Source organism: Microbispora sp. H10836 (genome assembly GCF_012999525.1).
Lineage (GTDB): Bacteria > Actinomycetota > Actinomycetes > Streptosporangiales > Streptosporangiaceae > Microbispora.
Genome location: NZ_JABBWU010000004.1, coordinates 168,413 through 226,083, shown reverse-complemented (window position 1 = coordinate 226,083; position 57,671 = coordinate 168,413). Strand labels below are relative to the sequence as shown.

At 66.7% G+C, this 57,671-nt stretch carries 49 protein-coding genes (2 of these 49 running past the window's edge); 25 read left to right on the top strand and 24 right to left on the bottom strand.

Annotated features, from left to right (window positions below; all coding sequences use genetic code 11):
* The 6 genes from HHX30_RS10585 to HHX30_RS10560 form a co-directional block, all read left to right on the top strand.
* Positions 1–650, top strand: partial view of an ABC transporter ATP-binding protein gene (locus HHX30_RS10585; RefSeq protein ID WP_169981709.1) — the 3' end only. It extends 979 nt beyond the left edge of the window; only the last 650 of its 1,629 coding nucleotides appear in the window; its start codon lies off the left edge, out of view; it ends in the stop codon at positions 648–650.
* Positions 647–1,594, top strand: coding sequence for a PrgI family protein (locus tag HHX30_RS10580; protein ID WP_169981708.1), 948 nt, complete (start codon positions 647–649; stop codon positions 1,592–1,594). The genes HHX30_RS10585 and HHX30_RS10580 overlap by 4 nt, the downstream gene beginning before the upstream one ends.
* Positions 1,591–3,405 carry an ATP-binding protein gene (locus HHX30_RS43200; protein ID WP_169981707.1) on the top strand — a complete coding sequence of 605 codons (1,815 nt, stop codon included), beginning with the start codon at positions 1,591–1,593 and terminating at the stop codon, positions 3,403–3,405. Before HHX30_RS10580 ends, HHX30_RS43200 begins: the two co-directional genes overlap by 4 nt.
* On the top strand, positions 3,402–5,873 hold the full coding sequence (locus HHX30_RS10570) for a type IV secretory system conjugative DNA transfer family protein (RefSeq protein ID WP_169981706.1): 2,472 nt from the start codon (positions 3,402–3,404) through the stop codon (positions 5,871–5,873). The genes HHX30_RS43200 and HHX30_RS10570 overlap by 4 nt, the downstream gene beginning before the upstream one ends.
* A 103-nt stretch (positions 5,874–5,976) precedes the next feature.
* Positions 5,977–6,870 carry a replication-relaxation family protein gene (locus tag HHX30_RS10565; protein ID WP_169981705.1) on the top strand — a complete coding sequence of 298 codons (894 nt, stop codon included), beginning with the start codon at positions 5,977–5,979 and terminating at the stop codon, positions 6,868–6,870.
* Entirely contained in the window at positions 6,867–7,784 is a 918-nt protein-coding gene (locus HHX30_RS10560) for a C40 family peptidase (RefSeq protein ID WP_169981704.1), read from the top strand. Before HHX30_RS10565 ends, HHX30_RS10560 begins: the two co-directional genes overlap by 4 nt.
* Before the next feature lie 208 nt (positions 7,785–7,992).
* Here HHX30_RS10560 and HHX30_RS10555 read toward each other — a convergent pair whose 3' ends face one another.
* Positions 7,993–8,715, bottom strand: a complete 723-nt coding sequence (locus HHX30_RS10555) for a hypothetical protein (RefSeq protein ID WP_169981703.1) — start codon at positions 8,713–8,715, stop codon at positions 7,993–7,995.
* Between the two features lie 249 nt (positions 8,716–8,964).
* Between HHX30_RS10555 and HHX30_RS10550 the strand changes: the two genes are divergently transcribed.
* A complete protein-coding gene (locus tag HHX30_RS10550; protein ID WP_169981702.1) occupies positions 8,965–9,921 on the top strand; it encodes a hypothetical protein in 957 nt (318 codons plus the stop codon).
* A gap of 103 nt (positions 9,922–10,024) precedes the next feature.
* Here the strand turns inward: HHX30_RS10550 and HHX30_RS10545 are convergent, their stop codons facing one another.
* The 8 genes from HHX30_RS10545 to HHX30_RS10510 all read right to left on the bottom strand — a co-directional run bounded on the left by HHX30_RS10545 (position 10,025) and on the right by HHX30_RS10510 (position 17,242).
* On the bottom strand, positions 10,025–10,378 hold the full coding sequence (locus tag HHX30_RS10545) for a hypothetical protein (RefSeq protein ID WP_169981701.1): 354 nt from the start codon (positions 10,376–10,378) through the stop codon (positions 10,025–10,027).
* The gene (locus HHX30_RS10540) at positions 10,375–10,776 is read right to left on the bottom strand and encodes a hypothetical protein (RefSeq protein WP_150936466.1); all 402 of its coding nucleotides are present in this window, start codon (positions 10,774–10,776) and stop codon (positions 10,375–10,377) included. The genes HHX30_RS10545 and HHX30_RS10540 overlap by 4 nt, the downstream gene beginning before the upstream one ends.
* 65 nt (positions 10,777–10,841) lie before the next feature.
* On the bottom strand, positions 10,842–11,222 hold the full coding sequence (locus tag HHX30_RS10535; protein WP_169981700.1) for a hypothetical protein: 381 nt from the start codon (positions 11,220–11,222) through the stop codon (positions 10,842–10,844).
* An 82-nt stretch (positions 11,223–11,304) separates the two neighbouring features.
* Complete coding sequence (locus tag HHX30_RS10530; RefSeq protein WP_169981699.1) at positions 11,305–11,922, bottom strand: hypothetical protein; 618 nt, start codon at positions 11,920–11,922, stop codon at positions 11,305–11,307.
* Between the two features lie 37 nt (positions 11,923–11,959).
* A complete protein-coding gene (locus HHX30_RS10525; RefSeq protein ID WP_169981698.1) occupies positions 11,960–12,394 on the bottom strand; it encodes a hypothetical protein in 435 nt (144 codons plus the stop codon).
* A gap of 167 nt (positions 12,395–12,561) precedes the next feature.
* Positions 12,562–13,563 (bottom strand): DUF932 domain-containing protein, encoded by a 1,002-nt coding sequence (locus tag HHX30_RS10520; RefSeq protein ID WP_169981697.1) that lies wholly within the window; start codon positions 13,561–13,563, stop codon positions 12,562–12,564.
* A gap of 257 nt (positions 13,564–13,820) precedes the next feature.
* Positions 13,821–14,960 carry a helix-turn-helix domain-containing protein gene (locus HHX30_RS10515; RefSeq protein ID WP_169981696.1) on the bottom strand — a complete coding sequence of 380 codons (1,140 nt, stop codon included), beginning with the start codon at positions 14,958–14,960 and terminating at the stop codon, positions 13,821–13,823.
* A 1,748-nt stretch (positions 14,961–16,708) separates the two neighbouring features.
* Complete coding sequence (locus HHX30_RS10510; RefSeq protein WP_169981695.1) at positions 16,709–17,242, bottom strand: ATP-binding protein; 534 nt, start codon at positions 17,240–17,242, stop codon at positions 16,709–16,711.
* Positions 17,243–17,506: 264 nt separating this feature from the next.
* Between HHX30_RS10510 and HHX30_RS10505 the strand changes: the two genes are divergently transcribed.
* Complete coding sequence (locus HHX30_RS10505; protein ID WP_169981694.1) at positions 17,507–17,890, top strand: hypothetical protein; 384 nt, start codon at positions 17,507–17,509, stop codon at positions 17,888–17,890.
* A 129-nt stretch (positions 17,891–18,019) separates the two neighbouring features.
* Here HHX30_RS10505 and HHX30_RS10500 read toward each other — a convergent pair whose 3' ends face one another.
* From HHX30_RS10500 to HHX30_RS10460, 9 genes are all read right to left on the bottom strand, one after another.
* A complete protein-coding gene (locus tag HHX30_RS10500) occupies positions 18,020–18,946 on the bottom strand; it encodes a BTAD domain-containing putative transcriptional regulator (protein WP_169981693.1) in 927 nt (308 codons plus the stop codon).
* Between the two features lie 1,199 nt (positions 18,947–20,145).
* Complete coding sequence (locus HHX30_RS40565; protein WP_211591847.1) at positions 20,146–22,836, bottom strand: NAD-binding protein; 2,691 nt, start codon at positions 22,834–22,836, stop codon at positions 20,146–20,148.
* Complete coding sequence (locus HHX30_RS10490) at positions 22,833–25,025, bottom strand: phosphotransferase (RefSeq protein WP_169981692.1); 2,193 nt, start codon at positions 25,023–25,025, stop codon at positions 22,833–22,835. Before HHX30_RS10490 ends, HHX30_RS40565 begins: the two co-directional genes overlap by 4 nt.
* Entirely contained in the window at positions 25,022–25,738 is a 717-nt protein-coding gene (locus tag HHX30_RS10485; protein ID WP_169981691.1) for an AP endonuclease, read from the bottom strand. Before HHX30_RS10485 ends, HHX30_RS10490 begins: the two co-directional genes overlap by 4 nt.
* Position 25,739: 1 nt before the next feature.
* Entirely contained in the window at positions 25,740–26,618 is an 879-nt protein-coding gene (locus HHX30_RS10480; protein ID WP_211591846.1) for a hypothetical protein, read from the bottom strand.
* On the bottom strand, positions 26,608–27,309 hold the full coding sequence (locus HHX30_RS10475) for an HAD family hydrolase (protein ID WP_169981690.1): 702 nt from the start codon (positions 27,307–27,309) through the stop codon (positions 26,608–26,610). The genes HHX30_RS10480 and HHX30_RS10475 overlap by 11 nt, the downstream gene beginning before the upstream one ends.
* Positions 27,306–28,121, bottom strand: a complete 816-nt coding sequence (locus tag HHX30_RS10470) for a hypothetical protein (RefSeq protein WP_211591845.1) — start codon at positions 28,119–28,121, stop codon at positions 27,306–27,308. The genes HHX30_RS10475 and HHX30_RS10470 overlap by 4 nt, the downstream gene beginning before the upstream one ends.
* Before the next feature lie 29 nt (positions 28,122–28,150).
* Complete coding sequence (locus HHX30_RS10465; RefSeq protein ID WP_169981689.1) at positions 28,151–29,224, bottom strand: hypothetical protein; 1,074 nt, start codon at positions 29,222–29,224, stop codon at positions 28,151–28,153.
* Positions 29,221–29,637 (bottom strand): hypothetical protein, encoded by a 417-nt coding sequence (locus HHX30_RS10460; RefSeq protein WP_169981688.1) that lies wholly within the window; start codon positions 29,635–29,637, stop codon positions 29,221–29,223. Before HHX30_RS10460 ends, HHX30_RS10465 begins: the two co-directional genes overlap by 4 nt.
* Before the next feature lie 177 nt (positions 29,638–29,814).
* Between HHX30_RS10460 and HHX30_RS10455 the strand changes: the two genes are divergently transcribed.
* From HHX30_RS10455 to HHX30_RS42590, 4 genes are all read left to right on the top strand, one after another.
* A complete protein-coding gene (locus HHX30_RS10455; RefSeq protein WP_169981687.1) occupies positions 29,815–30,912 on the top strand; it encodes a DNA-binding transcriptional regulator in 1,098 nt (365 codons plus the stop codon).
* Positions 30,913–30,925: 13 nt separating this feature from the next.
* Positions 30,926–31,591: a YdcF family protein gene (locus tag HHX30_RS10450; protein ID WP_169981686.1), complete on the top strand. Its 666-nt coding sequence runs from the start codon at positions 30,926–30,928 to the stop codon at positions 31,589–31,591.
* Positions 31,569–32,345, top strand: coding sequence for a WbqC family protein (locus HHX30_RS10445; protein ID WP_211591844.1), 777 nt, complete (start codon positions 31,569–31,571; stop codon positions 32,343–32,345). Before HHX30_RS10450 ends, HHX30_RS10445 begins: the two co-directional genes overlap by 23 nt.
* Before the next feature lie 198 nt (positions 32,346–32,543).
* Positions 32,544–32,840, top strand: a complete 297-nt coding sequence (locus tag HHX30_RS42590; protein WP_311922322.1) for an ATP-binding protein — start codon at positions 32,544–32,546, stop codon at positions 32,838–32,840.
* A 213-nt stretch (positions 32,841–33,053) separates the two neighbouring features.
* Here HHX30_RS42590 and HHX30_RS10435 read toward each other — a convergent pair whose 3' ends face one another.
* A complete protein-coding gene (locus HHX30_RS10435; RefSeq protein WP_169981684.1) occupies positions 33,054–34,832 on the bottom strand; it encodes a DUF6119 family protein in 1,779 nt (592 codons plus the stop codon).
* A gap of 269 nt (positions 34,833–35,101) precedes the next feature.
* Here HHX30_RS10435 and HHX30_RS10430 point away from each other — a divergent pair, with 269 nt between their 5' ends.
* The 7 genes from HHX30_RS10430 to HHX30_RS10400 all read left to right on the top strand — a co-directional run bounded on the left by HHX30_RS10430 (position 35,102) and on the right by HHX30_RS10400 (position 46,849).
* On the top strand, positions 35,102–36,862 hold the full coding sequence (locus tag HHX30_RS10430) for an N-6 DNA methylase (RefSeq protein ID WP_169981683.1): 1,761 nt from the start codon (positions 35,102–35,104) through the stop codon (positions 36,860–36,862).
* Positions 36,863–36,885: 23 nt separating this feature from the next.
* Positions 36,886–38,832 (top strand): class I SAM-dependent DNA methyltransferase, encoded by a 1,947-nt coding sequence (locus HHX30_RS10425; protein ID WP_169981682.1) that lies wholly within the window; start codon positions 36,886–36,888, stop codon positions 38,830–38,832.
* Entirely contained in the window at positions 38,829–40,070 is a 1,242-nt protein-coding gene (locus HHX30_RS10420) for a hypothetical protein (protein ID WP_169981681.1), read from the top strand. Before HHX30_RS10425 ends, HHX30_RS10420 begins: the two co-directional genes overlap by 4 nt.
* Positions 40,067–43,216 (top strand): type I restriction endonuclease subunit R, encoded by a 3,150-nt coding sequence (locus HHX30_RS10415; protein WP_169981680.1) that lies wholly within the window; start codon positions 40,067–40,069, stop codon positions 43,214–43,216. The genes HHX30_RS10420 and HHX30_RS10415 overlap by 4 nt, the downstream gene beginning before the upstream one ends.
* A 64-nt stretch (positions 43,217–43,280) precedes the next feature.
* On the top strand, positions 43,281–44,906 hold the full coding sequence (locus tag HHX30_RS10410; protein WP_211591843.1) for a serine/threonine-protein kinase: 1,626 nt from the start codon (positions 43,281–43,283) through the stop codon (positions 44,904–44,906).
* 26 nt (positions 44,907–44,932) lie between these two features.
* Positions 44,933–45,874, top strand: coding sequence for a GIY-YIG nuclease family protein (locus HHX30_RS10405; protein WP_169981678.1), 942 nt, complete (start codon positions 44,933–44,935; stop codon positions 45,872–45,874).
* A 432-nt stretch (positions 45,875–46,306) separates the two neighbouring features.
* The gene (locus HHX30_RS10400; protein WP_169981677.1) at positions 46,307–46,849 is read left to right on the top strand and encodes an ATP-binding protein; all 543 of its coding nucleotides are present in this window, start codon (positions 46,307–46,309) and stop codon (positions 46,847–46,849) included.
* Between the two features lie 114 nt (positions 46,850–46,963).
* Here HHX30_RS10400 and HHX30_RS10395 read toward each other — a convergent pair whose 3' ends face one another.
* Entirely contained in the window at positions 46,964–48,223 is a 1,260-nt protein-coding gene (locus HHX30_RS10395; protein WP_211591842.1) for a site-specific integrase, read from the bottom strand.
* Positions 48,224–48,671: 448 nt separating this feature from the next.
* Here HHX30_RS10395 and HHX30_RS10390 point away from each other — a divergent pair, with 448 nt between their 5' ends.
* On the top strand, positions 48,672–48,920 hold the full coding sequence (locus tag HHX30_RS10390; RefSeq protein WP_169981867.1) for a winged helix-turn-helix domain-containing protein: 249 nt from the start codon (positions 48,672–48,674) through the stop codon (positions 48,918–48,920).
* Between the two features lie 49 nt (positions 48,921–48,969).
* On the opposite strand, the gene HHX30_RS10385 is transcribed toward HHX30_RS10390, so the two are convergent.
* Positions 48,970–49,440 carry a hypothetical protein gene (locus HHX30_RS10385; RefSeq protein WP_169981676.1) on the bottom strand — a complete coding sequence of 157 codons (471 nt, stop codon included), beginning with the start codon at positions 49,438–49,440 and terminating at the stop codon, positions 48,970–48,972.
* Positions 49,441–50,713: 1,273 nt separating this feature from the next.
* Here HHX30_RS10385 and HHX30_RS10375 point away from each other — a divergent pair.
* On the top strand, positions 50,714–50,977 hold the full coding sequence (locus HHX30_RS10375) for a MerR family transcriptional regulator (protein WP_211591878.1): 264 nt from the start codon (positions 50,714–50,716) through the stop codon (positions 50,975–50,977).
* 239 nt (positions 50,978–51,216) lie between these two features.
* On the opposite strand, the gene HHX30_RS10370 is transcribed toward HHX30_RS10375, so the two are convergent.
* Positions 51,217–51,423: a cold-shock protein gene (locus tag HHX30_RS10370; protein ID WP_169981674.1), complete on the bottom strand. Its 207-nt coding sequence runs from the start codon at positions 51,421–51,423 to the stop codon at positions 51,217–51,219.
* A gap of 319 nt (positions 51,424–51,742) precedes the next feature.
* Complete coding sequence (locus HHX30_RS10365; protein ID WP_169981673.1) at positions 51,743–51,994, bottom strand: hypothetical protein; 252 nt, start codon at positions 51,992–51,994, stop codon at positions 51,743–51,745.
* Positions 51,995–52,309: 315 nt separating this feature from the next.
* Here HHX30_RS10365 and HHX30_RS10360 point away from each other — a divergent pair, with 315 nt between their 5' ends.
* Together HHX30_RS10360 and HHX30_RS10355 are read left to right on the top strand one after the other, a co-directional pair.
* Positions 52,310–53,389, top strand: a complete 1,080-nt coding sequence (locus HHX30_RS10360) for a ferredoxin reductase (RefSeq protein WP_169981866.1) — start codon at positions 52,310–52,312, stop codon at positions 53,387–53,389.
* Between the two features lie 11 nt (positions 53,390–53,400).
* Positions 53,401–54,510 (top strand): acyl-CoA desaturase, encoded by a 1,110-nt coding sequence (locus HHX30_RS10355; protein WP_169981672.1) that lies wholly within the window; start codon positions 53,401–53,403, stop codon positions 54,508–54,510.
* A 108-nt stretch (positions 54,511–54,618) separates the two neighbouring features.
* Here the strand turns inward: HHX30_RS10355 and HHX30_RS10350 are convergent, their stop codons facing one another.
* Positions 54,619–56,322, bottom strand: coding sequence for a SpoIIE family protein phosphatase (locus HHX30_RS10350; protein ID WP_169981671.1), 1,704 nt, complete (start codon positions 56,320–56,322; stop codon positions 54,619–54,621).
* A 353-nt stretch (positions 56,323–56,675) separates the two neighbouring features.
* On the opposite strand from HHX30_RS10350, the gene HHX30_RS10345 reads away from it, so the two are divergent.
* Positions 56,676–57,017, top strand: a complete 342-nt coding sequence (locus HHX30_RS10345) for a VOC family protein (protein WP_169981670.1) — start codon at positions 56,676–56,678, stop codon at positions 57,015–57,017.
* Positions 57,018–57,220: 203 nt separating this feature from the next.
* Positions 57,221–57,671, top strand: the 5' portion of a protein-coding gene (locus HHX30_RS10340; RefSeq protein WP_169981669.1) for a DUF6461 domain-containing protein. 260 nt of this gene lie beyond the right edge of the window; only the first 451 of its 711 coding nucleotides appear in the window; it begins with the start codon at positions 57,221–57,223; its stop codon lies off the right edge, out of view.

The following is a 57,671-nucleotide window of genomic DNA, read 5'->3' as shown; positions in this document are numbered from 1 at the left end:
CCGCCGGGAGCGCCTTGGATGTACTGATCTTGATTGGTCTGCTGTACGTGCTGATCAAGATCCCGGGGTGGGTCGCGCGGAGCATCTGGCAGCAGGCCAAGCCGCAACTGCTGATGCGGGCGGTCAAGGGCGTGGTCGTCTACAAGACCCTGGGCGCGCTCGGCGGCGTGTTCCGTGGAGCCCGCTCACGCCCCTCGCCCGGCCCCACGGTCACCGCCCACCGGCACGGCATGGGTTCCCGCACCGTACGGCCTCGCCCCACAGCGCGGCCCGCCTCGTCCGCCGCCGGTTCACCTCCTACCGCCTCGGGAGGCAAGCCCATGAACCCGCCCACACGCCCCAGCCCATCCGGCTCCGCGTCTGCAAGTTCCCGTTCCCCGCAGCAGCTTGCCTTGCCGCTCGGGATCACCCCTGCGTCCTCGCGTAAGGCGCACCAGGGGAAGCAGTTGGCGTTGCCGTTCCCCGTGACCCGCGTCCCGCGCCCGCCTACCGCCGCACCGCCGCCGGTGAAGGCGACGTGGATCAGGCCCAAGCCGCCATACGTGCAGGACCGGCTGCCCGGCATGCCGACCCGCCCCGCACGCCCCCGGCAGCTCCGGCTACGGCTCGACCCGCCGCCGCGCCGGATGCCGAAACGAGGTGACAGGTGAACGACTCCGAACCGCTGATCGTTCGCATCCCGGCGGATGTCGCCCGCCCCGACAAGATCGCCTATGGGTTCACCGCGCGGCAGTTGGCCATCCTCGCCGTCACTGGCGCCCTCGCTTCTTCCGTCTATTACGTCTTCCGGCAGGTGGTGCCGGTCGTGGTGATCGCCGCCTTGGTGCTGCCGCTGGTGGCGCTCGGCGCGGCGCTCGCACTCGGCCGCCGTGACGGCCTCACCCTCGACCGATTCATCCTCGCCGCCGTGCTGTTCCTGCGCTCGCCCAAGAAAGTAGTGGCCGCGCCCGATGGCGTCGTGCCGCCGCCGAGGTGGTGCCGGCTGCGTGGGAAGCTTCCCGCTCCGCTGTGCCTGCCCGTACGTGCGGTCCGCAGCGACGGAGTGCTGGAGCTGGCCGATGGCGGAACCGCGGCGCTGGTGGAGACTTCCACGCTGTCATTCCACCTGCGTACCGCCGATGAGCAGGCGTCACTGGTCGGGGCGTTCGGGCGGTGGCTGAACTCCCTGGACGCCTCCGTGCAGATCCTCGTCCGCGCCCGCCTTGTCGATCTCGCCGGCCTGGTCGAGGTCCTGGAGCAGCGGGCCGAGCACCTTCCGCATCCGGCGCTGGCCCGTGCCGCCGCCGAACACGCCGCGTTCCTGAACCAGCTCAACGCCTCCCGGGATCTTCTGGCCCGGCAGGTGCTCATCGTCATCCGCCACCCGCATCCGCCTCGCGGGCGGCGCTCGACCGTACGGGACGCCTCGGCTGCGGTGGTGCTGCGCTGCGCAGTCGAGACCCAACGTGCCCTTGCCGCCCTTGGCATCACCGCCGCGGTGCTGAACGCCGACGCGGCCAGCCGGGTGCTGACCGAGTGCCTGGACCCAGGCGGCTGGCATCCGACCGGGACCGCACTTCCCGACGAGCTGATCACCGGTCTGGAGGTCCAGTGAAATTCCGCCGCGCCAAGCCCGCACCGAGCAGGCTCATCCACCCCGGCGCCCTTCAGGTGGGCGCGCGGGCCCTCACGCTGCCGAACGGTGTGCTGGCCTCGTTCGCCGTCACCGGGTATCCGCGCGAGGTCGGCGCGGGCTGGCTGGAGCCGCTGCTCACCTACCCCGGCCGCCTGGACGTCAGCCTGCACATCGAGCCGATCCCGCAAGCGGTCGCTGCGATGCGGCTGCGCCGCCAGCTCGCCCGGCTCGAGTCGTCCAGCCAGGCCGACGCCCAGCAGGGACGGTTGCAGGACTTCGACACCGAGGCAGCGGCCGACGACGCCACCGAGCTGGCCGCAAGTCTTGCCCGAGGGCACGGCCGTCTGTTCAAAGTCGGCCTGTACCTCACCGTCCACGCCGCAAGCCAGGAGGACCTGACCGCGGAGGTGGAGCGGGTCCGCGCGCTGGCGGCCTCACTCCTGCTGGACGCCCAGCCCGCCACCTTCCGCGCCCTCCAGGGCTGGGTGACCTGCCTGCCGCTGGCCACCGACGCAATCGGGCTGACGCGCAGCTTCGACACCACCGCGTTGGCGGCGGCGTTCCCGTTCACCTCGCCCGACCTGCCCGTCCCCGCCTCCGGGAGCGCGGTGCTGTACGGGCTGAGTGCCTCCAGCTCCGGCGTCGTCCTATGGGACCGCTTCGCCCAGGACAACCACAACTCCGTCACCCTGGCGCGGTCCGGCGCCGGCAAGAGCTTCTTCACCAAACTCGAGACGCTAAGGCTGCTCTATCAAGGGGTCGAGGTCGCCGTCGTGGACCCCGAGGACGAGTACGCCCGGCTCGCCCAGGCCATCGGCGGCACCTACCTTCGGCTCGGCGCAACCGGGGTCCGATGGAACCCTCTCGACCTGCCCGCAAGCCAAGGCCCCCTTGATGACGTGCTCGCCCGGCGGGCGCTGTTCCTGCAGACCCTCATCGCCACCATGCTCGGTCAGGCGTCCCTCGGCCCGCACATCCGCGCCACGCTGGACACGGCCGTGCTCGCCACCTACGCCGATGCAGGCATCACCCGCGACCCGGCCACCTGGTCCAGGCCAGCCCCGCTGCTGGGCGACCTCGTCACCGCCCTCGGCGGTTATCCACAGGGTGAGGACATCGCTGTGCAGCTCGCCCCGTACGTGACCGGCTCCTACCGCGAACTGTTCGACGGGCCGACCACCACCCATCCCTCCGGCCACCTCATCGTCTTCTCCCTGCGGGACCTGCCCGAGGAACTGAAAGCGGTCGGCACCCTGCTGGCGCTCGACGCGATCTGGCGGCGCGTGGCCAACCCCCGCGACCGGCGCAAGCGGCTCGTCGTCGTAGATGAGGCGTGGCTGCTGATGCGCGAGGACGCGGGCGCGCGGTTCCTGTTCCGGATGGCCAAGGCCGCCCGTAAGCACTGGGCGGGCCTGGCCGTGGTCACCCAGGACGCCGCCGACCTGCTCGGCTCCGAACTCGGTCAGGCCATCGTCGCCAATGCCGCCGGCCAGATCCTGCTCCGTCAGTCCCCGCAGGCGATCGGCGTGATCGGGGAGGCGTTCGGCCTGTCGGAGGGCGAGCGGCAGTTCCTGCTCACCGCGGAACGCGGCGAGGCCCTCCTCGTCGCCGGGCCGGCGAGCCGGATCGCGTTCCAGGTGATCGCCTCCCCCATCGAGGCGGAGCTGATCACCACCGATCCGGCCGAACTCGCCGAGCTGGCCCGCCGTGAGTCCCGCGACGGCCCCACGCCCACGCCGTTCACATCCGCATTCGTCCAGGACGAAGACGAGGACGGTGATCCGCTATGAGCGCCTGCCTTCTGTGCGATCTCGACGACCGCGATGTGCAGGCTGTTCTGGACTTCTTCCGCGAGCTGCCCGCCCGGCTGCCGGAACTCTTCCTGACCTATGGCTGGAAGGTCGCGCTCGTCATCGCAGTGGCGCTGTCGGCACTCGCGGTGATGCGCGGTGCACTCGTTCGGGTGCGGCACGCCTGGCTGGAGCCCGGTTCCCGCCTGATCGAGATCTCCTCCCCTCCCGAGTGCGACCCGAAAGCCGCGGTCGTGTTGTGGAGTCAGCTCATCGGCCTGCTGCGCCCCGCCTGGAAGCGCGCCCTCCACGGCCAGCCTCACCTGGCATGGGAGTACCTCGCAGACGAGGCCGGCATCCGCATCAGGATGTGGGTGCTCGGCGTCGTCCCACCAGGCTTGGTGGAGAAGGCCATCCAGGCCGCGTGGCCCGGCGCCACCGTCACCACCCGCCCGCCGGAGCCGTCCCTGTTCTCCGGCTTCCAAGTAGCAGGTGGGCATCTCGTGCTGGCCAGTGCCGAGCATTTCCCTCTCAAGATCGACCATGCCAGCGACCCGGTTCGTCCTCTGCTCACCGCGATGAGCGGCCTGCGCTCCGGCGAGCAGGCCATCGTCCAGATCCTGGCCCGGCCCGCCACCGGCCGCCGACTGCGCCGAGCCCACCGCGCGGCGGCGGCACTCCGAGGCGCACCGACCAGCAGCCCCATCGGTCAGATCCTGGACGAACTCGCGCCGATGTCCGGCCACGCTCATCCCGGCGAGCTGGCCCGCATGTTTCCTGAGCGGGCCGAGCAGGTCCGCGCCATCCTCACGAAATCTGGTCAGCCGCGTTACCAGATCGCGCTTCGCTACGCCGTCACCTCAACCGCAACAGGCGAGGCCACGCGTGAGCGGCTGCGCGGGCAGGCACACACGCTGGCCGGCGTCTTCGCGGTGTTCACCTCCGGCCACCAGTACCTGCGCAGGCGCCGCCTACCGCGACCGGCTTCAGTGCTCGCGCTGCGGCGGATGGACGGCGGCTATCTGCTGTCGGTGAGCGAGCTGGCCGCGCTCGCGCACCTGCCGTGGGACGCCGACGCCCCCGGCATCACCCGCGCCACGGCCCGTCCCATCGCCCCGTCACCGGCCGTGCCGCGCGGCGGGGCCCCCGGTACGGTGCGGACGCTGGGCGACGCCGACAGCGGCCCAGCGCGGCCCGTAGCCCTCACCGTGGCCGATGCCCGCCACCACGTCCACCTCCTCGGCGCGACCGGCGTCGGCAAATCCACCCTGCTGGCCAACATGATCCTCTCCGACGCCGAGGCCGGGCGTGGAGCGCTGGTCATCGACCCCAAGGGCGACCTCATCACCGACGTACTCGCCCGGCTCCCCAGCTCCGCAGTCGGCCGTACGGTCGTCTTCGACCCACAAGACCCGGCCCGGCCTCCGGCGATCAACGTGCTCGCCGGGCCTGACCCGGCGTTCGCGGTCGACTCGATCGTCACAATCTTCCACCGCTGCTTCTCCTCCGCATGGGGGCCGCGGGTGGATGATCTGCTCCGCTCCACCTGCCTCACCCTCACCAAAGTGCTCGGCCCCCGCGCCACCCTGGCCGACGTTCCCCGGCTGCTGACCGATTCCGCCTACCGGACGCGCGTCACCGCCCGGCTGGACGATGAGCTGCTGCGCGGGTTCTGGGACTCCTACCAGGCGCTCACCCCTGCCGGACAGGCCAGCGTCATCGGTCCGGTTATGAACAAGCTGCGCGCCGTCCTGCTACGGCCCTTCATCCGGCACGCACTGACCAGTCCCGCCACCACCGTCCCCATCGGGCAGCTCCTTAACGACGGCGGCCTGATCCTCGCCCGCCTCCCCAAAGGCATCCTCGGCGACGACGCCGCGCGCCTGTTCGGGTCGATCCTGCTCGCCCACACCTGGCAGGCCGCCACCCGCCGCGCCACTCTCACCGAGACCGACCGCCGCGATGCGGCCCTGTACATCGACGAGTGCCACAACTTCCTGAACCTGCCCGGCCACATCAACGATGTCCTCGCCGAGGCCCGCGGCTACCGCCTCTCGCTGGTGCTCGCCCACCAGCACCTGGACCAGCTCCCCGCCGACCTGCGCGAAGCCCTGTCCGCCGACGCCCGCAACAAGATCTACTTTGCCGTCTCGCCCAAGGACGCCGGCGAGCTCAAAACCCACACCGCTCCGCTCGTCACCCCCTACGACCTCGCTCACCTCGGGGCGTTCCAGGCGGTCGCCCGGCTGGTCGCCAACGGTCAGCAAACCCCGGCGTTCACCCTGCGCACCCGCCCCCTGCCGCCCGCCGTTTCCGGACGCGAGGCAGCGATCCGGCAAGCCTCCCGCGACCGGTTCACCACACCCGCCAACGCCGCGGGGACGGCAGGAATCGGCAGAGCGACCGAGCAACAGTCCCGACGGAAAGCGCGATGGAGCGGACGTGGCCGGGACCCTCGCGCTGATTGACCGCAGCCACCCTGCGCGCCCTCGCGTCACGCGGCACAGGCCGCCGCGTCAGCCGAACTACCGCATACATGGCTGCCCGCACCAGATCAGGAGGAGGAACGCGATGCCAGCACGCCGCGCTCAGCTCGGGCAATCCCGCCTCGAATCCGCCGCCCTCGCCGAGCTGGCCGCCCGCCTCACCAAACGCGACTACCAGATCCTCACCTGCGTCCACGAGCACCGGGTCCTCACGACCCACCAGATCCAGAAGATCTTCTTCACACTGCCCCAGCCGACCCGCCGCCGCCTCGGCATCCTGCACCGGCTCGGCGCCCTCACCCGGTTCCGGCCCTGGACACCGTACGGCGCAGGATCGGCCCCCGCGCACTGGGTGCTCGGACGGGCCGGTGCCGCCGCCCTGGCCGCGAACCGGAACATCACCGTGGCCGAACTCGGCTACCGCTACGACACCGCGATAGCGATCTGCCTGTCCTCCCGGCTGACCCATCAGATCGGGGTGAACGACTTCTTCGCCGACCTCCACGCCTACGCCCGCCGCTCCCAAGGCCAGGCGACGGTACGGAAATGGTGGCCCGAACGTCGCTGCGTCGAGCTGTGGGGAGACCTGGCCCGCCCCGACGCCTACGGCCGATGGACGGAAAACGGCCGGGAGCTCGACTTCTTCCTCGAACACGACACCGGCACCGAACCGCTGACCAAGGTGACCGCCAAGCTCAACGACTACGCCAACCTGGCCGACGCCACCGGCATCACCACACCCGTCCTGATCTGGCTACCCGGCACCGCCCGCGAGGCCAACCTCCGCCAGCGACTCGATCGCGTGGAGGTACCGGTCGCCACCGCCACGCACACCAGCCTCGGCGACGGCCCCGCCGGACCCATCTGGCTCCCCGCTGGCGCTACCGGCAACCGGCTCCGGCTCGCCGAGCTCGCCAATGCCTGGCCAGAGATGATCCTCGGCTCGGCCGCGGACAGCCCAGGAGGGGAGGAGAGATGAACGCCGTCGCCGCCGGCGCCGCCGTACTCCTGCTCTTCGTCATCGCCTTCACCGCAGCAGCCACCGGCATGTTCACCAGCTCGGGCGGAGACACCACCTGCGTCCTCGCCGCGCCCGCCATTATCCGGTCCGGGGCTGTCACGGAGCTGGATGAGGAACAGCGCGCCAACGCCGCCCTCATCATCCAGACCGCCTTGCAGCTCGGCCTTCCGGCCCGCGCGGCCGTGATCGCCCTCGCCACCGCCCTCCAGGAATCCGGGCTGCGCAACCTTCCCCATGGGCACCTGGACTCCCTCGGGCTGTTCCAGCAGCGCCCCTCCCAAGGCTGGGGAACCCCTGAGCAGATCCTCGACCCGACCTACGCCGCCCGCAGCTTCTACAAGCGGCTCGTCGCCGTACGCGGGTGGGAACAACTCCCGCTCACCAAAGCCGCCCAAGCCGTCCAACGATCCGCCACCCCCCACGCATATGCGCGATGGGAAGCGCTCGCCCAGCAGGTGGTCGACACGTTCACCGGCTCCTGCGTGCCCGTTATCCCCGGCGAGCAGGTCGCCGCCGTCATCACCTACGCCTACGCCCAGCTCGGCAAACCGTACCGATGGGGAGCCGAAGGCCCGGCCGCCTTCGATTGCTCCGGCCTCACGATGCGCGCCTTTCAGGCCGCCGGGATCACCATCCCCCGCGTCGCCGCCGACCAGTGGCGGCATGGTCCACGCATCCCCGCCGGGCAGGAACAACCGGGAGACCTGGCCTTTTTCCGGATGGAGCAGGATGGCCCCGGCCACGTCGGCATCGTCATCGGAAACAGGCAGATGATCCACGCCCCCAACAGCCGCGAGGTCGTCAAAATCGCGCCGTACGAGCGGGCGGATCTGGTCGGGTTCACCCGGCCAATCGCCTCCGAAGATCGTTAGAGGGGCCGGCTGCCTCCCAAGTACGCGGTTCCGGCATCGCGGGCGACAAGACTGGCCAGCAACCTGCTTGCTCGTTCCGGGGACAAGTACGCCGCCGCCTCGGAGGCGGCCACCAGACTCCACTCACTGAGCTCATCTGGCGGCAGCCGGTCCGTGGAGAATTCCCGTCGGGGAATTGCCATTTCGAAGGCTCGGGCACGGGCGGGTTCTACTCGCCTTCCACAGCTCGGCGCCGAAGGGTGTCGATGTAGTCCGCACGGAGCACACGACTGCAACGGGGGCGCTTCCCTGCGTTGATGTCCTCCACGTACTTGGCCAGGTATTTAGGGTTCTTACCGGACCACCCATTTGCGAGGGCCCAGCCCTGCATCGCCTCACCATCCATTCGGATGCCAGCGTCGTGAAGCGCGAGCAGGGCGCTCACGACCATGTCCTTCTCGAAGCCTGCCGAGATGGTGTTGTTGTGGTTGACCGTGAGGGTGAGGCTCTTCATCGCCTCAACGACAACGGGGTCCAGCTCGGGCGTCGAGCCCTCCCATGCCGAGCCATCACCGAGGACCGTTGGCCTTACGGCTGATACCCACGGCCTGATTGCATCCTCGTTCCACGTGATGACGCACAGCGCCCGGATTCCGTGACCGCCGTGCCGCACCAGCTTCCCGATGTCGTCCATGTCTGCCCACGCCATCAGCACCGGGCCTTTGCCATGGACGAACCCGCCGCCCCTGCCGGTGACATGCTTGACGTTGGAGTGCCGATTCACGAGCTGTTCCAGCTGCGAGCAGTTCCGCAGGTTGGACTTCAAGCTGGTCCACACGGTCAGCGTGTCGCCGTCCTCCATGTGCTCGCAGCACCAGTCGATGGCCGCGTCCACACCCTCGTCGTCGTAGCTAGCGACCGCTGTCGGATAGTCCACGTCGCGATCGAACATCTCCGCTCCCTGCTCTTGACTCTGGCAGGGACAAGGTATGCGCATGCACCGACAGAACTAGCTCGCCGTCACTCGTGGGCGTCCGCACATCGGCATGAGAGTTCGACTTCAGCCCCGCAACGGAGCGCTTGGCAGCGCCAACGGGCCACTGGGTGCGGACCGTCCCGTGACACACGACCACGTGGCAGTATCACTTCGGTACCCTCCCAGAAGATCTCGGTTCGCGCGCGATCGAAGGAGGCCCGGGGCATGCAGGTACAGGAGCCCACCACCGCGCATCTGAGCGTGTCCCTCCCCTTGACACTGGATGGCCCTTTCGAAATCACCGTTGAGCACTCGGTGGTCGGGATCGTGGTCACCGAACGCGCCACCCTGACCCGACTGGGTCCCGAGTGGGACGTGCCTGGCGTCTACCTGCTCCTCGACCGCCCCGACCTCGTGGGCCGGTGGGGCGCCTACGTGGGCAAGGCCGCCTCCCGGGGACTGCGCAGCCGTCTCCGGGAACACCTCAAGACCCGCGATCATTGGTACCGGGCGATCCTCATACGCCGAGACTCGAAGAAGACGTTGAACAGCGCCGAGGCCGGCTGGTTGGAAGGCCACCTCTACGACTTGCTGCACGCCTCGGGCCAGGTCCAGCTGCACAACGGTAACCGTCCCCAGGACGACAGCATTTCCGTCGAGGAGCAGCTCGGCCTGCGCACCTACATTCCCCCGGTTCTGCACACGCTGCACATCCTGGGCCACAGGCTCACCGCCACCCCTACCGTCGCCGGGCGGCGGGTCTTCGACTTGCGAAAGAGCCAGCGAGGAAAGACGACCCGCGAGGCCAGCCGTCCCGTCGTCGCGGCGTCGACCCCGAGAGCCAGGAAGACGACACCGAAGGGGAGGAAGTCCACGAAGACTAGGAGCGGTGTCGAGTTGATCGACCTGGTTCGAGAGGGCCTGGTACCTCCCGGAACCGTTCTCGTCCCCGCGTCACGGGCGCACACAGACACAGCCGTGGTCAATCCCGACGGCAGTCTCCAGTTCCGTGGTACGCAACGTGAGAAGGTGTCCAACCCCGCGAAGGAGCTGGCGGGGTACGAAGTGAACGGCTGGACCTTCTGGCGGGTCGAGACGCCGCAAGGAAAGGTGTCCCTCGATGCGCTCCGTAAGCGGCTTCAGCAGCAGCGCGCCGCCTCCGCTTCCTCTCCGCCCCAATGAAGCTTGTCCGATCCGGTCATCGGCCTCCGGTGGTGCAGGAGGTACGCCCCGGCCGCGCACATGTCCTGCGCGACCGGGGCACACCACCTGCACCGCCGGGCAGCTACGCCCAGCCGTAACACCTGCTCCCGCCGTGAATCCGGCAGGCGTACTCCTCCTCCTTGCTCAACAAGATCACCGGCAGCTCAGTGACCCCTTCCCGCAACCCACGGGCAATACGGTGCCAGCCGTCGATCACCAGCGGCCCGCCCCGGGGCGAGGCCGGTACGGCGATCAGCGGCTCGCTCAGGTCCACCAGCTCGGCGTGCACCTGGTCGATGTCGATCAGGGCGAGCAGACCGGCCCAGTGACGCGGCCGCAGGTGCCCACCGGGGTGACGACTTGCCGCGTACTTCTTGGCGGCGGAAACGTCCCAGGTCCACCCCATCAGACGGAAGGTCTCGACCTCGGTCATCATGACGCCGCTCGGCCCCCCTCGGTGGCCGACAGGAAGCGGCGGCCCGCCTCCAGGCCGGTGACGGACAGGGCATGCTCGAACAGGTCGGCGGCCCTGGCCCCCGCCTCCGCCACACGGGGAACGGGTACGGCCCGGGGCAGGGTGGTCTCCACGTAGCGGGTGGTCCATGCTCGGACGAGGCCGAGGGCCTCCTCTACCTCCACGTCGTACTTGTCGGTCTGCATGAGCACCATGTCCCACCACACGTGATGGGCCTGGGCGTAGGTCACTTCCTGCAGGACCGTGGACGTCAGCCGGTAACGCCTGTCGAGCTGGCCGGTCAGCTCGGCCGCAGCCGCTTCGTACTTGGCCCGGCTGGTGCGCTCGTTGCGTCGTATGAGTGCTTCCAGCGTCTCCATGATTGATCTCTCCTTGGTACGGGTGACGGGGCCGGATCTCCGCCCGGCCGCCGGATGGGATGGAGTCAGCGGAACCGGGCGGTGGGAGCCTTGTCGCCGCCGTAGATCCGGCAGGCGTACTCCTCCTGCCCGGTCAGGATGATCACCGGAAGCTCGATGACGTGCTCGCGCAGGGCGCGGGCGATGCGGTGCCAGCCGTCGATGATGAAGGGCCCGGCGTTCGGGATAGGGACCGCGATGAGCGGGACCGAAAGGTCCACCTCACTGATGTGGTCTTCGTTGATCCAGATCGCGGTCAGGAAGCCTGCCCATGCGCAGGGAGACAGCCGCCCCTCGGGTGTCCGGCCTTCGGCGTACGCCTTGGCGACGGTGACGTTCCAGGCCCAGGCCAGGAAGCGGAACGCCTCGGTGTCGTCCCGGCTCGCGTCGGCACGGGTGGTGGTCATGGTGAACGGGTCCTTTCTGCGAGGTGCTTCAGCAGCCGGCCGAGAAGAAGCCGACTCCGAGGAGTTGAGGTGGCAAGCGGAGTCACCGGCTGGTCTGGTGCTGGCTTGGCCCGGCGGTAGCCGCCTCGGCGTCCGCCCGGCTGGCGAGGAGTTCGCCCGAGGCGGCCAGGAAGTGGCGGGCGGCGGCCCGGGAGGCGTGCGCGAGCGCGTGGTCGAACAGTGTGCCCGGCCGTGCGGCGGCCGGTTCGCCGGTCAGGTAGTGTCGCGCCCACGCCCGCACCCGCCGGACGGCATGCGCGACGTCGACGCTGTTCTCGCTGATCTGAGCCGGGACGAATTCCCACCAGGTGCGCAGGGCGTGGGAGTAGACCGCGCTGTATAGAGGCTCGGAGGTGAGCCGCTGGCCGCGCTGAACATGGCAGACCAACGCGGCCGATGCCGCATAGTCGGCGTGCCGAGCGTGGGTGACGACCTCAGCGACCCGGGCCGCCAGCCCTTCGGCTTCGCCGCCGTCCGGGGCCTCCGGCCCGGCGAACGTGTCCGCGAAGCTCGGGACGGTAGTCGTGGCGGTGGGCGCGTCCGGAGTCGCGGAGCTGTCCGGCACTGCAGGGCCGCTCGGCTCCCACAGCTGGGCGAACTGCGGTCCCCCGGCGGGTTCGCCCGCTGCGTCGCCGGTGGCGGGCTCGGTAACGACGTCCATGGTGGTCATGTCCTTTCGGGGCGGTTCGCAGGGGCGTTCACGCCCGGCGCTCCCCACCGGCCGGGCCGGTGGCGGGGGCGGAGCGGCCTGCGGAGGTGGGGCCGGTGAGTGCCTCGGCGAGATGCCGGGTGGAGTCCAGGAACTGCCGGGCGGCCTGACGGCGGGCCTGGGCCATGGCCTGGGTGAACAGTTCGCCGTACGAGAGCTGGCTGGCGCTGATCAGGTACGCTTCGGCGGCCCGGCGGCTCTCCATGATCGCGGTCACGGTGTCGACCGCCTCATCGGCGTCGATCTGGTTCATGACCTGCTGCCACCAGTCCCGAAGGTGCTGCGCGACGGCGGCGCGGGACAACTCCTCGGCGGTAACGCACTCCCCCGTCTCCCACGTGGACGCGAAGTGGCTGGCGGCTTCGTCCAGGGTGCGAGTGGCGTCGATGAGGTAGTCGATAGCGATCTGCTCGAACGGTCCCACGGTTTCTCTCCTTCGATCGGTGCTCCGAGGGGCGTGATGGCCCCGTGCTGTGTTTGCGCGGGTTGGTCCGGAACCGAGGTGCGGTTCCGGGGATGGGGTCCGGTACGGCCCCGCGCCGAGCCGTACCGGACGAGCAAGGGGGGAAGGTGGGGAAGCCGAGCGCCCGGTCAGGCGGCGAGCAGCTGGAACGCCCGCGTTTTGATCTTCGAGTGGGCGTGGTCGTCCAGCAGCGCACGCTCGGCCCGCACGATGTCGGCCTCGCGGCGGCCGATGACCGGGCTGCGGTGATCCAGGCGCTCGGTCACCGCGTTGTAGGCCGCCCAGCGGGTTCCCCGGATCGACTCGTTCGTCGGCGCGTCGGTGAACAACAGCTCCAGCTGGCGCATCGCCAGCTCGTAGTTGCGGCGGGTAACGGGTTTCGCGTCGGTGGGCACCGGGTGAAGGGTGGCGGCGAACTGCCGGAACTCCTTCAGGTCCATCGGCGTGGCGAGCAGCTTTTCGGCCTCGGCGGCGAACGCCTCGCCGTGCCGCCAAGTCAGCTTCAGCGCCTCACGCGCCTCGGCGATCCGGCCCGCGATATGGCCCGTGTGGCGGACCTTGAACATCGATGCGTGGTTCCGCAGCGCTGCGCGTTCAGTGTTCGCGCACACCACCCGGACAGGGGTGGCAACCGTCGTGAACGCGCCCCAGCCGTCATGCCGGGAGAACGCCGCCAGATATAGGTCGACCCGGTCAAAGCCGCCGACCATCAGCGGCTCGGGCAGGCGCATCGTGACGAACACGCGTCGTCCGCCGTTCAGTGAGCCGCCCGTGTCGAAAATCGCCCCCGACTCGTCGACCAGGGTCTGCAGGAACTCGGCTACCTCCTCGTTTTGGACGATCTTGTAGTCCTTTCCGACCATGCCGAGCCGTTCCGGCTCGCCCGTCACCGGGTTGGTACGGACGACCAGGAAGTCCTCCTCTGCGGTCACGGGCCGCCCGGTGTCCGGATCGGTGACAGTGCCGACCGACACCTTGCGGACGTTCCATGCGGCGAGCTGGGCGCGGGTCAGGAGCTCCTCTGCCGTCATCGGGCCGGGCGCGGTGTAGCCGAGCCGGTGCCAGCCGGGTTTGGTCGCGGCGGCGAATCCGGCGGAGCCGTCGGCGAAGATCTCGATCTCGTGGGCCATGACAGTGCCTCCTTGGCGATGGGTGAAACCGAACAAACGGATGAGTGGGTGGGGTGGGCGATCAGGGAACGGGGAGAGCGGGCGGCGTGCCCGGGTGGGCACGGCGGCTGGAACGCTCGGCCATGGATGCTGCGCCGCCGCGGGACCGCCGCCGGATTGCGGCGCTGCGAGGGGCATACGGCGCGCCTACTCAGGTACCCGGGGCTGTGCTGTGTGGGGTGGGCCGCCTCGGGGACGGCCCACCCCACGGGCCGCCGTCAGTCGCCGGGGGCGGGGTTGACGGCGAGGGCGTAGCGGCGGGGACGCTCGCAGGTCAGCTCGGCCTGCCCGAGGCCAACCAGGCGGTCCAGGGCGTTGGCGACCGCGCCGGACGAGCTCTCCAATACCCGGCCGATCTCGTACGGGGTGAAGTCCTTCCCCGGGTGGTCGAGCAGGTGAGACAGCACCCGGTCTCGCAAGTGACCGGGACGAGCCCCACCCGCGCCCGTACCGCCGCCGGTGCTCACCCGTCCGCCCGTTCCCCGGCCGGAGGGATTGGTGCCGGTCAGCACGGCGCGAGCGTCGCGGTGCGCCTGCGGAGCCTTGGCCATGGCCATCTCCAACCGGCCCAACGCCGTGACCGCATCTCCGTCATCGTCGAGCGCCTTGACTGCTCCGGTGATCAGGTCGGCCAACTCCAGCAGGGCCGTCCGCGCCCATGCCCAGGCAGGGTCCTCGGCCTCGGTCGCCTCCTCGGAATCGTCGGCCGAAAGGTCCGCGTCCGTGTCGGTCGTGTCGTCCGAGTCGGGCACCTCAGCGGGCGAGTCAAGGATCTCGTCCGGGGCGTCATCCGAGCCGCCGCTGTCCGGGCCGGGGGTGTCACCGGCTACGTCGGCCGGGGCCGCGCCCTCCGGGTCAGCCTGGTCGAGGTGGCTACCCATTGCGGGAACCGCCCCGTCGGTGGCTTCCTCCTCGTCCGTACCGCCCTCGGCCATGTCCATCACGGCGGGGACGTCCGGGTCGGCCGGGTCATCCCAACCAGACACGTCAGCAGGCGAGTCAGGGGCCTCCTCCGGGGCGTCCCCGCCCGAGACGACCGCGCCATCGGTGGGATACCACAGGTCAGGGGTGCGGCCCCGGCCGTCGTGCCCGCCGGGAACTCGGGTCGTGCGCCCCTCGGCCTCGAACTGATTGAGGATCTTTCCCACCGTCACCCGACTGATTCCGGCCGCAGCCGCGATCAGGGCGACCGACGTACCGGGGCTGGCCGCCAGCGCGGCCCATACGGCCTCCTCACGGGTGTTCAGCGCGGCGCCGGTGTGGTGGGCGTCCGGGGCGTTGTCGTCCGCGTCCGGGACGGTAGAAATCGCGTCCGCGTCAATGTCGTACGCGCTTTCCGTGACGGTGATAGCGACCATTGGTAAGGCTCCTTTCCAGCCGCGTACCGGCCCACTGTTTGGCCGATTCGGATTTCGTGGAGCTCGACCATCGCTCGCATCGGCGCGCGTTGCAAGCGTGTCGCGGAACATTTTTCAGCCGCCCCCATTTTGGAGAGGCTCGCCTAACAAGAAGCTCCTCCACCTGCTGGTATCTATCTTGCCGAGGTGTGGCTTCCAGCCCGGATGCAGTCAGGTCGTCCCGTTGAGGCGAATTCACCGAAGACTACGGATGCACTATCTGATCTTTCAGCCGAGACCGAAAGAGTCAGGAATCAGCTGCCGAATCGACTTGACTGGACCGGCCCCGTCGAGCGTCCATAGATTCGCACCACGAAATAGCCGCTGGGCGTATTCAGCGGTGCGACAGGGACCGAAAGGGGGCGCACGCATGGAACGGGCCGCGATCACATCGGACGCGGCGCACGTACGCGGACTGAACATCTACGGCCACGGATGGGCGCTGATGCGGAGCGGTGACAATGTCCTGCTCACGCGTCCCGAAGAGGGCGATAACGACCGCCTGCTAGAGATGATCATCTACGAGGGGCTGCAGCACATGCGGTGGCTTGCCGACGAGGGCAAGCCGCACGGCGAAAGGATCGCTGAGCTCGCTGGGGCCGCCCGCACCACCCCGGGCACCGGCCCAGGTCCCGCAGGTCCCTCGCGGCCACGCGCGGGGGCCGTACCGCATTGCGTCCAGGGCGATCACGCCGTCCCCCAACCGAGACGACCGGTCGCAGGCCGAGCCGGGGCTACAAGCGCGCAGACCGGGCGAGCTGGCGGGGCATCACCCATGCGTCTCGGCCGGCGGTCCGGCCGCCGGCCGGACCAAGGCCAGCTCGATAGAGAGGGAAAGCGACGTACGGCGGGAACCACCGCGGATTCAGACGGCCCGCATCCGTACGGCGCCGCACGTATTGGTTTGTCGCCCGTAGGGCGAGTCTGGCGGCGCAACGCATCGCCCCGGACCGCTTCCACCTGCGCGAACACCGGCTCGGCGTCGATGTGGTCCAAGCGGCTACAGCGAACGCAACGCCAGCGGCAACATGGAATGCACCAGCGAACACCGCAGGGATGAGACGGCCCGCGTAGCGAAATCCGCTGGTGTCCCGGACAGCCTCTCGTCCGTCCACCACCAGAACGCGAAGCTCGAGCGCCTTGGCGGCCTCACGCACGAAACGGTCGTCAGGGATTTCCGCGCCCGAGGGCCGCGGCAGCGGGGTTCGGTCTCCGCCGTGCCCTGGCCCTGCGGCACCATCGAAGATGCCGCTACAGCACACTGCGACCGCTCTATGACATCGACGCCCACCTTCACCCCAGACGTCAAGCACCCGCCCGGCCACGGCGACGGCGGCCCGGCTTCCGGGCCCGCCGCGTCGTCACTGGCGGAACCGCTATATAGGGCCACACGCCCGCAATCGTGGGCGAGCATGTCATCGCCCCAGGCAGGACGTCGTCGGCCGTCATAGGCCACGTCGTGGCCAGCGCGGGCACGACGGTGGGATCAGCGGGCGCAGGCGGCAATCCGGCCCGCAGCCCCGTGGGGGTGTCGGCGGTGACCATGATGGACTTCCCCCAGACTGCGACCCACATCTTGTGGAGAACGAGGAAGCCCCAGTTCGGGAACTCCTTCCGCAACTCCTGCAACTCCCGACGGATTACCTCCTCACCATCCGGCACCGGTCCTGGGCTCGAGCCCGGCCGCTGGGTCCGCGTGCTCCAGGTCATCATGCGGTCCGCGCGCTCACGCCGCAGTTCAAAGCGAGTAGCGCCCAGACCGCGTGCCCGGTGGTCGCATCTCCTCGTACCCCCGCTCGTGCGGCGAGATGCCGTACCCCGCGCAGGCCGTGCCCGTGCTCGCCGATGTCCTGCCCTGGCTTCCGCACTTGAACGGCAGGGGTTCCTCCGCCGCCGAGGTCATAGACGGTGATACGAGCCATGTACAGGCCGCGCAGCACCTCCACCAGGAAGAACCCATCCGCCAGACCCGAGCCCGAGTGCAACAGGGCGTTGGCGGCCAGCTCTGCCGTGATCCACTCGGCATCGCTGGCCCGCGCGGTGTCCTCCAGCAGCAGGCGCACCATCTTCCGGGCAGCCGTGACCTGATCCTCCCGCCCGGGGAAATTCCTGCGCCACAGCATCGGCCCGCCGAGCCCGCTCCACCACCGGCGAACCAGCGCAGGACCGGGCGGCAGGCCGGGGAATCCGTCCCGTCCGCCGTCGTCCAGCACAATCGCGTCCGCGTTCTCGCGTCCGGTCATCGTCAGGGCACCTCCATGTCGTCCCGGCCGTCCCCCTGGATGGGGCCCACACCATGAACCGACTCCGCGCCCGAATCGAACCCCCACAGCCATCCCGTCACCCGCCACGCCGAAATAGGCGTTGACCTGCGCCAACACACCGCCACAGCGCTGGGCGGCCGCGTCCTGGCAAATGGATCACCCCACATCGACTGGAGAGCTCGTAGGAAGGCGCCCTACCGTCCATCCGATCGGCCAGCGAACACCACCAGACGGGGAGTGACCATGTCCGGGAAGGGCTACCAGACCCTGCTCGAATGCCGACGCCGCGGCTTCCACCTGCGCGGTCACGGCTTCACCGTCGACCAGATCGCCATCGTGCTCTCCCTCGACCACGACGTCGCACCGCTACGCCTCTACCGCTACGCCGCCGGTCTCACCGCCGCCCAGGCCGTCGCCACGTTCAACGCCCTGGAGTCCACGGGCGCGGCTCCGCTACGCGAGAGCAGGCTGTACGAATACGAGAGCTGGCCCGAGTCCGGTCGCCGCCCACCAGCGCGTGTGCTGCGGCTCCTCGCGCAGATCTACGGCACCCACCCCGCCCAGCTCCTCGCCGCAGAGACGCAGGCGACCTACAGCAGTGGAGACCAAGAGCTCCTCCGCGCATGACCTCGATCCGTTCGTGGAAGAGAAACCCAGCAGACCGCGCCGTCACGGCATCTCTCGACATTGGCCTCTGCCGCGCAGAGGGAGGTCCTGGCCCGGCCTCCGGTCAGGACCTCCCCTCGTCATCCGCCGCTACCCGGCGAGCCCCCGGTAGATCTGCCTCGCCTGACGGCTCGGCTCAGCGTCGACCTCCCGCAGCCGCTCGGTGAACTGCTGGAAGGCCGCGCGTACGGCCAGCAGCCGTCCCAGCTCGCCATGGATGGTCATGATCCGGCACCACAGGACCTCGCTGTAGGGATCGATTCGGTCCACCGCGAGAGTCAGCAGATCCAGTGCGTGATCCGGGTCGGTCTTGTGCTCCAGCTCGGCCAGCCGCATCACCGCGTTCGTCGCCTTCCTGGCCGCGGCCTGCCGGAGCGGCAGGCACCAGAGATCATCTCGCTCGGCGAGCAGCGGCCCCTCATGGATGGCGACCATCTGCCTGAGCGCCTGCACCCGGGTGTCCTCCTCCGGTGCCGTGTTCGCCACCAGATGCGCCTGCTCGAACCGCCACAGGTCGATGTCGAAGAAGGCTGAGGCAAGGTGCCGGCACTGTCCAGTCTTGATCACGAACCTCACGCCGGTAGACAGCCCGGTCGCGCTACGCAGCGCCGCGTTGATGTCGCGGACCCCGGTCTCCAGGTGCTGTGACCCGTGTTCTCCCTGCCCAGACCACAGATGTTCGATAACGAGATCCTGTCGCACGCCGTCCTTCGACGTGGCCAGCAGCGCGAACAGATCCCGACCTTCTGCGCGGGTGAAGCACACCTCCCGACCCGCTGCCTGCACACGGGTCCTTCCGAACAGCCGTCCGGAGACAAGCGCAGACGGCGGAACCCTGAGCTGCAGCCCCGAGGTAGTGGCCGCCTGTGGCGAGACAACCTCGGTGACTGAGGTCTCCCCCGCCTTCCCAAGGTCGGCATCGTTGGTGGCATCAACGTGTCCGGTCGCTTCTACAGCAGAATGCCGATTGGCAGCCGCAGGTTCCACCGGCTTGGCGGGTGTCTTGCGCTCACGCATAGGATCGGCGTCGGAAACCACTGGAACCGGAAGCGACGCTCCGGACACCCCCGCGACAGCGCCTCCGGTCAGGGCACGGGACCGCTGGATGAGGACCGCGCTGACCGCCATCACGAAGACGCCGAACAACACGGCGGACGCGGCGTGAGCCCACCCGGCAGCGGCGCTTGTTCCACCGGCCCTATTCAGGTGAACCGTCAACCCCGAAGGCCGCTGCCCAGAAGTAACTCCTCCGGACGAAGGCCCAGGATGCGTATAGGGCGTGGACGGCGCGGGGGCCGGTGACGAGGTGGACGTTCCCTGGCGTCGGCCGCGAGCAGGAGAGGACGGCCGCAGGAATTTGCTTCCCTGCTTCTTTCTCGGCTCGGCGACCTTGGCTGTAATAGGTTGCGTAGCGGTAAGCGAATGACGGATATGCCCCTGCAGATTGTGGCGGGGCTGCGGATTTAGACGTGCCCTGGGCCGAGTATCCCTTGGGCCGCGTGCCCCCTTGGCGTTCTGTCGCTTCGGCTCCGTCGCCGCCTGGCCAGGCGCATTTGAGGTCTCGGCTATCGGCTGACGCCTCGCCTTCTCCAGCAGGCCCCAGTAGTCAGGGACGCGCCCTTTCGCGAGTTCCTCTTTGATCAGAGCGCACCACTTATCAGCGTCGTAGTACTTCTGCGCCTCGGCAGATATCGTCGCGTTGCACCACGGCTCCCGGGAAGATGGCACAGCCGCCCCGGCCAAGCATCCCAGTATCGCAGTCCAGCCAGCGACGCCGACCCCGATTGCCAGCGATAGGCGCTCAGCTTTCCCCTCGGACAAAATAACTTTCCATGGGACCACTCGTCACCCCCGAAAAACGGGCTTCGCCATACGTGACGCTCACTGGCGATCTACCCAGCCGAGACGACAGAGAAGAATTGCCGAAGATCAAGACTCCTTAATGAATCTCAGCTAAAGTCCAGCGCTCGGACCGATACACTCAGCCCATTTCGTCCACATATGCCCAGAACGAACCGTTAGCGTCATTCCAGGTGCGGTGAATTCGGGCCGCGGACTCGCTTTCGCGCAGATCTACCGCGCTCGCCAGAGCGTCCGAACAATAGGCAGAAGCATCATGGGTACGGCTGAGCGCCGGCCAGGCGAAGTGCGTCCAGGGTCGATGTCTTCGGAAGGCGGCCACGATTTCGTCTTCCCTATGCCGCCCACCGTGCCGATCAGGCGGGCTGCATCCGAATCTGCCCCTCCGGTGACCTCTGCTGGGCGCGGAGGAACTCGGCGAGCATCGCAATGCGCCGGAGCGGGTTCAGGTCCGGGGGCGGGACCGGGCCGGGGCCGATCAGGGTGGCGACGGCGTCGCGAATGGAGGTATGCAGGGGCGAATCCTGAACCACCTCATCGTGAAGGAGCTCCCCGGCCCGCTCAACCGTCACGCGATGGTGGTTGCGCTCCAACTGCCAACCGCCGGTGGCCGTCACCGGGTCCAGGTGGGCGGTGAACTGCGTCCGCCCGGCGTGCACGGTGATGTGCCGGTGGCGATCGTCGGCGGGGCGTAGGCCGCGCTGCCACAGGCCCGGCCGGTCCAGCCCGGTACGCGGGGTGCTGCCGAGCACGACGGTAGGGCTGGTGATGCTCGACATCAGCTCCACCCGTAGGTGCGCGTCTGCGACAGCGACACTGGCACGTTCGGTGAGCGCGGATACGAACAGGCGGCTGTCGTAGGTCGCCCACAGCTCGCCCTGCTGCGGGGGCGTGGCGAGATAGGCGGCCAGGGCCTCGGCCGGGAGGAGGCGGCGCAGGACCGCGAGCATGTGCAGCCACTCATAGCCAAGGACGCCGTAGAAGCGGTCCACGAATCGCCCTTGAGCGATGTCGGCGGTGCGGTCCTTGGTGAAGACGATCCCTACGTAGTCGATCGGGGAGTTGGGCTCGAAAGTAAAGATGAGGCCGTTGAGGATGTCCAGAACGCGGGCGTGCCGGTACTGGTCGGTGACCACCACCCTGGCGTTGCGGTGGCTGGAGAGCAAGGCGGCGAAAGCGTCGATCTCGTGGCCCTGGCAGGCGGGCTTCTCCAGCAGGACACGAGCGTCGGGGGCCTGGCTGAGTATGGAGCGCAAGACCGGGAGGTGGTCGGAGGTGGGGCAACAGACCGACCACAGACCGATGCCGGAGGTGACCGCGCTGGGCAGTTCTGTGACGCCGTGCGGAAAGCTCCTGCAGTCCTTCGGCAGGTCTTGATGCTTGGGGTCGAGAATCGTCAGCGCGGCACCCTCCGCAGCGAGAATCTCGGCGTGCAGCCGCCCGGCGGCGCCGTACCCGACCACACAGGCGGAAACTCCAGCGAGGGGGTGCGCTGCGGCCGGGCGCGAGGCCTGGGTCGTGGCGAGGTAGGTGTCGTAGTAGGCGTCGTACAGCCCGGCCTCGCGGACGATCGTGTCGACGAGGTCGGTGTGCACTCCGGGTGGCAACCGGTCGGCCTGCTCGCATAGCGCGATGGCGGCGATTAGTGTCCCGGCCCGGTATGCGTCGTAGCCCTGGTTGGGGATGGCATCGGCCTCGAAGAGGTTGAGGGATCGGCCGTCTCCCAGGAGGGTGACGTGGCTGCCGGAGTCCAGGCGGTACCGGCGGCCGATGCCGGGGATCTCTTCAGGCCGGTACTGCGAGTTGGCGAGGATGCTGAAGTCCCGGGTGGCGAACGGGGCGAGAAAAGCGCCGTCGGGCAGCAGCCTCAGGTCGTCCGCGCAGAGGGCGGCCTCGCCTGTGGTGCCGACGATGAGGAACGGCCGGGTCGTGCGTAGTGCCTCGGCAGCGGTCCGGTAAGTACGGTGTCCGGTCTCGGCGGCGGCGATGAGCGCAAGCGGATCTGAGTCGACGACGTAGATCTGGCAGCCCTGTGCCCGCAGCGCCTGAGCCAGGCGTGACCCCAGTGCCCCGTACCCGATCACCACTACCGGCCGTCCCGTCACCTTAATGCCGGGCAGAAGTGCCCGCAGTCGGCGCAGGCAGGAGTCGGCGATCTCCGGGTAGCCGAGGTTGGTCTTCAGTTCGGACCGGGCCATGTTGAGCACCGGGACACCCACCTCGGCGGAGGCGATCCTCTTGAGGCCGGAGACGGTCAACTCCAGCGCGGCGTCGATCCGCCGGGGCGCGTCGGCGTGGCCGTACCCCTGGGCGAGGAGACCACCGTCGTCGACGACCAGCACGCGTCGGCCTTCGGCATGGGCGGTGTCGATGAAGGCGTCCACCTCGGCCAGGGCGCAAGCCAGCTCGTCGGCGTGGGTGTCGGGTGCGTTGATAGCGGTGTTGTCCAGCACCCCGCTGGCGCACCCGCGGGCGAGCAGTGTGGCATGGACGCGGTCGCGGTTGTGGGTGCGGTCGCCCTTGGCCAGCGCGTAGATCCACCTGGCGGGCACCCCGGCCCGCTCCAGCGCCAGGAGGAAGCCGAGGGTGTTCTCGACGTAGTGGTCACGGAAAATGACCGCCCAGCCCTCCAGCGCCGGAGAGGGCACGGCGTAGCGGGAAAGCAGGGGCATGGAGGCGACGATCTGGTCCAGTTCTGCCTGGCTGAACCGACGAAGTCTTGGGGCCAACTGCCCGGCGAGCCGCTGGGCGACGTCGGCTCCACCCGGATGGGGATCAAGCAGGATCTCCAGGGACGGCTCGGCCGGCAAGACGTGGCTCAGCGTGTCCGGCCGTTCAGGGGTCGAGCGGCGCCAGCGCAGGGTGACCCCGCCACGGCCGTCCGGGAAGGTGAGGACCAGGCCGTGCGGGTCGAGGGCCGCGACCGTCAGGCCCTGGGACGCGGCGAAGCGGGTGACTTCGGCCTGCAGGTCGGCGGGGTGGATCGGGCCGTGCAGCACCTGCCATGCCGGAGCGGATCGCGGGTACGGGGCGACGTCCGTGATCATTGTTCTCCCTGCTGATCGAGCCCGTACGGCGGGCGGGTGGTCAGGTCCTCGAGGAGCGCGTCCGTCTCCGGCAGGTAACGCAGCATGGTGTCGACGGTGCGGTGCCGGATGAGCCAGAACTCATCGAGGTCGTCCTGGAACAGGCCCGGCTTGAGGTAGTGCTGCTTGACGCCGTAGAGGCTGCCGAGCAGTTGCAGCAGGGCTACTCGGCCGCAGCCGCGGATATCGGCCTCGGGCACTGCAGGGTTTGCGGCGCGGTAGGCGGTGATGAGGGTCCGGGCGGCGTCCTGCCAGTGCGGATCGCCGGTGACGGTGTTGGGATAGAAGGCCATCCGGCCCAGGTCGTAGGCGAGCAGGAACGGCTCCGGTGGGCGAAAGTCCAGGACAGCCGAGAGGGTGTCACCGGTGAACAGCAGGTTCACCGGGCTGTAGTCGCCGTGCAGGACCTGCGTGGTCATTTTCCGGGGCAGCTCGGTGAGGAGCTTCGGGATGATCCCGGGGAGCATCGCGCGGCGTTCGGTGAGGGTGCGTTCTGCTTCGATGTCGAACGCGTCGGTGAGGCCGTCGGCGGCCCGTCGCGCGATGACTCCCAGGAGCGTGTCGATGGTCGCGACGAGCCCGCTCAGGTCGACGTGGCGCCACTTCTCGGCCTCCGGTGAGGGCTTGGCGCTGGCGGGAAGGCCGGCGAAGAGCGCGTGGATGCGGCCGAGCGCATGCCCCGCCTGCTCGTTTTGGGCGGTGCTCAGCTCGGTGACGACCTGGCCGGGCATCCACTCCCAAACCGAGAGTGCCGCGGGTGTGGTCGCATCGATGACCTGCCCACTGCGATTGCGCAGTGCGGTCGCTGCGGGGATGCCGTGGCGGTGGGCCAGCTCCGAGAGCTCCACTGCCTCTGCCTCTTTGCCAAGGTCGGGGCCGGACGGGTAGGTCTTAACGAACACCTCCCGGTCGGCGCAGGTGGCGCGGTAGTTGATGGTGCCTTGTCCAATGGGGAGCTGGACCAAGTCCTGTACGGCGAGGCCGTACCGCTCGGCCAGGACGGAGGCAATGCGGTCGGCGGCGTTTCCGGACACCTGGCGGGTCTCCTTGTTGGATAGGGGTCGTGATCGCCGGCGGCGCATCCCGGCTTCGCCGGCCACTTGTGGTGATCCGATCGTCACACCAGCGAGCAAGACCTGGGCCAGCTGCTCGTACGCGGCGAGGACAGCCTGCCAGCGGCGCGCGCCGTCCACCGTGTGGCGCGGCGCTCGAGTAACTTCCACTTCGGCCAGCGCCAGCGCGGGTCCCGGTCCTGTATCCGGTGTATAGAGCCATCGAGGATGGCCCCCGGTCATCTCGGCGACGGCAGGCAGATCGGGCGCGATCACGGGGGTGCCGAAGCCGACCGCCGTTCCGACTGAGCTGGGATACAACAGCCGCGTGAAGAACTCCCACGGCCCATCTGTCCGATAGGGGCAGAGCGCGGCATCCGCTGCGTGGTAGAGCACGTGGGCATGTTCTGGAGAAATGCGTTCCAGATGAAAATGAACCCGGTCCATGCCGCCGAACTCGGCCACGTCCTCGCGAGCGGGTCCGACGACGAACAGGTGCGCGCCCTGGGTGTGGGAGGCGAACGCACGCACGGCGGTGGCCAGCCCCTTGTAGGCGGTCAGGTTACCCAGCATCAGCACAGAGCCCGGAGCCGCTGCGATCCGCGCGGCCAGCGCGCGGACCTGTGACGGAACGGCGGACGTTCCCGCCGTCAGCCCACCCCACCCGGCGATGATGATAGGCGCGCGGGTCAGCATAGCCAGGTGGCGTGCGTCGGCGTGGGTGTGGGCGATAACGGCGTCAGCCAAGCGGAGCACGCCGTACGCCGCGTGGCGATCCGCCTCAGTTGGCGGGCCGCCGTCAATGGGGAACAGATTGTGCACCGTCCAGACCACCCGCCACCCGGTTCGGCGGAGAGCGGTGAGCCGTGCGAGCATCGTCTCGGCCGCCGCAAGGGTTCGGGATCCGTCCGGCTCGCGGTACAGGCGCTTGAGACGGTGCAGGTTGACGACGCCCGCGGGTCGCTGGTCGAGGTCCTCCAGGTGGGAGGCGAATTCCAGACGGAGCCGAGGGGACGCGTGCCGTTCCAGCTCGGCGAAGTATGGGCTGGGCCAGGCCGGATAGTCGCTGATCACGACCCAGGGCCCGGTCCCCGTCACGGTCTCTCCTCAGCGGCCCACCATGCGGTGGCGGCCCGGTAGCGGGCCAGGCACGTCTGCGGGCTACGGTCTGCCCCGGTCCACTCCACCGCCACTTCAATCGGATGGCCGGCCGCGATGCGGCGTGCGACGAGATCGGCGATGGCCTTGGAGCCGCCGAACCCCTCGCCTCCATCGGACAGGTGCAGGACACCCGTCCGCTCAGCCGCTTCGGCGAGGGCGGGATAAGTGCCAGCAAGCTGCCGGGTGTCGGCCAGCAGCCCCATCGCGGGAAGGGAGGCGAACGCTCCGGGGGCGAGCCAGCCGGGATGGTGCGGCTCGACGAGCAACGGCACCGCCGTGGTGGGCAGCTCATACCCAGCCCATCCGGCTTGGGGCGGAGTACGCGACAGCAGGCGCAGCCATGCAGCGCCCAGCTCGGCGGCGGCTTCGGCGAGCCGTATCACCTCCTCCTCCGCCTGGTCCCGGATCTTCGGATCGTCGGCGAACAGATCCGCCAGGTCGGTATCTGCGGTGACTCCGGTGATCGGCACCGTGCTGTCCGCGGCCCGCCGCCAGGCCCGCCACACCGAGGCCGGACGGTCGGTCAGGTGGTACCCGCGGGGCCCTCCGCGCAGGTGGATGAAGGGGATGCCCTCGGCTGCGGCCCAGCTCAGCAGGGCGGGCGCGTCCAGCCCGCGCACGGAGATGCTGTAGAGACCGACTTCTGTCATGTCAGGCCTCCCAGGAGAAGATGACGATCGGCTCATCTGGGCGTTCTGGCCGTCCCAGCGACTCGAAGACGCGCGGTGCGAGGTCGCCGGGCACTGTCCGGCACCAGGAGGCGATCAGCTCCGGGTCGATCCACGCGTTCAGCCAGGTCACGACCTCGGTGTACGCAGCCTGGTAGCGGCCAGGGTCGAACGCGGCCAGCTCGTGCATACCGACCACCGTCCACCCGCCACGGTGGAGCTTCAGGGCCGACAACGTGCCGCTCTCCTCCGGAGTGCCGAGCAACCCCAGCACCCCGCCCTGGGCGACCAGCTCGGCGGCGCGCTCCGGCATGCCTGCGGCATCGATCACCAGACCTGCGCCGGCGGCCTTCACCTCGCCGGCGAGCTCCGCTCCCGGTACCCGTCCGATGGCCGCATCTCGCCGAGATGTCAGTACCTGCACCCGGCAGGCTCCCCGACGACGGAGCTCCAGCACGCATCCCAGCGCGACCGGTCCGGACCCGGCCACCACCGCGCCTTCCAGATCGACGCCGCCGGGCAGGTGAGCCAGCCCTAGGCTCGCCATGAGCTGGAATCGAGCCAGCGCCGCGGCGTGTAGCGACGTACCGAGTACGGCCACAACCGCCCCTTCGCGCTGCGGGTTGAAGGGAGCTCCGTGCGGCACCGGCGCCAGGAACCATCCGCGTTCCTGCTCGCCGCCCACCGTGATGTATCCGCTGCTTCTGGCCGGTCCCTTCACCGTGGCGGCGAGGATGCGCCGTTCCGTGCCAGGGCTGAGCACGCTGAACCTCGCGGGTGTCAGGCCGTCCGGGGTCGGTACGGCCGGTAGTACATGGGCCCGCCCCGCGACCAGCCGGACCCGCGCTCCGTCACCGAGCATGGAGAGCCTCCAGGTAGGCGGGGAGCTCGGAGATGTGCCGGATCACGCCGATCGACGGCTCCAGGCCGACGGGACGGTCGTCGGCGATCAGCACCGACCGCATGCCGTACGCCACCGGTGCGACGGCGTCCTTGGCCGGAGTGTCCCCGACGAACAGGATCTCGTTTGCCGGGTGACCGGCCGCCTCCACCACTGCCGCGTAGAACGCCGGGTGGGGCTTGCGGACGCCGACTGTGCTCGACAGGACCAGAGCATCGAAGCAGTCCAGGATGCCGGCCGCGCCGAGGGTCCGGCGGCGCACGGCTTCGGGGCGCTGGGTGTCGCACGCCAGCACGCACACCAGGCCGGAAGCGTGCAAGTTCCGGAGCGTTCGGGCAGCGTCCGGGCCGATCTCCGCGTCCGGCACTGCGGTGAAGACGGCTTCCACAGCCGCGTCCAAATCGGGCAGGGCGGCACCGCACTCCTCAGCGGCCTGGCACAGTTGTTCGGCGAGCGGGGTCTGCCTGTTGCTCTCCTGATCGGCCTGGCGCAGCCGCCGGGTGACGGTGTCGAAGGTCTCGGCGAACCCTTGCGGGATGGCGGCACCTGCGAGCTTCCGGAGCGCGTTGGCGACCATGTGACCGTCCGGGCTGGGGCCGGGACGGGCCAAGGTGCCCCCGAAGTCAACGGCCAGTGCGTGCACGTCTGTCATGCCGTCCCTTCCCTCCTGATCGCGAGGTGTTCCACCCGCCTCGCGATGTCCGCAGGCGAACCCAGCGCCATGTAAACCGGCATCCGTGCCGCCAGCGTGCGGACCAGGCTGAGGCGTCGACGCGTGGCCGTGCCATCCTCCAGTGACCGCAGGACAATCTCGGTGCCGTCGAGGATCCGGTCGAGCAGATGGCCGCTGGCACGCAGCCACAGGGTCTGCGCGGTGTGCGCGTCGATCTCCTCCAACGCTCCCACGGCCTCGCCGACCTGGACGGACACCGCCGCCACCATCGGCACCGGTTGTTCCACTCGGGATGTCCACTCGGGGCCCAGATCGACCTTCTCGGAGCCCGAAGGGGTGAGATCGAGTTCGGGGAACCAACGGCGGGCCGACCTCCGCCGCACGAGGAAGGCGGCCGTGCCTCCGAGCACCGTCACCTGTTCGGCGTCCAGCAGCGCGACATCCCCGGCCAGCACGCGCCACCCTCGCGCGACCATCGCAATGGCGGTCAGGGTCTTGCCCACGCCGTGCCCGCCGAGCAGGAGCACCGCGCCACAGCCGTCTCGATGGAGCGCCACCGCGTGCGAGCAGAGCGTTCCGTGGCCCAGGTGCAGCACATGCAGACACCCGTTGATCAATCGTCGGCTGTCGCCTGGACCGAGGCCGCACGGCAGGGACACATCGGCCTGCTCCTCGACCGGTTCGAGCGCAAGGCTCGGGCGGACCCCGGGAAGATGAGGGGCGATGTGCGGCCAGAAGTCGGCGAGCCCGCCATCGGCGGCCACCCGCAAGGCCCGGCCCGCGCTGGCCACAGCGAACACCCTCCGATACGGCGGTGCGGTCATGACGCCGCCAGTGGAGCCAGCAGCTCGGAGAGCGCCTCCCAGACCGGAACGTGCGGCAAGGTTCGCAGGTCGCCGATCCGCAGGCAGGCGGTCGGCACTCCGCCGAGCAGTTCTCTCGGCAGGGGGACGCTTCGCCCTGCGGGACGCGGACCGCCGGTCAGGCCCAGCAGATCGCTGGTGTGCAGCCGCTGGGCGGGAATGTCCAGAGCGACCGTCTCCTCGTACCGCAGCGAGTCCACGCGCTCGACCGCCGGAGCGTAAGCGTCAGCGTCCGCGCCTGGAGCGACGATGACGACAGCGCCGAGCGGAACCGGCGAGGAGCGCTCACCGTTCAACAACGCGCGATAATCGGCCGGGCTGAACACGATCCTGCGCCTCCCGACCCCTGCCGCAGCCGTACCGGTGACGAGTTCCTCCGGGAGCGAGACCCGCGTTGGCCAGCCCACCACGGTCCGGCCGGGGCCAAGGAGTACGAGATCGTCGGCGAGAAAGGCCGCGCCGAGCTCAGTGCAGGCCCGATGGGCGAGCGTCGACTTCCCGCCACCCTGCTCGGCCAGGAACAACACCGCCGAGCCGTTCACGGCGACCGCCGACGCGTGCAGCATGTGCCAGCCCGAGACCAGCATCCGCGAGGCGAAGAACACTCGGACCAGCCAGTCCGCCCACCGAATGCTCATCTCGTCGCCAGCCGGCAAGACGACGCGGGTGGTACGGCCCGCCATATCGACCTCGATGACGGCGGTGGCCACCTCGGGCCGGTAGTGCCCCATCGCCCGCAAGGTGCCGTCTCCCGCGGCCACCACGGCGAGCTGCGGCCCACCGTACGGGAGAACGACGACAGGCCGGTCCGAGAACACGGCGTCTACCTCGTCCGGATCGGGCTCGTCGGCTTCCTCCACCATCACCGTCCAGTCGGCTCCCGGTAGATGCCCCGCCGTCTCGCAGGGCGGCACCATCACCGAGGTCACGTGCTCCAGCAGCTTCCGGCTCTCACTCACCAGTCGCAGCCGGAACCCGCCCAGGAGCAGATCGACGTCGGACTCCGTCCACGACTTCCGGGGGGCGCTCATCCGCCCGACACCCCGACGTTCCCCTCGGGGAGTGCCACGCCTTCGACGCGGCTTCCGTTGCCGGCGCTGCCGCCACGAAGCAGGAGCAGGCGGCCACCCATCTCGACAATCTGCTTCTCTCGCGCCGAAGCCAGCCGTTGAGGTCCCAAGTGAGCCACCGTCGGCGCTACCACCCCATAGATGCCTGGCAGAGCCAACACATCCAGCAGCGCGGTGAACGCCGCCGACGGGCGGGTGTCCTCCGGAAGGTCCTGCTCAGTGAAGACACCGTCCAGCAGCAGCTCGCGTTGACGACAGTATTCGGCGAGCGCTTCGGTCAATGCAGCCTGGCGAGCGGCCGACGGCTTCGTCAACCGCAGATAGCCGTAGACAACGGGGCCGGGCACCGCGTGCTGCTCCGTCAAAAGCTCCATGTTCCTGACCGCCCAGATCGTCTAATAAGGGTCTCGAACGGCCGGGGAAGCCGCTCCCCTTGAGCCTGACCGCCGTCACCCCATCGGGAAACAGCCCACCGTTCTACTTCCGTTGCACTTTCGTCCCTCCACATGAGCGCCGCGTGCTTCGATTAATCTCCAGAAAGGAGCAATCCCGTGGCGACCGTGCAGCAATGGAGCGGCCTGGAGGCCCGAGCCCTGCGCCGGGCACTGCGCATGAGCGTCCGCGCATTCGCCAGCCATCTCGGCGTCGCCGTGGCTACCGTCTCCAAATGGGAGCGCCTTGGCACCGATACCCATCCCCGACCTGACACCCAGGCCATTCTCGATACCGCGCTCGCCCGCTGCGACGCCGCCGCTCACCTGCGATTTGAGACCCTGCTGTCGGAAGCAGGCCGACCTGCAGGGCCTGGCCAGCCTGTCACCGCGACCAGCCCGCGATTGTGGGAGTACGAGACGTGGACCGACGACCTCGAACGAGCCGCCGCCTCCCTAACCCGCCAGAACTTCTCCCCTGCCGCCCACCTGCTCAATCGGTGGCTGTCCCGCTGGAACCCGAGGGAATTGGACGACAAAGGCCTGTACCTTTTCGCTCGATGTACCGCTCTGCTCGGCGATCTGCGACGGGACCAGGGCATCCTTTTCGGCCCTATATCGGCTCACCACTCCTACTCTGATGCCCGCTCGATATTCGCCCAGCTCGGCATTCCCCGGCGCATCGCCCAGCTTGACCTGTCCCTGGCGGTGGTTGCCGAAATGTCCGGAAAGCTGGAATCGGCCGCCCACCAGTACGAGACCCTCGCCGTCGATGACCGACTCAGCAGCCGGGACCGGGCGCGCGCCCGGCTATGGGTCGGAACCGCACTCAGCAAGCACGGGCACCACGACTACGCCATACGGGTCATGAGCGCAGCGACACGTGAATTCGACCACCTCGGCGAGGCCGATGACTGGTCGGTCGCCCACCAGAAACTCGCCTTGGCCCACCGCGGCGCCGGAGAGCTTGCAAAGGCACTTCAGCTCATCGACATCGCCCGCAGCACCGGCACCGCCGACTCCCCCATGCAGCAGGTCCGTTTGGACACCGCCTACGGCCACATCCTGCTGTCGGACCGAGCCACCGTAGATGATGGGCTGAAGGTTCTCGATCAGGCCGGGAGGTCGGCCGCGCAGTACGGTCTCGTGCACCAGCTGCGCAGCATCGAGAGCATTCGGCAGACGACTCCGGAGGCCGCGTGCCTCCGGCGACGGTGACCAGGGAGCGACCGTGACCGACAACCAGCAGGCCATCACCGAAGAGCAGTGGCAGCAGGCGAAGCTGATCTGGGACTACCACCAGATGCACCACACGCTGCGGCCCTGTGATGTGGCGATCGGACTGGGCAGCCACGACCTCGGCGTCGCCGCGTTCTCCGCCGAGCTGTACCACCAGGGACTGTTCCCCCGTCTGGTCTTCACCGGGGGCAACAGCCCGACCACCCTTGCCCGGTTCCCCCGCGGAGAAGCCGTGCACTTTCGCGAGCACGCCCTGAGCCTCGGCGTCCCGGACGAGGCGATCCTGCTCGAGCCGAACGCCACCAACACCGGAGAGAACATCACCTTCTCGCGTAAGGTTCTGGCCACCGCCGGACTTCACCCGCAGTCGGTGTTGCTGATCTCCAAGCCGTACATGGAGCGTCGTTCTTTCGCAACCGCCCGCAAGCTGTGGCCCGAGACCGAGATCGTCTGCGCCTCTGAGCCATTGGCCCTCGACGACTACGTCAAGGCCATCGGCGACGACAAGCTCGTCATCGACATGCTCGTCGGCGATCTCCAGCGCGTCATCGAATACCCCAAGCTCGGCTTCGCCATCCCCCAAGAGATCCCGGAGGTCGTGCATGCCGCCTACGAGGCGCTCATCCGCGCCGGTTTTGACAGCAGACTCCTGGCCTGAATCGTCGCCGGCCAGACGATGCGCCATCCACCAGCCGAACCTCTTCCCCCGGCTGAGCACCCTGGCCAAACTCTTCGCGGCGGACACCTGGATCGTATTGGACGACGTGCAGTTCGCCCGTCGCGACTACCAGCACCGCGCCCGCCTGGCTGCCCTGGCCGACCCCGCGCAACAGCGATGGCTGTCGATTGCCACGCACCTGCCCCACGGCCGGGGCACCCTCATCCGCGAGGCTCGCATCATCGAAGGCCGCCGCTGCCAACGCCGCATCATCCATCTGCTGCACCAGCACTACGCGACCAGCCCGCACTGGCCACTGCTGCACCGGGCATCAACGCCTGTTGTGGACTTGATCGCCGCAACAGACCGCACTGCCGTCATCGCCGAGGCGTCTACGCGGATGCTTCTGGACCTGCTCGGCTGGCGAGGGCAAATCGTACGCAGTAGCAACCTGCCCGCCCAATCTGAGCGTTCTCAACGACTTGCGGACCTCACCGCCGCGACCGGCGCGACAACCTACCTCTGCGGTACCGGCGGCATGAGCTACCTGAACCCCGCGCCCTTCAGCGAGCACGACATCACGGTGGCCGCCTTCCGCATCCCCGCCTCCGGCCTGTGGCAGGGCGGGCGGGAGATCACGGTGCTAAGACCCTTGATGCTGCTCGGCCCGGATGCGCTTGGTACCGCCCTGCGTACCCTCGCCCGCACGTCGACACTCCCCCCGCAGGTCATCCCTCGCTTTGATCCATCTTGATGACCGGCCGCACGATCGCTCAGATCCGGGACCTAGCAGCGTTGCGCTGGCTGCACGCCGGAGAGTCGATGATCCTCTACGGGCCCGCCGATGTCGGCAATGGCCATCCGACACGGCGCGACCACCCGCTTCCTCAAGACCAGCCGCGTCCTTGCCGAACTGGCAGGCGGCCACACCGACCACACCTGAGACAAGCGGATCCGTGAACTGGCCCGCCCCGCCGTGCTCATCATGGACGACTTCGCCATGCGCGAGCTCACCCCCGCCCAAGCCGACGACCTCTACGAGCTCATCAACGAAAGATCCAGCCGGTCGATGGTCATCACCTCCAACCGCGCACCCGCCGACTGGTATCCGCTGTTCCCCAACCCCGTCGTCGCCGAGTCGCTGCTCGACCGGCTGATCAACAACAGTCACCCCATGAACGGACCAAGCTACCGCCCACGAAAACGCCCTGGGCGCGTCGAGTCGGCCCAGTCGACATCCACCGGTTAGAACAAGAACAGAACCACGACCTGGGGAATTACGTGCTCGTCCACACCATGCCCGGTAGCCCGGAAGTTGTGAGGATGATCGCATGGAGTTGAACGGGCGACCGGTCACACCCGACGAGCTCAGCGCGCTCGGGCTAACTACGGCCTGTCGGGTCGCCGGGAGGAGTCTCTCCTCCCGACGGCCTGACAGGGAGACCGCATGATCAGTCGCCTTCTACTTACGCGTAGGTCCATCGCTGGGCGGCGTCGCGCCCTTCCCCGTCGCTGAAACACGAGAGATGGAGACGATCTCCACGCGTGCGCCCATCCCCTCGAGCAGCGTCGTCGTGTGCAGCAGCGAGACCTTCGCGAAGGCGAACAGCGACGACGGAGTCAACGGCACGCCGTCCTTGAGGAGGATGCCGAAAACCACGGTCGGCGAACGGAATGACCGGTCCAGCGAGTGCCCCGGAGCGAGCTCGTCGAGCTTCGCGAGGAACTTCTCGCGGGCTTCCCGGTCATTGCGCAGGGTTTCGACCGCGACCCGCCCCTGCGAGAAGAGGTGGTTCAGAGGTGCAGTGTCCTTGGACTTCTTAACGCAGATCAGCTGGCCCGCCGGGCCCAGTGCGTCGGCGATTTCGAGTCCGCCACCGCGCAGGCGCTCGGTGTGAACCGTGTCCTTGTCGAGCAGCACGTAGCCGTCCTGGGCTGCGATCTGCTTATTGAACCAGCCTTCGTCGTGTTTCTCCGAGTCACCGGGACGGGCCTTTGTCCATGGCGGCATGGTGACGCTGACGGTGTGCGCGAACAGCTCGGCGATCCGGTCTTCGATGACCGTGAGATACTCCGCACCGACCTCGTACCATCGCCCCTGCCAGTAGAAATAGTGGACGACACCGTCTTCTACCTCGGTGGTGAGCCAGTGGTCCGCCGGAACCTTGCTGCTGATCACTTCGTTTCCGGTGGCATCGGCGAACATCATGATCCGGCCGTCGCGCAGAGTCGACAAGCGCTTGCCCGGCGGCAGGTGCTCGACCGCTGAGACGAGCATTTCAACGTCGAGCTCGGCATGGGTGTGCGTGCTCTTCGCCAGGGTGACCTTGAAGGACTCTGCCTGCTCAAAGCGGTCCCTACACGTGCTCGGCACAGCGAGGGCCATGCGCATGGCTCCGCCTTCTCCGAGCTTCTCGTCGAGCCGTGCATCGAGAAGTTGCGCCTGCTCGGATTTGGGGCCGAGAGGCCGAATCTGGGCGATGAACTCGAACACCGGAAGAGGGCTCGGGCGGGCACAGACCTCCTCGATTTCCCGAAGATCGTGGAGGAGCGTGGCTGGCGTGTTGCCAAGGGCGATCTTGATCGAGCGGTCGTTGCCGGTCACGTGCGCGGCCCGCGTGTGGTCCTGCGTGAAGGTAAGCGGAACGCCGCTGATCTGGCCCGAGATCTGGCTGACGATCTCGCCGAACTGCTCGATGCCGAAGCCGCGGATGTGCTCGCCGCTCGTGGCGGAGTTTTCGTCGGTACGGCCCCGCGCATCCATGACCTGCCGGCGGACCTTGGTGATCCGGTCCTCCTTCAGGCAGCGGATCGCGAACCCGATGCCGAACCCGGGGTCGATCCGCGCCTGGTCGATCATCAAGTGGCCCATGCCGTACGTGAGGCCGTATACCGCCTTGTCGGTGCGGATCAGAAGGAGGGAGAGGGCCGTTCGGTTCTCCTCGGCGGTAGGCAGCCCGGTCAGCGCTTCGACGACGTCGCACCAGTCGGCGCGACCGGGAGCGATCGTGCCGGTAACGAGCAGCCCGTCGACTCCGTCGTAGGCGACGGCGCGAGCCTGGAATCCTGCCCTGTCGAGGTAGCTGGCCACAACGTACGACCGCAGGTCTTCTTGGTCGGTCCCGCCCTTGTCGCGCAGCCGGTAGAGCGAGGTCTTCCGGCTCGTCGGCGCCTTCTTGACCTTCTTCGTCTTGATCTTCGTCTCGGGATTGGTGTTCACGATGGTCACGTCGATGCTCATCTCTGTGAGCTGGTCCGGCTGCCTCTCCGGACTCAGATATGCCGCGCTTCGGGACGGCGAGTGAGGTGCCTAGGGGCGTCAGGGAGACCGCCGGGGACGTGGTCGAGCCACGTGACAAAAGTGCGCGCGAACTGGTTGCAAGGTCGACTGCTGCCAGCCTCAGCAAGGAAGTTTCTAGCATTCTCAGTCCAACCCGTGCAACTGTACACAGAGTCAACGATGTACACAATTGTGTGTACGGTGCGAAGTTGAGACTGTAAGGTAACGCCATGAGCCCCGACGAAGATGAAGAACTGACAGCTGCGGCGATCGCGCGGCTGGCGGGTGTCGGGCGTGCGGCGGTTACCAACTGGCGGAGCCGCCACCCCAGCTTTCCCAAGCCTGTCGGCGGGAGTCGGCACAGCCCGACTTTCTCTCGCGCGGAGGTGGAAGCATGGCTCCGGGAGACGGGGAAAGATGCCCAGTTGGCGACGGCCGGGCAGACTGACACTGGTACGCAACGTGTCACATGGCCTGCTGAATCCCTTGCTGACGCGCGGACATCGGCGACCTCGCCGGGACGGGCGGTCACAGATCTGACACCGGGACAATTGCTGGCCCGCATCATGGCGTCGCTGCTTCCGCGAACGACGACTGTCGCGCGATATGTCGATGCCGATGAGATCCCCGAGGTCCCCGTGGTTCTCGACCCGGCGTGCGCCGACGGCACACTGCTGATGGCAGTCGCAGACCGTTTCGGGGACCATGTCAAGGTCGCAGGGCAGGAGATCGACGAGTCAGCCGCCGCCACCGCGGCGCTGAATCTTCGCGCCAACTACATCGACCAACCGTATGAGGTCCATGCTGGTGACTCGTTACTGGCCAACCAGCTTGCCTCATACGCGGGCGCGGCGGCGGGGGTGGTCTGCGAGCCGCCGTTCGATCAGCCTCAGTGGCCGGCAGATGAACTGGCCACCGATCCGCGGTGGGAGTTCGGCGTCCCAGCTCCGCGTGATGGTGAACTGGCCTGGGTTCAGCATTGCTACGCCCACCTGCGGCCACGAGGCGTCGCAGTGGTTGCCGTGACCCCTCGAACGTGCGTCCAGCCCTCTGGCCGGCACATCCGTGCCGCACTTGTACGTTCCGGTGCTTTGCGTGACGTGATCGCCTTGCCTGGAGGGATGAGCTTGGCGGCGCCTGGGAGCGATGTCTACGTGTGGGTGTTGCAGCGGCCGTACGGCAGGTCGACCGATTCGAACGTCCGGCTGATCGACCTGTCCAAGGTAGGCGACCCAGCCGACGTCCCCCACGAATTCGCCGCATGGGAACAACTCCTCGAGGAGCTCGACCCCGCGATTGCTAAGGCTGTTCCCCGTCTGGAACTCCTCGATGAGGATGTCAACCTGTTGCCATCGAGGCACCTCGGCGGGCGCGTCGAGGCGAGCGCCGACGACTTCACACGTCTGTTCAGCCGACTGCGAGTGCTCCACACCCACGTCGGTCAGCTATTTCCTCGCTTTTCCCCACCAGCTGCGCCCACCCATCACTCTTATGTAACCCTCAGCGAACTGGAGCGTTCGGGCACCTTGACGATCCGTTCCCGCGATGCCACACCACGCGCAGGAGACCTCTTGGTGCGAACCCTGGGCAGACCACCCATCGTCGCCACAGGCACTGCGGAGGACGACACTGGGATCGCGCAGGTAGTGGAGATCGACGCCACCCGACTGGACGCCCACTTCCTAGCGGCCTTCCTGCGGTCCGACGCGAACGCACTCCCCGTGACGAATACACTCGGCGCTCTCAGCCGTGCGGACCTGCGCCGATGTCGCGTCCCACGGCTGCCCTTGGCCGAGCAGCGCCGCTACGGTGAGTCCTTCCGTCATCTGCAACAGCTCGAAGAGGTGCTAGCGGCGCTGGCGAAGACGGGCGCACACGTGATCGACCAGACCATCCATGGTCTCACAACCGGCATTCTGTCACCGGGCCTTGGTTTTATGAAGAACACTGATGACGTTCATGTTGTTAACGAGGAGACGAGCGCGCTGTGACCTCAGGACCCACGCACTCCAAGATGGCGAATGACATCTGGGGAGTCGCAGACCTGCTACGAGGCGACTACAAACGCCACGAGTACGGCCAGGTGATCCTGCCCTTCACCCTGCTCCGTCGCCTCGATGCGGTGATGGCCTCAACCCGCCAAGCGGTGCGCGACCGCAACGCCTCGCTTGACATTCAGAACAAGCAGCGGCTATTGGAGATCGCCGCGAAGCTCCCGTTCTACAACACCTCGAACCAGGACTTCGCCTCGGTCGCGGCCGACTCCACGAACGTCGCCAAGAACCTGCGCGACTACATCAACGGTTTCTCGCCGAACGTTCGGACGATCCTGTCTCGCTTCGACCTGGACAATCAGATCACTCGGCTAGCCGGAGCGAAGATCCTCTACCTGGTTCTCGGCAGATTCGCCGCCATGCGAGATCTGGAGAAGCTCTCCAACCACGACATGGGCTACGTCTTCGAGCACCTGATCCGCAAGTTCGCGGAAGACTCCAACGAGACCGCCGGTGAGCACTTCACTCCGCGCGAAATCATCAAGCTGATGGTCAACCTGCTGATCGCCCCCGACGCGGAAACTGTCGCGGGCGAGGGCCAGGTCATCAACATCCTCGACCCCGCCTGCGGCACCGGCGGCATACTGACCGCCGCTGAGGACCACATCAAGTCGATCAATCCCAAGGCCGAGGTCTATCTCTTCGGCCAGGAGGTCAACGCCGAGTCCTGGGCTGTCTGCGAGTCAGACATGTTGATGCGCTTCCAGCGAGGCACCATCCACTTCGGCAACTCCTTCAGCGATGACGGCTTCCCCGGCAGGAAATTCGACTACATGCTGGCCAATCCGCCGTTCGGAGTGGACTGGAAGAAGGTCAAAGACGCTGTCGAGGCTGAGGCCGAACTGGGACACGCCGGCCGCTTCGGAGCCGGCACGCCCCGAATCAATGACGGCTCGTTCCTATTCCTCCAGCACATGATCTCAAAGATGGAGCCCGTTGAGGGCAAGGGAAGCCGCCTGGCCATCGTCTTCAACGGCTCCCCGCTGTTCACCGGCGCGGCCGGGTCAGGCGAGTCCGAGATCCGTCGGTGGATCCTCGAGAACGACTTGCTTGAAGGCATCGTCGCCCTGCCGGACCAGTTGTTCTACAACACTGGCATCTCCACCTACTTTTGGATCCTCTCCAACCGCAAGGCCGCGGAACTGCGCGACAAGGTAATCCTTCTCGACGCCCGGGACCAGTGGGAGAAAATGCGAAAGTCCCTCGGCGACAAGCGCAAGCAGATCAGCGACGACCAGATCAAGCACATCACCGAGCTCTATGTCGACGCGCTGAAGGTCGCCGAGGACCCCACACACGCCGACCACGGCAAGATCAAGATCTTCCGAACCCGTGACTTCGGCTACCGCCGTATCACGGTCGAGCGCCCGCTAAAGCTCCGGTTCGAGATCACCGATGACACGCTCGCCATACTGGCGGACGCGAAGGCCCTGGCCAAGTGGGACGGACGCGACGCGCTAATCGCGGCGCTCCGCGAGGTGGTCGGCTCCGTGTGGTGGTCCAAGAAGGAAGCGACGAACGCCCTTCACGCCGCGGTTGTAGCAGGCGGCGCGGCCTGGCCGAGGGGGGCGACGCTAACGAAGAGTTTCTGGGCGGCAGTGTCGGTGTCCGACCCCGAAGGCGAAGTCCAGAAGGACAAGGACGGCAACGTGCTGCCTGACCCGGACCTGCGTGACTACGAGAACATCCCGCTGGACGAGGACATCGACACCTACTTCGCCCGCGAGGTTACGCCACACGTCCCGGACGCCTGGATCGACTATGAAAAAACGAAGGTCGGCTACGAGATCCCCTTCACCCGCCACTTCTACGTCTATACGCCGCCGCGCCCACTAGCGGAGATCGACGCCGAACTCCGTGAACTCGAGACCCAGATCCAGAAGCTTCTGAGCGAGGTGATGGGGTGACCGAGCAGCGTATCAAATATCTGTGCCGAGTCGTCGACAGGCGAGCGGGCCATGACCAGCCCCCATTACTGGCCGTATCGATTCATCACGGTGTTGTGCGACGCGACACTCTTACGGATGATCTTCCTCGTGCAGAGGATCTGAGTAACTACAAGCTTTGCGAGCCCGGCGACATCGTACTAAACCGGATGCGGGCATTTCAAGGCGCTATTGGGATTAGTCCACAGCGCGGACTGGTCAGTCCCGATTATCTTGTTCTCCGACCCGAACCAAATGTTGATGCGGGCTACCTGCATCACTTGTTCCGCTCGAGTTGGTTTGTTGGAGAGATGGTGTCCCGGCTTCGTGGAATCGGTAATACTGAAAGCGGAGCAGTTCGTACCCCACGCATCAACCCAGAAGACTTGGGCGATATATCCGCGGAGCTCCCAGACCTTGACGAGCAGCGGCGCATTGCCGACTTCCTCGACAGCGAGATCGCTCGAATCGATCGACTGATACAGTGGCGCGCACATCAGCATGATTCACTTGAAGAGCTGACCCTGAGAATCATTGACGACGCCATTGAAGGGTTCCAGGAACCGCCTATGGTTCGTCTTGGCTACGTTGCGCACATACAATCAGGTGTTACAGTCGATGGAAATCGGCAACAGGCTAGCGATGCTATAACGCTCCCCTATCTGCGCGTAGCGAATGTACAGGCTGGTTATGTGGAGCTGAGCAACGTCGCAGAGATTACAGTGCCACGGCGAACAGCAGCAGCAAGCCGACTAAAGGCTGGCGATGTACTCATGACAGAAGGTGGCGACCTTGACAAACTCGGTCGCGGAACTGTTTGGTACGGAGAAATCGAAAATTGCCTGCATCAGAATCATATATTTGCAGTGCGTACAAGCAAAGATCTTCTCACTCCAGAATATTTGGCCATTCTCACTCGGGCGTCTATAGCGCGCCAGCACTTTGAGAGCACGGGCGTCAAAACGACTAATCTTGCCTCAACAAGCAGCAGTAAGATCCGAGACTTTCGAATTCCCTTGCCAGGGATGAGCGAGCAGCGAGCAGCGGTAAAAGAGGTTGACTCGAAGCTAACGGCAGTCTCGCAATTTGAGTGCCAGATCGCTGGTCAACTCAAGCTCCTCGCTGAGCGCCGGCAGGCCCTAATCACTGCTGCCGTGACTAGGCAGATAGATGTCACGAACGCTCGCAGTTTCCCCTCGTTTGGAGGTGCGTCCGCATGACATTGGGAGCTCATACCGAGCTCGCCTTCGAGAATCGAGTCGAGTCAGAGTTGCTCATTCGAGGTTGGTCGCGGGCGCGGGGCACGTTCGACGTCCAACTGGGCCTTGACGTCGGCGATATGTATCGATTCATCGAATCAACCCAGCAGAAGCAATGGGAGAAGCTCATTGGCTTCTATGGCGGCGACTCTTCGACTGCAGAGCGTCAGTTCGCGCAGCGTGTAGCTGCTGAGATCGACGCTAGAGGCGTTCTCGATGTGCTGCGGCAGGGCGTGCGTGACCGAGGTGTGCAGATCGACCTCGCCTACTTCCGGCCTGGCCACACCTTGGCCGCCGACGCTCTGGCCGAATACAACGCGAACGTGCTGACTGTCGCCCGTCAGTTGCGTTACAGCACGCGCTATCCGCGCCGGTCGGTAGACATGGCGTTCTTCGTCAACGGCCTGCCAGTTGCCACTGCTGAGCTGAAGAACCCGAACACCGGTCAGAACGCCCAACATGGCAGGCTGCAGTACCGGATGGACCGCGATCCGAATGACGTGTTCTTCGCCAAGAGAACGTTGGTTCACTTCGCCGTCGACCCCGATCTCGCGTTCATCACCACCCGACTGCGGGGCCCTGACACCGAGTTCCTGCCGTTCAACATCGGTTCCGATGGCCCGGGCAACGCGGGCGGCGCCGGGAATCCTCCGGCCGCTCACGGCTCCTACAGTGTTGCGTACCTGTGGGAGCAGATCTGGCAGCGGGACAACTGGCTGGAGATCCTGCACCGGTTCATTCACACGAAGACATCCGGTAGGAAAGGTGTGCGAGAGAACCCCCACACCTCTCCGCGTATCTTCCCCCGCTGCCACCAGTGGGATGCAGTCCAGAAGTTGGTCGCTCACGCCAGGGCGAACGGCGCCGGGAACAGCTACCTGATCCAGCACTCGGCCGGCTCGGGCAAGTCGAACACGATCGCCTGGCTGACCCACCGTCTATCGAATCTGTTCGATGAGGCCAACCAGCCCGTCTTCCACAAAATCATCGTGATCACTGACCGTGTGGTTCTCGATCGGCAGCTGCAGAAGACTATCTTCCAGTTCGATCACACTCCTGGACTGGTCAAGAAGATCGACGAGGATTCGACCCAGCTCGCCAAGGCCCTCGAGGACGCCACCTCAAAGATTATTATCAGTACAGCGCAGAAGTATGAGTTCGTGCTGGGAAAGGTCGCGGGCCTCGGGCTGGCGGGCAAACGCTACGCGATCATCATCGATGAGGCGCATTCCTCACAAGGTGGTGAGCTGCCAACTCATCTCAAAAAGGTAGTCGGAGAGAATGCGGCGATACCCCGTGACGAGGACGAGGACGAGATCACCTACCTGACACGTGTGCGTGGGCGGCAGCCGAACCTTTCGTACTTCGCCTTCACCGCCACGCCCACGTCGGCGACGCTGAAGCTATTCGGCACCTTCGATCCGGACCGGGTGAATCCGCGCACGGGTGAGCGCGGCATGTACGTGCCCTTCCACATCTACTCGATGAAGCAGGCGATCGAGGAGGGCTACATCCTCGACGTGCTGGCCAACTACATTACCTACGACACCAAGTGGCGGCTGCGGAACGCCGCGATCGAACAGGCTGAGTCGAACATCGGCAACCCCGAGGTCGACGCCAGCAAGGCAAGGGCGAAGCTGGTCCGCCTCGCCGAACTCCACCCAAAGTCACTGGAGCAGAAGGCCAAGCTGATCGTCGACGATTTCCGGGAGAACATCGTCGGGCGGCTCGGCGGCAGGGCCAAGGCAATGGTCGTCACAGGCGGTCGTCAGCATGCGCTCGATCTCTACCAGGAGATCCGCAAGTACGTCGAACTGCGCGGATACACCGACTGCGGCACGCTCGTCGCGTTCTCCGGCCAGCTCAAGGACGAGAAAACGGAGCTGGAGTTCACCGAAGCACAGCTCAACGGCTTCCCTGAAGGACAACTCCCCGAAAAGTTCGCCTACACAAAGGCCGACGATCCGCAAGCGGGGGCGCGTAACCAGGACGAGTACCGGCTACTGGTCGTAGCGGAGAAATACCAAACCGGCTTTGACCAACCGCTGCTGTGCGCGATGTATGTCGACAAGCAGCTGACTGGGGTGGCGGCGGTGCAGACGCTGTCGCGGCTCAACCGTATCCATGCGCTGAAATCGCAGGACGACGTCCACATCCTCGACTTCTTCAACGAAGCCAAAGACATCCAGGCATCCTTCTCGGACTGGTTTGAGACGACGATCACCGAGCCGAGTGACCCGAACCTTCTCTACACCAAGCAGCGCGAGGTGATGGAGTTTGAACTTCTAGTGGCCTCGGAGATGGAAGCGTTCGTCAGAGTCCTGGCGGCGGCCGGGCCCGGACGGCTGCCGGACGCGGCCGAGCGGAAGCTTCACGCTGAGCTCCACGAGTACCTCAAACCTGCGATCGATCGCTTCGAGGCGATGGATTCCGATAATGACCGCGAGGATTTCCGCGCCGCGCTGAAAAACTACGTCCGCGCGTACAGCCTCATCGCGCAGATTGTCGACTGGGGTGACAGAGAGCTTGAGAGGCTCTACCAGTACGGCAGGATCCTACTGATCCGGCTGCCGGGCCGGCCCTCGACTGCGGTGGACATCGGCGACGCGGACCTGAGTCATTTCCGACTGGAGTTCACCGGTCGGCACAACGTTTCGTTGACTTCCGTCGGTGATCGTGACGTCCGTGGTCACGCGGCAGATGGCGGGCGTCTCCGGGAACCGGAGATGAAGCCGTTGTCGGAGGTGATCGAGGAGTTGAACGACCGGTTCGGCCTCGGTTTGGACACGTCCGACCAGATTCTCGTCTATCAACAGGTCGTCGGCCTCGTCGAAGACACGGCGATGCAGCAGATCGCCCTCATGAACGACGAGGCTCGTTTCGGTCAGGTCGCCGACGACCGGCTCGACGACATCGTCGCTGAAAACGCCGAGCGCAATACAGCGTTCATGAAGCTGTACTTCGATAACAACGAGTTCCAGAAGGCCATCAAGGAAGCGGCCCGTAAGCGTGCCTACCGGATCATCACCGAGCCCGCACGTGATGAGGCGCTGGCACGACTGCGGGCCGAAATGCTGCGGGAGACCGGCGGGCAATCCGCACGGTAACTGGCCTCCACCCGTTGACGATGGAGGATTACGAGAAGTCTGGTTTCTGACCAGAGGGGTACACGTGGACGACGAGGCCGAACAACCGGACGAGAAGCCGTTACTGGCAGATCGCTACCGCATCGACGGGTCACTCGGCCGTGGCGGCATGAGCGAGGTCTTCCACGGCTACGACGAGCGGTTTGACCGCCCTGTCGCGATCAAGTTGCTCCGCACTCCTGGGGTGATTCCGGCGGCGCCGGACAGTCCGGAGGCAGCCGAGATCTTGGACTCCCTGGAACGCGACCGGATGCGGTTCCTGCGCGAGATCCGCACCACTGCCCGGCTGGAGCACCCCGGCACCCCTTCCGTCTATGACACCGGCGTTGACAAGGCACCCGATGGAAGCCCTCGGTTGTGGCTGGTTATGCAGTTGCTCCGCGGCTCGACGCTGGAGTCGCTGCTCAACCATGCGGACTATGACGCTGCACCGCCGAGCGTGTCGTGGGCCGCCTCTATCACGGCACAGATCGCGGCCGTCCTTGCCGATGTCCACCGCCTCGACATCGTCCACCGTGACCTCAAACCCGCCAACGTGATGCTCGTCGACGGCGGGCTGGTGAAGGTCCTAGACTTCGGCATAGCCATCCTGCGCGGCGCAGGGGCCTTGCCGCGGCTGACCCAGATAGACCGGACGGTCGGCACGCCGCCCTACATGTCGCCGGAACAGTGCCTCGGTCGCGCGGTCACGTCCGCCTCCGACATCTACTCTCTCGGCTGCCTTCTCTTCGAGCTCCTTACCGGCGATGTGCCGTATCACGGCACGACCGATACGCCCCTGCGTGCGCACCACCTGCAGTCGCCCGTGCCGTCGGCGCGCGCTCGTCGCAAGGAGGTGCCGCCGGAACTCGACATCCTGGTGTCGTCCATGCTGGCGAAGGAGGAGTCGGCCCGCCCCTCGGCTGAGGCCGTGTACGAGGCGCTCCTGCCGCTGACAAGCATGTCAGATGGACGTGCTGACGGCGACGAGAACCGCGACCCGACCCGACCCTTCCGACGACCGCTTCTTGCCCCAGCCAAGCAACAGGGACCGAGCGAGAGTAAGGGCAGGATTACGGAGGAGCAGGCCGACGAGCTCAAGGCCAATGCGAAAGCGCTTCTGGACATCGACCGCCCCTCGGAGGCGATCAGGCTTCTTGAGGACGGTGTCGCCCGCGCTGCTCATGACTCCTTCCTGGAGCTCCGCCTGCGACACGCTCTCGCTGCCGCCTGTCACGTTGCCGGTGAGTACACGAGGGCAGGATCCTTGTTCGAGGTCGTCGGACGCGATTATCGGAAGTACCTGCCCCCGACCGACTCACACGTCCTCGACTGCGCCTACCAGGCCGGCCACGCCTACGCAGAGATCGGAAGACATGAGAAAGCGCTGCCGGAACTGCGCTTCTTTGTGCAGAACGCAGGCGGGCTGGGCGACGATGCTCCAGAGCTTATTCGTGATTCGCGGTTCGTAATCGCCCAGATGCTCTTCGCTGCGGGTCATCCCGACGAGGCGCTGGCTGAGTTCGACGGAGTGCGTCTACTTCTGGTGGAAGCGTACGGCGAGCACTCCACGCAGGTAAAGAACCTCGACAAGCAAATCTCTAGGATGGGGGCCTTCTCGGTCGAAGCTAACAGACGTTCTGTGCATATCAAGGAGCGCCGCGGACTATGAGCGTTATGTCAGAAAGGACGCAAAGAATGACCAATTGCCGCGAGATTGGCTTCGTCTACGTCCTCACCAATGAGTTCTTTCCGGGCTTGGTAAAGATCGGCATGACGAGCCGACTTTCAGAGGATCGAGCAGCCGAACTGTATCAAGGCTCGTCGGGAGTTCCTGGTCGGTTTGAGGTTGCCTTCCGCTTGATGACGTCACACCCACTCGCCATAGAGAAGCGGGTACACAAGCTACTGGAGGACTTCCGGCCGAACCGAGGTCGCGAGTACTTCCGAGTGTCGGTCGACCAGGCAATTGAAGCCCTGCGGGGCGCTGCGCTCGAAGTCGCGAGCATCGAAAGCTGGGGCGAAGCTGTTCAGCATGTCCGCCACGGAGACCGTCTTGCTTTGACACTGGCAGAAGGTGACCTGCTTTTCATCATCGCGCATCCAGGCATCATGGCGCCGCAGGCGGAGATCATCGACGTGTGGCAGGCGCACAGCGACGGAGATCTCCTCGAGCTCATGGGCGACAACAACCCCGGGCATGTGGCTGGCGTCAGTGACTACGACAAACACGGAGAGACGGACCCCGTCCCGTACATCGATCGTCATCGGCGAGTACGGAACATGCCGATCACCGGCCGAGAGCGGCTGGTGCCCGGAGATCGGCTGCTCTGGATCCGTTCACACGAACAAGGCCAGACCTGCGAGGTTGCCTGTTTCGAGATGGACAACCATTGCCAGGTAACCAGCCGAGCATGGGATCTGAAGTTTGATGAATCCAGCGGTCACCCCCTTCTACCCGAGATTTTGACCTACGATCAGCCTCCTCCTGCCGTCACTCGTGTGGTTCAGGCTGCCCTGCAGATGCCGCGTCCACGTTCATGGGCGCCACGGCAGCCGGAGCCCTCAGATAGCTGGGCATGTATCGGGGACAGTCCCCAGGAAGCCGAGTACTGGCTCCGGCAACTTAAGAAACCTTAAGTGATCATGTTACCGGCTACTTTAGACCTTACAAAGCTGCAGAATTGGTATTGTCCTTATCATCTGACCATTCACCTGGACAAAGAAGGCGATCCGCACTATATCGGATGCTCGGACGGGGCCGCGAAAATGGTCAAGGACCCACGTTTGCTCGGTGGTTGCTCGTGTGTACGGGATACGGCGCGGCACCCAGCGTGATTGGGCGGCAGACTCCCGGGGGCAACAGCGGACGAAATGGTAGAAGGCGGCACTAGGCGGCATTGATCAAGGGCGCTTTTAATCCGTCGGTTCAGGGTTCGAGTCCCTGGCGCCCCACCTGCGAAAATAGCTTTGCAAGAGTGATCGTTAAGGGCTGTTGACGGTACGGTTGACGGCAACGTCCTCAACACTGCGGCTGAGGCTCTCGTTGAGTCCGGTAAGTAGGCTCGGGACATGGCTGGTACTGCGGATGGCACTGAAGCAGAACATGTCATCCCTATCCCTCAGGACGGGGCAAAGCGGTGCGTCGTGATGATGTGCGGCATCGCGGGTTCGGGCAAGACGACCTACGCGCAGGAGCTGGAGCGACGCGGCTATGTCCGGCTGTCCATCGATGAAGCTGTCTGGGCGCGGATCGGGCGCGATGGTGCGGATCTCGACCCGAAGGAGTACGAGAACCACCAGGCCAATGCCGAGGAGGCGTTACAGCATGAGCTTGTGCGCTTGATGAAGAAAGGCCTGCGGGTGGTCTTGGACTACAGCTTCTGGCAGCGTTCGACACGTGACCGATACAAGTCCTTGATCGAGAGTCACGGCTACCGGTGGGAGCTCATCTACCTGAAAGCGGACCCTGAGACCCTGCGCCGGCGGCTCGCGGCACGCAACGACCTGGACGGGCCGAACTGTGTCACGGTGTCTGAAGAACTTCTGCAGTTGTATCTGACTGGGTTCGAGGAGCCGGTCAGTGAGGGAGAGCGCGTGATACCTCAGGGGTGATAGCCAGGGATCGCCTCTGCTTACGGCCCACATGACGATGCCACCACACCGCGCCGGTACACGAAGTAGTGGTCTTCCGAAAGAGCGCGGAGCCAAGCAGGTTTCTCGGTCAGGCTAGGCGAGACCCCCGAGCGCCTTTTCGAGCTTGTCGAGCGCTGTCGCTTGGTGCTCGGGTAGCACGTGGGCGTAGGTGTTCATGGTCAGCACGATCGTGCTGTGGCCGAGGATCTCCATGATGGTCCGGGTGTCCACGCCCTGAGCGAGCAGGATCGTGGCGCAGGTGTGCCGGAGGTCGTGCAGCCGTACGCGCCGGATGCCCGCCGCGTCGCACACGACCCGGAAGTGCCGGTAGAGATTCTCCGGCTCGATGGCGGTCCCGATGTGCGTCGTGAAGACCAGGCCGTGCGGGTTGTTCCACGCCGATCCGGCCGCAAGGCGCTCCGCGGCTTGCTCGGCCCTGTGCTCCTTGAGGACCTCCGCCAGGTTCTCCGGGAGCCGGATCGTACGGCGAGAGCGCTGCGTCTTGAGCGGCACGAGCTTGAGCCCCTCGCCCTTCTGCCGCTGGAGTGCCTGCCGGACGCGGAGCACGCCGTTGTCCAGGTCGACGTCATCCCAGCGGAGCCCGAGCGCCTCGCCGCGCCGGAGGCCGACGCCCAGAGCCACGGCGTACACCGCGTAGAACCGGCCCTTGCGTGCCTGCCGGAGGAACCGCTTGGCCTCGTCGAGGGTGAGCGCCTGGATCTCCGGCCTCTCGACCGTGCCCAGTTGGACGTTTTTCGCGACGTTGCGCAGTACCAGGTCTTCGCGGAGCGCCTGAGCGAGCGCGGCCCGGAGCAGGGCGTGAAGGTACTGGACCGTCCGGGGAGACGGAACCTTGTTGCAGCACTTCCCGATCGCACAGCACCGCTGCTGCTTCGCCGGGTCCTTGTGCCGCGGCGGCCGTTTGGCGTCGTGACCCTGTAGGCAGCACTGGCACGTCTTGGACACCTTCACGAGCCACGTCCGGAGGTCCTGGGCCGTGAGCTTCTTGAGCTGCTTCTTGCCGAGCCCCGGGATCAGGTACAGCCGCACGTACGTCTCGTAACTCCGGTAGGTGGACGGCCGGACCTTCGGCTTGGCGACCTGTTCGAGCCAGTACGTCAGGTAGTCCGAGGCTGAGCGTGGTGGTCTCCACGGGGACGCCCTTGCGCGCGTTGGCGAGAGCTTCGGTGAGCTTGGCGTTGGCCTCCTCCCACGTCTTGCCGTACACCCGGAACCGCTTCCGGGTGCCGTCGAGGGCTTCCAAGTAGGCCGCGCCCTCCCAGCGGCCGTCCTTGCGCTGGTTGAGCTTCCCCCCGTTCTCCGGACACCTCGCCTGAGGTCACCCTTGATCATCAGGAAGGATGTCCCTCATGCCCGCACCACACCCTCCAGAGTTCCGGCGCCGCTCAGTGAGAGGTTTCGCGAGGGACAAGGGACTGTGCTTCCCCGTCAGGCAGAGCGACAGTCAGCGCGGCTTGCCGGCGAAGCTCCTCGGCCAGTTTGGCCAACGTCATCGCCATCGATGGTCTGGCACAGGCCGCGGTAGTAGTCCTCGTTCGTCAGGCGACCGTTGCGTGTGGCCCACAGTCGTCCCGCCGAGCTTCGCCAGATGCTCCAGCCGGGAAACGCCTCCCGCAAGCCGCTGACGGTCAGGACAGGGACACTCGCCGCCTTCTCGCCGCTCATTGCGCTCTCCTCCCATAGGCCCATGAGCTGCATCGTAGGCAAAAAAAGCTATGGTACGCTATAGCGTGCTGTCTATCGCCACGGCGTGCAATGGCTTCCTACCGTTGCTCGCGTGATGGAGTTCAGGGCCAATCAGCCCAGGTGGCGGCAGGTCTACGAGATCATTAAGACTCGTATCGCTTCCGGCGAGTACAAGCCTGGCGAGCGCATCCCATCACTCGTTGCCCTGATCGAAGAGTTCGGCATCGCGAACGCCACCGGCCAGAAGGTCATGCGAGCACTCAGGGCAGACGGCCTGATCCACACCGAGCCCGGCATGGGCAGCTTCGTCACCGCCCCGGAAGAGCGCGCCCAGGCAGAGTGACCGCCGGAAACTCCCGAGGTACTGACCGGCGAGGGCTGTGGAGAGACGATCAGGTTTCGTAGGAGCCATTCCAGGGCTCGTAGAACCCGATCTGGTTCGGGTAGTACTCCACCTGGCCATCGCCGTCTTCGGATTTACCCGTCTCGTCGATGAGACCGAAAATGCAGCCGTGGGCGTCCACGCGGAAGAGACGAATGGCGATGTCCCCGTACTCGACGTCCTGCAAGCGTGCCAGCATCTGTTGCACCGCCCGATCTGCCTCGGTACCGTCCGCGAATGGACTGATCTCCGAGCTGAGGTGCCGGCCATCGTGGTCGAACAGATGAAGGATCGCGAACCATGGCACCGGCATCGGCTCGCCATGCTCATCATGCCAAGGCCACTCCCCTACCTCTTCGTAGGCCGCGACCGGCCAACCCCTGCACGCCCCTCCGAAGAACAAGCCTCCAGCGTGGGCACCGATGGTGTCGGTGTGGTAGTCGGGCTCGTAAGAGATGGGGATTAACTCTGGTACCGGCATGGCAGCGACGGTATCTTCAGCCGATGACATTTCCTGGCCAGAGCAGCGCCCGACTCACCACTTGCTGACGGCAACTGACGGCAACCGTTGACGGCAACGTCGCCAGACGCCTCCGGACGTCGGCTGGACTCCCCTGGACACTTGGCCCCAGTTCAGAGGCCATGTGCCCAGGGTGTCGATCAGCTTTTAATCCGTCGGTTCAGGGTTCGAGTCCCTGGCGCCCCACCACTTAACACCCCATCTGACCTGAGGTTTCTGGGTTGAGATGGGCCTTGCGGGGAGCACGCGGATCTCGGCGTCAGCGACCTTGTCGTTCACAGCGTGGCGTGGCCGCGGTCATCCAACAGCACGGTGCGCACGCTGCCGCCCCTGCCGTGGACCCGCGCGAGCTTGTCGTCCAGGCGCAAGGTCTAGTCCTCCACGTACAACGTGCACACCTCGGATGCGCGGGCGCGCAGACGTAGGCGGTCTTGAACAGCACTCGATCACACATCCGGTCCAGCGGCACGTCCTTTCGGGGCCGTCGGGTGCAGATCGCGGCCAGCACCTTGCCGATGTCGGCCGCTGCGGCGGAGCGGGGCAGCGTCTTGGGCACCGTGACGGTGTCGATCTGGTCCATTGCGTTGGCCCACAGAAGGTGGTGGGGACCGCCCATCAGCACAAGAGGCGAGGGCGGCAGAAACAAGGCCCGGCGTCCGCGGCGTTCCCGCTCGTCGACGGCGCCACCGGAAGCCTGCCGCGCCCGACACCGAAAATCTGTGTTCGCCGCAGTAGACAATCGTGTTCGCTGAGGCTACTGTTTCTCGCATCGTAAGGAAGGGTTCGGCCGGGCAGCGGAAGTACTGGCACCACGATGAACTGCCCGGAACAAGACGAAGTTGGAAGTCGAGGACAGAATGAAGGGAGTGTTGACGCCATCAGGATCGCCCGTTGCCGGCTGAGTCTCGCCGCTCGGGTACCGCAGTTCCACAGATAGGAAGGTGGTCTACGGTCACGCATCCGCGATCCCCGCATCACCGCCGCTCAGTACGGCGGATGCGGAAAACAGTGAGCCGGCCAGATGGCCGGTAGATGGTGTTGAACTCTTCGGGGCCCCGGCGCGACAGGTGCCGGGGCCCCCTGTGCGCGTGATGGAAAGGAATGTATGGATCAACCTCGCTCGGCTCCCGAGGATGACACACTCGCTCACGGCAGGACTGCGGACACGGCCGGCTCCAGTGCTGGATTGAGGGCCGAAGACCGGTTCGACGATGAGGACTACCCCGCCTACAGCATGGGCGCGGCCGCGGAGATGCTCGGTGTCAGCCCTGCGTTCCTGCGGGCACTGGGCGCCGCGAAACTGATCGAGCCGAAACGCTCCAGCGGCGGCCATCGCCGCTACTCCCGCTACCAGCTGCGGCTGGCCGCGCGCGCCCGGGAACTCGTCGATCAGGGCACTCCTGTGGAAGCCGCCTGCCGGATCATCATCTTGGAAGACCAGCTCGCCGACGCGCTGCGCATCAACAACGGGCGCGACCGTCCGGCCGGACACCAGTAGTGCTTTGTTAGGTGATCAGGGTGGTCGCGCCTTCTGCCACCGGCCTCGCTTTCCGGGATTTTACGCCTCCTACCAGGCGTAATGTCGTTTCACACGCTGTCGATTACCGGTAGCGAGGAGCTGTGCGGCTGTGGTTGCCATCCCCTGCCGCCGATTCTCGTGCAGCAGCGATGCAGCAACCGGAAACGAACCAGGGCCCGCACCGTGAAGGTGCGAGCCCTGATACGTGGCGCTATTTGTCATTCGGGAACGATGTTCTCGGCCTGCGGGCCCTTCTGGCCCTGGGTGACATCGAAGGCCACCCTCTGGCCATCGCGCAGCTCGCGGTAGCCGCCCTGAGAGATGATGTTCGAGTAGTGCGCGAAGACGTCGGCGCCGCCGCCGTCCTGCTCGATGAAGCCGAAGCCCTTTTCGGCGTTGAACCACTTCACGGTGCCGGAAGCCATTTTGATCTCCTCTTGACAGGCGTAGCCGGAATCCGCACTGTCACGAATTCCGCGTTGTCGCGATAGGCCCACACCCGGAGAAGACCGGCAAACAAAAAATGCACCTGAGGCTACATACCGTCAGGTGCACACAAGTTCATTATGGGTACCACAACTGCAACTGCGTCCAAGCTAGCACACGTGAGGCGTGATACGCATACCCCGCCGCTGTCCGCCTGGATGAGTCGCGCTCCAGCACGGGGTGCGCTACCTGCCGGTCCGGCCCCTGGTCATCCGCCGCCGCGCAGCTACAGGTTCGAACAGGGCCCTTCGCGATGGCTCAGAAGCTGCTGATCCGTGTCGTGGTGTACGGGGCGAGCCGAGCCGCCACCACATGCCTGAAGTTGACCAAGTAGGTGAATGTGCCCGGCTCTCCCTCGTGGGAAATCTGGAGGGACACCACAGTGCCCTGTTCCATCCAGCTGATGAGTTTCTCGGCTGTGGGCATCGTGCCGTGCACGCGGAGGATCAGTTCCTTCTCCTTGCCAACGCTGAGTAAGTAGAGCAGCCCCGAGGGGGCGTCCGTGGCCATACGATTCTCCTTAAATCAGGACTGCGGCCCGGTCCGCATCGGTATCCCCGCGATTCCCCGGGCATAGCCGGATCCCAGCGCCGTGCCTACGACGGGAATCCGCGTCGCCGCTTCCCAGGCTTCTGGAGCCGCGCGTCACAGGTTCGGGCACCGGGACCCGGCCGCCTACCACTCCGTTACCGGTCCTGGGTCGCTTGCTGTGCCCTTCGTGGCTCCGGCCTGCGGGTGCCGGACGCGGGCACCGGGTACACGTCCTTCGGATGGCCGTTCGTGACCTGGGTCCCTGGCCCTCGGAAGGCTCTGCCTGTGATCCTTATGCGTGCGTCCGCATCTCCTGCGGCACTCCTGCGTCGGCTGGCGACAGCCGCGCACTGGCTGACGTCACCGCTGCTTCCCGAGGACTACCTCGGGTTGATCAATCCGCTCTGGGACGCGAGGGAGCTGTGCGGCCAGGTCGAGGCGGTGCACGCGGAAATCAGCGACGCGGCGACCCTGGTGATTCGCCCGGGTCGGGGCTGGACTTTGCACCGTCCCGGTCAGTGGGTCCGTATCGGCGTCGACATCGACGGGCGGCGACACTGGCGCACCTTCTCACTGTCGTCGGCCCCGGGCAGGTCCGATGGTTGCCTCACCATCACGGTCAAAGCCGTGCACGGCGGGCTCGTCTCCAACTACCTGGTGCGGAGCACGGCATCTGGGACGGTGCTCAGGCTGGGCCGGCCCGAGGGGGCGTTCGTCCTTCCCGAGCCACCACCCCCGCGACTGCTGTTCGTGACCGCCGGGAGCGGCATCACACCAGTGATGGCGATGCTGGACGGCCTGCGTCTAGACAATGCGGACGGACCGGACATCGTACTGGTCCATTCGGCGCCGACACCCGCCGACGTCATCTTCGGCGGGCGGCTCCGGAGCCTGGCCGCACGGTGTCCGCGGCTGCGTCTGTACGAACGGCACACGCGCTCTGAGGGACGGCTGCGGCCCGCGGATCTGGCCCGGCTCTGCCCGGACTGGACGGAGCGGTCCGTCTGGGCGTGCGGGCCGCCGGCCATGCTCGATGACATCGCCGCGTACTGGACCGGGCCCGCGGGCGGGCTCCATGTCGAGCGCTTCAGTCTGGTGCCGTCGGCGGCAGCGGGTTCGGGGGGACGCGTCCGATTCACCAGGAGCGGCCGAGAAGCCGAGGCCGACGGCGAGACGCCCTTGCTGGCCGTCGGTGAGAGCGCGGGGGTGCTCATGCCGAGCGGCTGTCGCATGGGCATCTGCTACGGATGCGTCGCGCGCCTTCGCTCCGGTCAGGTACGTGACGTACGGACCGGCCAGGTGCACGGAGACGCAGGGGAGATGATCCAGCCCTGCGTGTCGGTGGCGGCCGGCCCGGTCGAGATCGAGCTGTGAAGGGAACAGACATGTCTGCCACATTCCATCCTGCCTCTGTCGACACCGAAGGGTTCGGCCGCGAGCTGGACAAGATCCGCGACGAGGTGCTCGCGAGCCTCGGCGAGCGGGACGCGGCTTACATCCGCGGGCTCATCGCCGTCCAGCGCAAGCTGGAGCTGGGCGGAAGAGCGCTGTTGTTCGCCTCCTGGTTGCCTCCCGCCTGGGCCGTCGGGACGGCGGCGCTGGCGGCCGCGAAGATCCTGGAGAACATGGAAATCGGTCACAACGTCCTGCACGGCCAGTGGGACTGGATGCGGGACCCGAAAATCCATTCGACCACATGGGAGTGGGACACCGCCTCCCCCGCCGACCAGTGGAAACACTCCCACAACTTCGTCCACCACACCTGGACGAACGTCCTCGGCAAGGATCGCGACATCGGCTATTCGGTGGTGAGAATCAGCCCGGAGCAGCGATGGCATCCGATCTATCTCGCCCAGCCGTTCTACAACGCGCTGCTGGCCCTCTTCTTCGAGTACGGCATAGCGATCTACGATCTGGAGCTGGAGCGCATCCCGTCGGGAAGAAAGGATCCGAAGGAGGCGCTGGCTCAACTCCGCGCCGTGGCGGCAAAGATACGACGTCAGATCGTCAAGGACTACGTCGCCTTCCCGCTGCTCGCCGGTCCGGCCTTCCTGCCCGTCCTGCTCGGCAACCTGACCGCGAACATGGCACGCAACGTATGGGCGCACACCATCATCTTCTGCGGCCACTTCCCTGAGGGTGCGGAGGTCTTCACCGAGGACCGGCTCGAGAACGAGACCCGCGGCGAGTGGTACGTCCGCCAACTGCTCGGCTCGTGCAACATCGACGGTGGACGCCTCCTCCACATCATGAGCGGCAACCTCAGCCACCAGATCGAGCACCATCTGTTCCCCGATCTGCCCAGCAACCGGTACGCGGAGATCGCGCCGCGGGTCCGCGCGCTGTGCGAGCGGTTCGGCCTCCCCTACACGTCCGGCTCACTGGCCCGGCAGGCCGGCTCGGTCTGGAAGCGTGTCCTGCGGATGGCCCTGCCGGGGCCGGGCGGGCCATCGGCGGCCGAACCGCCGGCGAGGATGCTCAAGGCCGCAGCGTGAGCACGGGCGGTTCAACCTGTGGCATGACAAAGCCCCGAGGCCGGCGAGAGTCGGGGCCGGATGGCCGTCGGATACCGGGAGCAGGCCGTAGGCCGGGCCCGTACACGATCAGCCGCCGGCGCCGGCCGTGGGAAAGCGCAACGCGAGAAGGGCGACGTCGTCGGTGGTCCCGTGGGGTATGCGTCGTACGATCTCGTCGCACACGTCCTCCAGTGGGAGGTGGGCTATGGCCGCCGCCTGCGCCCGCAGCCGGGCCAGTCCGGTGGCCAGGTCGCTGCCGGGACTTTCGACGAGGCCGTCGGTGTAGAGCACGAGGGTGCTCCCCGCGGGCATCGGCTCGACGGCGTCGCGCCTGGTCGACTCGATACCCAGCCGGAGCCCGAGCAGTAGGTCCTGCCTGTGTTCCAGATAGCGGGCATGCCCGTCAGGGGTGACCAGCAGGGGCGGCGGATGCCCGGCGTTGCTCCAGCGCAACTGCCAGGGACCGTCTTCGGTGCCCTCCACACGCGCCAAGATCATCGTCGCCATGGGCACGTCCGTCACGGCCGACATCGCCTCATCCACGCGGCTGACGACCAGGCTGGGCGACACGCAGCGGTCCCACGCCAGCGTGCGCACCATGCTGCGCAGCTGGGCCATCTCAGCGGCGGCCGTGATGTCGTGGCCGACCACGTCACCGATGACCAGGGCGGTGACGCCGTCGGGCAGCAGGAAGGCGTCGTACCAATCACCCCCGACCTGAGACCCCACCGGGGCCGGCAGGTAGCGCGCGGCCATCTCAAGGTGGCCCACCTGCGGCAGCGGGGCCAACAGGTGACGTTGCATCATTTCGGCCACCTCGCGTTGCCGGCCGAACAGGCGCGCATTGCCCACTGCCAACCCCGCGCGCCGTCCGATGTCGGCGACCAGCGTCACATCGGTGGCGTCGAAGGGGCGGGCCGGGTCGGTGCGCGCCACGGTGAGAGCCCCCAGCACCTGCCGCTGGGTGCGTAACGGCGTGATGATCGCCGAGACCGCCCCCCGGGCAGCGAACAGCTCACGCTGCGCGGCGGCCATGCCGGAGTCTGATTTGCCGGCGATGTCGCCGGGCCCCAGCAAGACGGTCTCGCCCCGATCCAGCACCCGCGCCAGCAGGGAACTGGAGGGCTCGGGCAGCGGGAAGCCCTGCGCCTCATTCGCAGGAGGGATCACCACCACCCGCTCCACCTCGTCATGATCGATACGCAGATCCACCACCGCCCAGTCGGCCAGTCGCGGGACGATCAACCTGCCCAGCCGTTGCAAGGCCTCGTCCACTTCCAGAGTCTGGGTCAGCACAGAGGTGATCTCGGTGACCAGCGTCAGGCGGGCGTTGAATTCCTCCAACATCGCCAGATGGCCGGCCTGCTGACGAGAGAGGTTCAGCCGCTCGGTGATGTCGGTGAAGACGACGATCAACCCGAGTACCTGTCCGCCCTGCAGTATCGGAGCGGCCGACAAGGAGACCGGCAGCAGGCTGCCGTCACCTCGTAAGAAAGTCGACTCTTCGCCACGCGCCGGACGATGGTGCACCAGCACCCCCATCAGCCGACAGGTGGAGCGAGGAGTCAGCCCGTCGTCAGCGCTCCTGTGCAGCAGATCGTGGGCATTGGCGCCCAGCATTTCCGCCACAGGACGGCCCAGCAACGCCGCGGCCTGCCGATTCGCCATAGTGATACGCCCGGCATGATCAGCAAGATAGATACCCGCCCCCGCGCTGTCGAAGGCCGCCTGCAGCAACCTCTGATCGGGTAGCCCGACATGGCCATACGCGCTCGGCAGATGCCGCATCATCGCCGCCCTGCCTTCTTCCGGTCCATCACTGCCTACGCTCTACCCGCCGACACGCGGAGCACGCGGGGCGAACCCGCGGCCATATCGCGCAGGCCGGCTCCCGTGCAGAAGCCGGAGGGTCCCATCTCGGCGAGGCCTGGGCAATGCTCGTCGAGCAGGCCAACCATAGTGGGTCATCCCAGCGAAACGCCGCTCTCAGCGCCTGCACATCGCTTTCGACGCGACCTATCCACCGACTGTAATCACGGCACCAGTGTCAGCGAGTGCGCAGGGCCGGCGATGAACTCAATAGTCAAGGACGATGATCAAAGTTTGGCGCTATTGACCCGAGGTGTTATTCATAGGATCAGGTGATGACCCTTGACCTGTTCGCAGGAATCCCGGTGGCCGACTACGCGGTGGCCCTGAGGTGGTATGAACAGCTGCTGGGTTCCCCGCCTGCGTTCTTCCCGAACGACACGGAGACTGTGTGGGAGCTGGCGGAGCATCGATACATGTTCATCGAGCAGCGGCCCGAGCGTGCCGGCTACGCCATTCACACGATCTTCGTCGATGACCTCGATGCGCTCGTCGCGCGAATCGCCCATCGAGGACTGGACCCGGTGGAGCAGGAGACCTACTCGAACGGCGTGCGCAAGACCACGTACCGCGATCCCGACGGGAACGAGATCGGGTTCGGCGGCGCTCCACTATGACGGGCCCGGCTCGCCCTCGGTAGGGCCGGGCTCTCCCCGGCGCCGCCGCGCGGCCTGACCGAGAGCGCAGACCCAGCGTCGTCGCGACTCGAGTGGCGTCCTTGCTCTCGCCATGTCACGCACAGGCGAATGCCCCGCGGCTGCGCGTCGACCTGAAGACGTGTCCCACCTGTCGTATATGGCCGTGTCCCACGCACCTGGCCTTGTACGACGAAACGGAAGAGAGCTGCGGTCATCGAATTCCTGTCGCGTCGGCCACCGATGAAACGAGCCGTCATTCCGAGGGCTCGGTGATCCTCACCGGCGACCGTAGAGCGACCACGGACGTTTACGCGTGGTGGAGCCAGTCCGGGTGGTCACGAGCAGCGTTCTGTCTCACGTTCATAGCCGACCTCACGCCTGAAGAGGTGCTGAGCCGACTGGGCCTCACCGAGGACCCCGGACAGGAAGGCTTCGCCACCATCGAAGTCGGCCGTGCGCCCGGTGGATCGATCATGGCGGAGTGCGGCCATGCCGGGATTTTGGGTGACGTGGTGCACGCCCTGTCGCAGGGCACGTCGATCGCCAGTGTGGAGCGCAATGTCAACCACCACTCCCACTTCGTCCATGCCGTGGACGGCCACGTCGTCACGCGGCTCGTCCCGATGTTCGCCC

Coding starts and splice junctions, on each gene's coding strand:
- HHX30_RS10570 (WP_169981706.1), top strand. CDS start 3,402: ATGAGCGCCTGCCTTCTGTGCGATCTCGACGACCGCGATGTGCAGGCT.
- HHX30_RS10565 (WP_169981705.1), top strand. CDS start 5,977: ATGCCAGCACGCCGCGCTCAGCTCGGGCAATCCCGCCTCGAATCCGCC.
- HHX30_RS10560 (WP_169981704.1), top strand. CDS start 6,867: ATGAACGCCGTCGCCGCCGGCGCCGCCGTACTCCTGCTCTTCGTCATC.
- HHX30_RS10555 (WP_169981703.1), bottom strand. CDS start 8,715: ATGTTCGATCGCGACGTGGACTATCCGACAGCGGTCGCTAGCTACGAC.
- HHX30_RS10550 (WP_169981702.1), top strand. CDS start 8,965: ATGCAGGTACAGGAGCCCACCACCGCGCATCTGAGCGTGTCCCTCCCC.
- HHX30_RS10545 (WP_169981701.1), bottom strand. CDS start 10,378: ATGATGACCGAGGTCGAGACCTTCCGTCTGATGGGGTGGACCTGGGAC.
- HHX30_RS10540 (WP_150936466.1), bottom strand. CDS start 10,776: ATGGAGACGCTGGAAGCACTCATACGACGCAACGAGCGCACCAGCCGG.
- HHX30_RS10535 (WP_169981700.1), bottom strand. CDS start 11,222: ATGACCACCACCCGTGCCGACGCGAGCCGGGACGACACCGAGGCGTTC.
- HHX30_RS10530 (WP_169981699.1), bottom strand. CDS start 11,922: ATGGACGTCGTTACCGAGCCCGCCACCGGCGACGCAGCGGGCGAACCC.
- HHX30_RS10520 (WP_169981697.1), bottom strand. CDS start 13,563: ATGGCCCACGAGATCGAGATCTTCGCCGACGGCTCCGCCGGATTCGCC.
- HHX30_RS10515 (WP_169981696.1), bottom strand. CDS start 14,960: ATGGTCGCTATCACCGTCACGGAAAGCGCGTACGACATTGACGCGGAC.
- HHX30_RS10510 (WP_169981695.1), bottom strand. CDS start 17,242: ATGACCGGACGCGAGAACGCGGACGCGATTGTGCTGGACGACGGCGGA.
- HHX30_RS10505 (WP_169981694.1), top strand. CDS start 17,507: ATGTCCGGGAAGGGCTACCAGACCCTGCTCGAATGCCGACGCCGCGGC.
- HHX30_RS10500 (WP_169981693.1), bottom strand. CDS start 18,946: ATGCGTGAGCGCAAGACACCCGCCAAGCCGGTGGAACCTGCGGCTGCC.
- HHX30_RS40565 (WP_211591847.1), bottom strand. CDS start 22,836: ATGATCACGGACGTCGCCCCGTACCCGCGATCCGCTCCGGCATGGCAG.
- HHX30_RS10485 (WP_169981691.1), bottom strand. CDS start 25,738: ATGACAGAAGTCGGTCTCTACAGCATCTCCGTGCGCGGGCTGGACGCG.
- HHX30_RS10480 (WP_211591846.1), bottom strand. CDS start 26,618: ATGCTCGGTGACGGAGCGCGGGTCCGGCTGGTCGCGGGGCGGGCCCAT.
- HHX30_RS10475 (WP_169981690.1), bottom strand. CDS start 27,309: ATGACAGACGTGCACGCACTGGCCGTTGACTTCGGGGGCACCTTGGCC.
- HHX30_RS10465 (WP_169981689.1), bottom strand. CDS start 29,224: ATGAGCGCCCCCCGGAAGTCGTGGACGGAGTCCGACGTCGATCTGCTC.
- HHX30_RS10460 (WP_169981688.1), bottom strand. CDS start 29,637: ATGGAGCTTTTGACGGAGCAGCACGCGGTGCCCGGCCCCGTTGTCTAC.
- HHX30_RS10435 (WP_169981684.1), bottom strand. CDS start 34,832: ATGAGCATCGACGTGACCATCGTGAACACCAATCCCGAGACGAAGATC.
- HHX30_RS10430 (WP_169981683.1), top strand. CDS start 35,102: ATGAGCCCCGACGAAGATGAAGAACTGACAGCTGCGGCGATCGCGCGG.
- HHX30_RS10425 (WP_169981682.1), top strand. CDS start 36,886: ATGGCGAATGACATCTGGGGAGTCGCAGACCTGCTACGAGGCGACTAC.
- HHX30_RS10415 (WP_169981680.1), top strand. CDS start 40,067: ATGACATTGGGAGCTCATACCGAGCTCGCCTTCGAGAATCGAGTCGAG.
- HHX30_RS10405 (WP_169981678.1), top strand. CDS start 44,933: ATGACCAATTGCCGCGAGATTGGCTTCGTCTACGTCCTCACCAATGAG.
- HHX30_RS10400 (WP_169981677.1), top strand. CDS start 46,307: ATGGCTGGTACTGCGGATGGCACTGAAGCAGAACATGTCATCCCTATC.
- HHX30_RS10395 (WP_211591842.1), bottom strand. CDS start 48,223: ATGATCAAGGGTGACCTCAGGCGAGGTGTCCGGAGAACGGGGGGAAGC.
- HHX30_RS10390 (WP_169981867.1), top strand. CDS start 48,672: ATGGAGTTCAGGGCCAATCAGCCCAGGTGGCGGCAGGTCTACGAGATC.
- HHX30_RS10385 (WP_169981676.1), bottom strand. CDS start 49,440: ATGCCGGTACCAGAGTTAATCCCCATCTCTTACGAGCCCGACTACCAC.
- HHX30_RS10375 (WP_211591878.1), top strand. CDS start 50,714: ATGGGCGCGGCCGCGGAGATGCTCGGTGTCAGCCCTGCGTTCCTGCGG.
- HHX30_RS10370 (WP_169981674.1), bottom strand. CDS start 51,423: ATGGCTTCCGGCACCGTGAAGTGGTTCAACGCCGAAAAGGGCTTCGGC.
- HHX30_RS10365 (WP_169981673.1), bottom strand. CDS start 51,994: ATGGCCACGGACGCCCCCTCGGGGCTGCTCTACTTACTCAGCGTTGGC.
- HHX30_RS10360 (WP_169981866.1), top strand. CDS start 52,310: ATGCGTGCGTCCGCATCTCCTGCGGCACTCCTGCGTCGGCTGGCGACA.
- HHX30_RS10355 (WP_169981672.1), top strand. CDS start 53,401: ATGTCTGCCACATTCCATCCTGCCTCTGTCGACACCGAAGGGTTCGGC.
- HHX30_RS10350 (WP_169981671.1), bottom strand. CDS start 56,322: ATGATGCGGCATCTGCCGAGCGCGTATGGCCATGTCGGGCTACCCGAT.
- HHX30_RS10345 (WP_169981670.1), top strand. CDS start 56,676: ATGACCCTTGACCTGTTCGCAGGAATCCCGGTGGCCGACTACGCGGTG.